Source organism: Aureimonas ureilytica DSM 18598 = NBRC 106430 (genome assembly GCF_000382705.1).
Lineage (GTDB): Bacteria > Pseudomonadota > Alphaproteobacteria > Rhizobiales > Rhizobiaceae > Aureimonas > Aureimonas ureilytica.
The window spans coordinates 1-54238 of sequence record NZ_ARQE01000004.1; the positions used below are offsets into that span (position 1 = coordinate 1).

Consider the following 54238-nt stretch of genomic DNA (forward strand, 5'->3'; position numbering starts at 1 on the left):
CATCTCGGTGCCCTCGGGCAGCGTGACGACGCCCGTCACGTCCGTCGTGCGGAAGTAGAACTGCGGGCGGTAGTTCGTGAAGAACGGCGTGTGACGGCCGCCCTCTTCCTTGGTCAGGATGTAGGCCTCGGCCATGAAGCGCGTGTGCGGCTTCACCGAACCCGGCTTGCACAGAACCTGNCCGCGCTCCACGCCCTCGCGGTCCACGCCGCGAACCAGCGCGCCGATGTTGTCGCCCGCCTGGCCCTGGTCCAGAAGCTTGCGGAACATCTCGACGCCCGTCACCGTCGTCTTCTTGGTGTCGCGGATGCCGACGATCTCGACTTCCTCGCCCACCTTCACGATGCCGCGCTCGACGCGGCCGGTCACGACCGTGCCGCGGCCCGAGATCGAGAACACGTCTTCGATCGGCATCAGGAACGGCAGGTTGATCGGACGCTCGGGCGTCGGGATGTAGGCGTCGACCTGCTTCATCAGCTCGCGAACCGCGTTCTCGCCGATCTCCTTGTTGGAGTCCTCGAGNGCGGCCAGCGCCGAGCCCTTCACGATCGGAACGTCGTCGCCCGGGAACTCGTAGCTCGACAGAAGCTCNCGCAGNTCCAGCTCGACCAGNTCCAGAAGCTCGGCGTCGTCGACCTGATCGACCTTGTTCAGGAACACCACCAGCGCCGGCACGCCGACCTGACGGGCCAGAAGGATGTGCTCGCGCGTCTGCGGCATCGGGCCGTCCGCCGCCGAGCACACCAGGATCGCGCCGTCCATCTGCGCCGCGCCCGTGATCATGTTCTTCACGTAGTCCGCATGGCCCGGGCAGTCCACGTGCGCGTAGTGACGGCTTTCCGTCTCGTACTCCACGTGCGCCGTCGAGATCGTGATCCCGCGCGCCTTCTCCTCCGGCGCCGCGTCGATCTGATCGTACGCACGGAACTCGCCAAAGTACTTCGTGATCGCAGCCGTCAGAGACGTCTTCCCATGGTCAACGTGACCAATCGTGCCGATGTTCACATGCGGCTTGTTGCGCTCAAATTTGCTCTTGGCCATGACTTTCTACCTTGCGGAGCCTGTGAGAACCGGGCCGCGACATAGCGAGTGCAATCGGGAAACACAAGCACCGGCCGAATCGCGGAACCGTCGTAAGGGTAAAAACTTCGTTGCGATCCGGACGCAAGATCGAAAAAAGGCCCGCCATGCGGCGGGCCTCGCGAGGGCGGGGTGGCGACAGGGCGCCGCGCCTAGCCTTCCGCAGCGGCGTCCATCCATTGCTTGTGCCGATCCTCGTCGGCATAGGCCTTGGCGAAATAAGCCCTCGCCTCGGCACTCGCCGCCTGGTTCTTCGAGGCCTGATCATAGGCCATCTTGGTCTCGATCTCGTTGGTGGACATGGCCTTCAGGACGGTCTTGTCGCCGACGAGACCGGCGAGGACCACCTTGCCCTTGGTCAGATATTCCTTGAGATCCCCTTCCTGCGGCGCTTCCACGCCGAGCGTCGTGGCCATGCGGGTGAGTTCCGCGACATGCGCCTCGTGATCGGCCTTGAAGGCGGCGATCTGATTCTTCGCGGCGACGTTCTCCAGGCGGTCGATCGTCGCCTGATAGGCGGCCAAGGCGTCATGCTCCAGAATCAGAAGATTCTGCACCAGTTTCTCGAACGTCGTTTCCGTTCCGACCGTCGTGACCATGAATGTCTCCTTTTCCGTTCGAGACAGAAAAAGAAACGCGCACTCTCCCGTTCCGCACGCTTTGCATAGCTGGGAAACCGACGCGGCGTCGCGCACGCGCCACGCGACAGGAATTATGGCATGGAAATCGGAGCAGAGATTGGAGCGGGTAGCGGGAATCGAACCCGCATATTCAGCTTGGAAGGCTGCTGCTCTACCACTGAGCTATACCCGCGCCGAACTGTTCCTTGAGCTTGAAGCGATGGTGGAGGGAGTTGGATTTGAACCAACGTAGGCTAAGCCAACGGATTTACAGTCCGTCCCCTTTAACCACTCGGGCATCCCTCCAGCTGCTTCAAGGTCCAGAAGCAGGAAGCGGCGGCTCACCGTCGCTTCGTGGGGGCCTTATGCAGCGGGTCGCCGCGCCTGTCAACACACCATCACAAACATCGCGCAGCATCCCCGATCAACCCGCGCAAAGGCCCGATCTGCTGGCGTTGGGAGCTGCGAAGTCGAGCCGCCGGGAACGCGAATCGTCGAAATGCCGCTATCTCTCCGCCCTGCCGATGCACTAGAAAGCGGCATGACCGACGATAAGAACCCGACCCACACCCCCAAGGACGCGCATTACGCCAAGCTGCGGCGCGCCCATCGCGATCGCGCCCGCGGCGGCCCGGCTCCCGCAGCCGATTCGCGCAAGAAGCCCCCGTCCCGGCCGGCCAAGCCCGGCCCGGCCGATCGCGTGCGCCTTTATGGCCTTCACACGGTGGAAGCCGCGCTCGCCAATCCGGAGCGCCGTCTCCACAAGCTCTTCGCCACGCGCAACGCGCTGAACCGGCTCGAGCTCGACGAGGCCGCGCTGCCCTGCCCCCTCGAACTCGTCGAGCCGCGCTTTCTCGATTCGGAGCTCGGCACCGACGCCGTCCACCAGGGCGTGATGCTGGAAGCCGATCCGTTGAGCGCCCGCCGCCTGTCGGATCTCGGGCAAAGCGATCTGATCCTCGTGCTCGACCAGGTGACCGATCCGCACAATGTCGGCGCGCTCCTGCGCTCGGCGGTCGCCTTCGGCGCGGGCGCCGTGGTGACGACGAGCCGTCATTCGCCGCAGGAATCGGGCGTCCTCGCCAAGTCGGCCTCCGGCGCGCTCGAACTCATTCCCTATGTGCAGATCACCAATCTCGCCGATGCGCTGGGCGAGATCGCCGAACTCGGCTTCCAGACGATCGGTCTCGATTCGGAAGGCGAGGGCGAACTCGAGCCCTCCTTCGCGGGCGAGCGGATCGCCCTGGTGCTCGGGTCGGAAGGCAAGGGCCTGCGCCAGAAGACGCGCGAAACCGTGTCGGTGCTGGCGCGCCTCGAAATGCCCGGCGCCATCCGCTCGCTGAACGTCTCCAACGCGGCGGCCGTCGCGCTCTATGCGGCGCGCCGCTTCATGGGCGCCAAGCGCGCGGGCTGATACGATCTCACCGGCCGGCCCGCTCGCGCGCCGCCCGGTAGACCTGCTCGATCGACGCGAAGGCCGGCGCACCGCCGGCCTTTCGCGTTTCCCCGCCGCGCGCTTCCAGACGCTCGAGCACGAGGCGCTCGAAGAACAGGCGCCGCTCCAGCGTCTCCACCAGCCTGCGTTGGCGCTCGATCCGTTTTTCCAGACTCATCTCACATCCGTGTCAGATCGGCGCTTTTCCCCGCCCGGCCGCTCCCGCGCGCTTCGCCCGTAGGAAAAAGGCTGGCATTGTCCAGTGCTTATGTCATAGGCGAGAGACGAGCGCAGCGAGGCAGACGCGCCAGTCGCCTTGTCCGCCATCTCGCCACTCGCGTCGTTGGGGGAGACGATGAACGCATTTCTGGCCGTCAGTCGCGGTATCGACCGCTTGTCCGCGGGCTTCGCCGTCATCGCGGATTATCTCGTTCTCATCGCGGTTCTGGTGAGCGCCGGCAACGCCCTCCTGCGCTACACGCTGAACATGAGCTCCAACGGATTGCTCGAAATCCAGTGGTACATGTTCGCGGGGATCGTGCTCCTCGGCGCGTCCTACACCCTGCGCATGAACGAGCATGTGCGCGTCGATCTCATCTATTCCATGCTGTCGACGCGCGGCCGGCTCCTGGTCGATATTTTCGGCTTCGTGGTGCTGTTCCTGCCCGTCATCGGCTTCCTGTTCTGGCTGACCTTCCCGTTCTTCTGGCAGTCCTTCACCACGGGCGAAGCCTCGATGAACGCGGGCGGCCTCATTCTCTGGCCGGCCAAGCTCACCTTGCCGCTCGGCTTCGGGCTCCTGTTCCTGCAGGGCCTGTCGGAACTCATCAAGCGCGTGGCCGCCTTGAACGGGCTCCTGACGCTCGAGACCAAATACGAAAAGCCGCTTCAGTAATCCGGCGTCCGGGGGGACTTCTCGATGTTCGAATACGGTCCGATGCCGCCGATGATGTTCGGCGCCATGATTCTCTTTCTGCTGCTCGGCTTTCCGGTGGCCTTCACGCTTGCCGCCGTCGGCATGGTGTTCGGCGTGCTCGGCATCGTCTTCGAGCATTTCAGCCCGTCGCTCCTGAACGCGCTGCCCTTGCGCTTCTACGGCACGATCTCGAACGACCTTCTGCTCGCGATCCCCTTCTTCACCTTCATGGGCGCGATCCTGGAGCGCTGCGGCCTCGCGGAAGACCTTCTCGAGGGCTCCGGCCAGCTCTTCGGACCGATCCCCGGCGGCCTCGCCTATGCGGTGGTGATCGTCGGCGCGGTGCTCGGCGCCATCACCGGCACGGTGGCGGCCTCCGTCATCGCCATGGGCGTCGTCTCGCTGCCCGTCATGATGCGCTACGGCTACGACATGCGGCTCGCCACCGGCGTCATCGCCGCGTCCGGCACGATCACGCAGGTCATTCCGCCTTCGCTCGTCCTCATCATCCTCGCCGACCAGCTCGGTCGCTCGGTGGGCGACATGTATGCCGGCGCGATCGGCCCCTCGCTTCTCCAGATCGCGCTATTCCTCGCCTTCATCTTCGTGGTCTCCAAGCTGCAGCCGCACCGCATGCCGCCGCTGCCGCCGGAGGCTCGCACCAAGACCGGCCGCGAACTCCTCTGGCAGGTCGCCAAGGGCATGGTGCCTTCGCTGGCGCTGATCTTCCTCGTGCTCGGCACGATGTTCATGGGTCTCGCCACGCCGACGGAAGCGGGCGCCATGGGCTCGGTCGGCGCGATCTTCCTCGCCGCCCTCCACCGCCGCCTGTCCTGGTCGCTGACGCGTCAGGCCATGGCCATGACCATGCGCCTCACCGCCATGGTGGTGTTCATCCTGATCGGCTCCACCGTGTTCAGCCTCGTCTTCCAGGGCATGGATGGCGGGCACTGGATCCAGTACCTCCTGTCCCACATCCCGGGCGGGGTCGTGGGCTTCCTGATCTTCGTCAACATCTTCATCTTCTTCGTGGCGTTCTTTCTCGACTTCTTCGAGATCGCCTTCATCATCGTCCCGCTGCTGGCGCCCGTCGCCAACTCGCTGGGCATCGATCTCGTCTGGTTCGGCGTGCTCCTCTGCGTGAACATGCAGACGGCCTTCATGCACCCGCCCTTCGGCTTCGCGCTCTTCTACCTGCGCGGCATCGCGCCGCCGAACGTGAAGACCTCGGACATCTATCTCGGCGCCATTCCCTGGCTCGGGCTCCAGCTCGTCCTCGTGCTGGTGCTGATCCTCTGGCCGCAATCGGTGACCTACTTCATCAAGAAGGAAGCCGTGGTCGATCCGAGCACGATCCAGCTGAACATCCCGATGCCGGGAATGCCGGCCCCGGGCGGCGCTCCCGCTCCTGGCGCCGCGCCGAGCTTCGGCGCTCCCGCCGCGCCCTCGTTCGGCCAGCCGGCCGCGCCGAGCTTCGGAGCCCCGGCCCCGAGCTTCGGGGGAGCGGCGGCCCCGGTGCCCTCCTTCGGGCAGCCCGCCACGCCCGCTCCGGCCCCCGCGCCGAGCTTCGGGGCTCCGGCCCAGCAGTGAACGCAAAAAAGCCGGCGGTTTCCCGCCGGCTTTTTCTTTTGCCCTCGGCGTACCTGCCTTACTTGCCGGCCGCCTGCTGCGAATAGACATAGGTGTCGTAGGAATATTCCGCGACGCGGAACCACTCGAAGACCTGGCTGCGGAAGGTCGTCCACGGATCGTAGATCGCCTTCCACTTCGGATTGCTTTCCGACAGCGAGGCGTAGAGCTTCATCGCCGAATCGTAGGACGCGTCGAGAATGTCGCGCGGCAGCGGGCGAAGCTGCACGCCCTTGCCGACCAGCGAGCGGATCGCCTGCATGTTCTTGGCGTCGTAGAGCGCCATCATGTTGACGTTGACGGCTTTGGCCGCCGTGTCGAGCGCGGCCTTGTAGGCCGGCGGCAGTTCCTCGTACTTCGCCTTGTTGAAGAGGAAATGCAGCGTCAGCCCGCCTTCCCAGAAGGCCGGGTAATAGTAGTAGGGCGCGACCTGATAGAAGCCGAGCTTCTCGTCGTCATAGGGCCCGATCCACTCCGTCGCGTCGATCGTGCCGCGCTCCAGCGCGGGATAGATGTCGCCGCCGGCCAGCTGCTGCGGCACGACGCCGAGCGGCTCCAGAACCCGGCCGGCGAGACCCGCGATGCGCATCTTGAGACCGTTGAGATCGGCCACCGAATTGATCTCGCGCCGGAACCAGCCGCCCATCTGAACGCCCGTGTTGCCGCCCGGCATGGCCTTCACGTTGTAATCGGCGAGGAACGTGTCGAAGAGCTCGTTGCCGCCGCCATGGTAGAGCCAGGCGTTCTGCTGGCGCGCGTTCAGTCCGAACGGGATCGTGGCGCCGATCGCGAAGGTCGGGTCCTTGCCGACATAATAATAGCAGGCCGTGTGCGCCGCCTCGACCGTTCCGCCCTGCACGGCGTCGAGCGCCTGAAGGCCCGGCACGAGTTCGCCGGCCGGAAACACGTCGATCTTGAAGCGGCCTTCCGTGATGTCGGACACCGCCTTCGACAGAACCTGGGCGCCGCCGAAAATCGTATCGAGCGTGTTCGGAAAGCTCGACGTCAGGCGCCAGCGAATCTCGGGCGTGCCCTGCGCCAGCGCGGGTGCCGCGAGCGTCGAACCGGCCGCAACGGCGCCGCCGGCCATGCCTGCCTGAAGAATGAATTTGCGACGATCCACGTCGATTCCTCCCTGACCGCCCCTCCCCCGGGGCACGGCATTCTGGGAGGAGAGATGCGCCGCGCGCAAGACGCGCGGCGCTCCTCACGAAAGCGTGAGGCTCTTACTTGCCGGCCGCCTGCTGCGAGTAGACATAGGTGTCGTTGGTGTATTCCGCGACGCGGAACCACTCGTAGATCTGCGTGCGGAACTGGCTCCAGGGATCGTACATCGCCTTCCACTTCGGGTTGGTCGCGTCAAGCTTGGCATAGAGCTGCTGGGACGATTCGTAGGCCGCGTCCAAGACGTCGCGCGGCAGCGGGCGAAGCTGCACGCCCTTGCCGACCAGCGAGCGGATCGCGCGCATGTTCTTCACGTCGTAATCGGCGAGCATGCGCGTGTTGCAGAGCGTCGAGGCCGCTTCGAGCGCCGCGCGATAGCTGGCGGGCAGCTCCTCGGTCTTGGCCTTGTTGAAGATGTAGTGGACGGTCGGGCCGGCTTCCCAGAACGCGGGATAATAGTAGTAGGGCGCGACCTGATAGAAGCCGAGCTTCTCGTCGTCATAGGGGCCGACGAACTCGGTCGCGTCCAGCGTGCCGCGCTCCAGCGCCGGATAGACGTCGCCGCCGGCGAGCTGCTGCGCCACGACGCCGAGCGGCGCCAGCACCTGGCCGGCAATGCCGGCGATGCGCATCTTGAGGCCCTGCAGATCGGCCAGCGAGTTGATTTCCTTGCGGAACCAGCCGCCCATCTGGGTGCCCGTGTTGCCGCCGGGATGGGCGACGACGCCGTAGTCCGACAGGAAGCTGTTGATCGCCTCGTTGCCGCCGCCATTGTAGAGCCAGGCGTTCTGCTGGCGGGCGTTGAGGCCGAAGGGAATGGCCGATCCGATGGCGAAGGTCGGGTCCTTGCCGACGTAATAGTAGAGAACGGAATGGGCCGCCTCGACCGTTCCGCCCTGCACGGCGTCGAGCGCCTGAAGGCCGGGCACGAGTTCGCCGGCCGGGAACACGTCGATCTTGAACTTGCCGTCCGTCAGGTCCGACACGGTCTTGGAGAACAGCTGCGAGGAGCCGAACAGCGTGTCGAGCGTGTTGGGAAAGCTCGACGTCATGCGCCAGCGCAACTCGGGCGCGGTCTGCGCGAGCGCGGGCGCGGCGAGCGTCAGGCTCGCGCCGGCCGACAGGCCCGCCCCTTGGATGAAACGACGACGATCCATGAAATTCCCCCCAGAAGGCCGCCCCTTGTCGGGCGTCGGCTCGGTGCGATGATGCGAATGCGGGACGGGGAATGCAAGGCAGGCGAAAGGATCGCGCCTCCCCAGCCTCGCCCTCCCGACGCTCCCTACACGAACTTGCCGAAAATCAAAATTTAAAGGTGCGGTCGTCGCTCGGCCATGATAAGCAGCGCCCCGTGCCGGCTTAGCTCAGCTGGTAGAGCACCTGATTTGTAATCAGGGGGTCGCGGGTTCGAGCCCTGCAGCCGGCACCACTCTTCCCACATCCTTCTGACGGACCGCTTCGCCGCTTTCGCGCGAGCGCATGACGGGCACGATCGCTGCAATTTGTCGTAAATTGCGCGGCGCTCGCTCGGGTTCGGTTCACCATTGCGTAAGACACCGCGCCGCCGGCGGGCGATGCGGCGAAGTTTAACGAGTTTTTCCATCCGTCCTCCACGGCGGCAAACCCATTCTCGGCCCATGTTCGATCCGCTGAGGACGCAGACCATGGCCAAGAAGCAAAAAGCCCAGAAGACACCGAAGACCGCGTCCGGCGAGGACACGCCGCCCGCGCGCGGCCTGTCGCGCAAGGTAAAGCTCTTGGCGGGCGGCGCGCTCACCTTCGCGCTCGTCTCCGTGGCGGGGGGCGGCTATCTCCTCGCCAAGACACCTCCGGAAACCGCCGAGGCGGAACACGCCGCTCCCGCCATTCCGGTTCCCATGCCGGTCGCGAGCGTCGCCCCTTCCACCCAGGCCGGCGACTATCAGATCGTCTCGATCTTCGGGGACGAGGCGATCCTCGCCACGCACAACAATCTGGTGCGCCTCAAGGTCGGCTCCACCGTGCCGGGTCTCGGCACCGTGAAGCAGATCGAGGTCGGTGCCAATGGTGGCGGCGCGGTGATCGGCACCGACGCGACGCTGCGCAGTCTCTGACGCGACACGTTCTCTCCCTCCCGAAAGGCCGGCCGACCAAGCCGGCCTTTCGCGCGTTCGGAGCAGTCCCGACGGCGGGATCGCCTCCACGCGGCAAAGGCGCGTCGCGATATTTGACAGCCCGCTCTTCCCCATCGCCTCGACCCGTTATATCCATCTGGACATATCGGCTTTCGAGGGGTGAACGCGCATGTCGAACCGCAGATCATGGTTGAAGGGCATCGCCGCCCTGTTCGTCGTTGCGACGCTTGGCCTCGGCTCGCCCGCCGTGGCGCAGGAGCCGGCGCCGGTGGTCTTCGCGGCCGCCAGCCTGAAGACGGCGCTGGACGCGGTGAACGCCGCCTGGACCGCTCAAGGTCACTCCTCGGCCACCCTCTCCTATGCGGCGAGTTCCGCCCTCGCCCGCCAGATCGAATCCGGCGCGCCGGCCGATCTCTTCGCCTCGGCCGATCTCGACTGGATGGACTATCTCGCCGAGCGCAAGCTGATCCGCGCGGACAGCCGCGTCGCGCTTCTCGGCAACGAACTGGTTCTCGTCGCGCCCGCCAGTTCCACCGCGAATGCCGAGATCGCGCCCGGCTTTCCGCTCGCCGCGCTCCTGAACGGCGGCAAGCTCGCCATGGCGAATGTCGATTCCGTGCCGGCCGGCAAATACGGCAAGAGCGCGTTGGAGGCGCTCGGCCTGTGGGACGCGGTTCGCGCCGACGTGGCGCAGGCGGAAAACGTGCGCGCCGCGCTGCGGCTCGTGTCGCGCGGCGAAGCGCCGCTCGGCATCGTCTACAAGACCGACGCGGTGTCCGACCCGAGCGTGCACATCGTCGGCACCTTCCCGGCCGATACGCATGCCCCGATCGTCTATCCGTTCGCGCTGACCAAGGACGCGACCTCGCCCTCGGCCGATGCCTTCCTCGCCTTCCTGAAGGGCAGTGAGGCCGCCGCGCTGTTCCGCGCGCAGGGCTTCACCGTCCTCGCGCCGAACAAACCTTGATGTTCCCAGCACTTGGGCCGAGGGTCGATCGTTGAACGAAACATTCGGCTTTGGGCCGGAGGAATGGACGGCCGTGCGGCTCAGCCTGCAGGTCGCGAGCGTCGCGACCCTGGCGAGCCTGCCGTTCGGCCTGCTCGTTGCCTGGTTGCTCGCGCGGGTCCGCTTTCCCGGCAAGACGATCCTGAACGGGATCGTGCATCTGCCACTCGTCCTGCCCCCGGTCGTGACCGGCTATCTGCTGCTCATCCTGTTCGGCCGGCGCGGCCCGCTCGGCGAGTTCTTCGAAGCCTGGTTCGGGCTCGTCTTCTCGTTTCGCTGGACCGGCGCGGCGCTGGCCTCCGCCATCATGGGCTTTCCGCTGATGGTGCGCGCCATGCGCCTGTCGCTGGAAAGCGTCGATCGGCGGCTGGAGGATGCCGGCGCGACGCTCGGCGCGAGCCCCGTCTTCGTGTTCCTGACCGTGACCCTGCCGCTTGTCGCGCCCGGCATTCTCGCCGGCCTGATCCTCGCCTTCGCCAAGGCCATGGGCGAGTTCGGCGCGACGATCACCTTCGTGTCCAACATTCCCGGCGAAACGCAGACGCTGCCGGCCGCGATCTACACGCTGACGCAGGTGCCGGGCGGCGACGGCGCGGCCTTGCGGCTGACCGCCCTGTCCGTCGCCCTGTCCATGGCCGCGCTCGTCGCCTCCGAATGGCTGGCGACGCGGCTCAACCGCCGGGTCGCGCCGGCATGAGCCTCGATCTTTCCGTTCAGCAGCGGCTCGGCGTCTTCACGCTCGACGTGGCGTTTCAGGCGGGCGCAGGCCTCACCGCCCTGTTCGGACGCTCGGGCTCGGGCAAGACCTCGCTGGTCAATCTCGTGGCCGGTTTGGCAAAGCCCGACGCGGGGCGAATCGCCATCGACGGACGCGTTCTCTGCGACACGCAGGCCCGGTGTTTCGTGCCGCCGCATCGCCGCCGGATCGGCTATGTCTTTCAGGATGCACGCCTGTTCCCGCATCTCACCGTGCGTCAGAATCTCCTGTTCGGACACTGGTTCGCGCCGCGCGCCGAGCGGCGGGTCGATTTCGGGGGCGTGGTGGAGCTCCTCGGCCTTGCCCCCCTTCTCTCGCGGCGGCCGACGCATCTCTCGGGCGGCGAGAAGCAGCGGGTCGCGATCGGCCGCGCGCTTCTGGCGAGCCCGCGCCTTCTTCTGATGGACGAACCGCTCGCCGCGCTGGACGACCAGCGAAAGGGCGAGATCATCCCCTTCATCGAGCGTCTGCGGGACGAGGCGGGCGTGCCGATCCTTTATGTCAGCCATTCCGTCAGCGAGGTGCGCCGGCTCGCCTCGCATCTCGTCATGCTGGCGGAGGGCCGCGTCGTCGCCGATGGGCCGGCTCAGGCGATCATGGATCGGCTCGATCTCTTTCCCCTCGCCGCCGACCACGAGCCCGGACGCGAGATCGACGGCAGGGTCCTGTCGCACGATGCGCCTCACGGACTGACGGCCGTGGCACTGGCGGGCTCCACCTTCCATCTGCCGGGGATCGTCGGCCCGGTCGGCGGGGCCGTGCGGCTGCGCGTGCGGGCGCGCGACGTGATGATCGCAACGCGCGAGCCCGTGGGTCTCAGCGCGCTCAACATCGCCAAGGGCCGGATCATCGCGATGGAATTCCCGGATGCGACGGGCGCCGACCTCCTGCTCGACTGCGCGGGCGACCGGCTTCTCGCCCGCATCACGCGCCGCTCGGCGGAGGAGTTGGGGCTTCGGATGGGTCAGGAGGTCTTCGCCATCGTGAAGAGCGTCTCCTTCCGCCGTGTCGAGGGAGATGCCGTCAGGCCAGAATGAGGCGGGTGCTCGGCGCCAGCGCCGCTTCGAAGCGCGTGCGCTCCGCTTCGCTCAAGGCGTCGACGCCGCGAAGCGCGACCACCACCGTCTCCCGCTCCGGGACGAGAGGCAGAAGCGCGCCGAGCCGTTCGAGAAGCCGCGCGACGGAGAGCGGGCGAACAGGCGGCGGAGCGTTGATCTCTGCGGTCAGCGGATCGGCGAGAAGAGCCGCGATCCGCCCGGCCGGCAGGGCGGCGAGCGCCGCCGGCGACACGAGCGCGCCGTGAAAGCCGATGGGCCGATAGCCATCGGCCACGAGGAGATCGATCCCTTGGGGCGAGCGCCCTTCGCGGATGAGCAACGGCGCGGCCCGCGCCAGCACGGCCGGCACGCCGAAGAGACCTTTCGCATCGAGGGTCAGAACCAGACGCGGCAGCGGCGCGGCGACCGCGATACGCACGCCGCCGATCAGGCCCGCGCCGGCAATCGCCATCGCGCCTTTCAGGACCGTGCGCCGCGTCGGACATGCTGCCCGATCGGATCGCCTTTCCGCCATCATGCGCCTCCTTCCTCGATATGGACGACCTGCCGCAGCAATCGCGTGCGATCGGCCGAGGGGCCAACAAGGATTTCGTAGTCGCCGGGCTCGACGGAGGACGTCAAGTCCGGGCCGGGAAAGGCGAGCGCCGAGACCGGCAGGGTCAGAACGCCGCGCGCCCGCTCGCCGGGCTCCAGACCCATGCGCAAGAACCCTTTCAGTTCGAGAAGCGGGCGCGCGACGCGCGACACGGGCTTGCGCACGAAGAGAAACACGGTCTCCTCCGCCGCGTGCACGCCTTCGTTCGCAAGCTCGACCGAAACGCTGATCGCATCGTCCCGCCTTGGGCGCGAGGGTTCGACCGAGAGGGAGGCGTAGCGCACGTGCCCATAGGTCAGCCCATGGCCGAAGGCGAAGAGCGGCGTCGTCGGCAGGTCGATATATTTGCTCGTGTAATGGCCGTCCGAGGCCGGGCGGCCGGAGGGGCGCTCGCCGAAGAAGATCGGCACCTGCCCGACCGAGCGCGGCCAGGTGAGCGGCAGGCGGCCGGATGGCGCGGCGCGGCCGGTCAGAAGATCGGCGAGCGCATGACCCGCTTCGCTGCCGAGGAACCAGGTCGCCAGCACGGCGTCCGCCCGCTCGAAGAGCCAGGGAACCGCGAGCGGCCGGCCGGAGGAAAGGACGACGACGGTCGGCCGACCGAGCGCGAGAACGGCGCGGGCGAAATTGGCCTGATCGCCCGGCAGGTCGAGCCCGGTGCGGCTCGCCGCCTCGCCGCTCATGTCGCGCGCTTCGCCGATCGCGAGGATCACGAGATCGGCCGCGCGGGCAAGTTCCAGCGCCGCGTCCGGGCCGCCCTCCTCCGCCTCGTCCACGCCGACGCCGCGTGCATAGCCGATGTCGCAGTCCGGCCGTGCCTCGCGCAGGCCCCGAAGGAACGTGACGCTGTCCCGCGCTTCGCCCGCGCCCGACCAGCTTCCCATCATGTCGGTCGGCGCGTCCCCGAGCGGGCCGACCATGGCGATCCGCAAGGGGTTTGCAGCGATCGGCAATATGTCGTTCCGGTTGCTGAGGAGCACGGCGGAGCGCCTGGCCGCCTCGCGCGCCAGCGGGCGATGCTCGGCGAGAAGCGGCGCGGCGCCTTGATCACGCAAGCCCCGCATCGGATCGTCGAACAGGCCGAGCCGCTCCTTCAGTTGCAGGACGCGGCGCACGCTCGTCTCGATCTCGGCGAGCGTCACGAGCCCGCGCGAGAGCGCGTCGGGCAGGCCCCGCTCATAGGCGCCGCTCATCATGTCCACATCGACGCCGGCCCGCAGCGCCAGCGCGGCGGCTTCCGCGAGATCCGTCGCGACGCCATGGGCGACGAGTTCGGCCACCGCATTGTAGTCGCTGATCACGACGCCCTCGAAGCCCGCCTCGCGGCGCAGCCAGCTGGTCAGGAGCGGCCCGTTCGCCGTCATCGGCACGCCCGACAGGTCGGAAAAAGCCGGCATGACGGCCGCGCAGCCGGCCGCGATCGCAGCCTGGAAGGGGGGCAGATAGGTCTCGCGCAGCGTGCGCTCGCTCATGTCGGTGGACGCATAGTCGCGGCCCGCCGCCGCCGCGCCATAGCCGACGAAATGCTTCACAGTCGCCGCGACGGTGGACGGATCATCGAGAGCGTCGCCCTGGAAGCCCCGCACCTTGGCCGCGCCGAACAGCGCGTGGACGAACGGGTCCTCGCCCGGCCCTTCCACCACGCGGCCCCAGCGTGGGTCGCGCGAGACGTCGAGCATCGGCGCGAAGGTCAGGGCGACTCCGTCCGCCGCCGCCTCGCGCGCGCTGGCGCGCGCCGTCGCCTCCCACAAAGCGGGGTCGAAGGCGGCGGCCTCGCCCAGGGGCACGGGAAACACCGTGCGATGCCCGTGGACCACGTCGAAGCCGAGGATCAACGGGATCTTCAGGCGCGACTCCTCGATGGCGACGCGCTGGATGTCGCGCACGGAGGACGGGCCGAAGACGTTGAGAAGGCTTCCCGCTCGCCCCTCGCGCACGGCGCCGGTGGCGTCGCCGCCGATGATCGGGCCGGTCACGGAAAAGCCGGCGGCGAGCATGTTGAGCTGGCCGATCTTCTCGGCCAGCGTCATTTCAGACAAGAGCGCGTCGATACGCGAACCGGACATGCGGCGTCTCCGGGTTGGACGGTCGCCATGGATCATGGCTTCGACGGCTGTTTCAACCGGCGCTGCGACGAGAATGAGGCCGGCCGGCCCCCGATCGCAACGACGTGGTCCGCCGGAAACCGCAGCATCGCGCCCTTTGCACAACATGCGTGCAAAATTTCCGGGAGACCGGAACCTGTGCAGTGCGGTAGGATTCCACGAGATCGGCGGCGTTCGCCTGAGATCGGAGGGAATCGATGCGCATCAGAGCAGGCTTCACGCTGGGATATGAATGCGCGCAGCCGACGCCCATGCTCCTGATGCTGGACGTTCACCCCTCGCGTCAGCGCGACCTCGTCACCGAGCAGGTGCTGCGTTTCGATCGGGACGTGCAGGCACGCTCCTATACGGACGGGTTCGGCAATCGCTGCACCCGCATCCTCGCCCCTCCCGGCACGGTGCATGTCTCCACTCGCTTCGAGATCCGGGATTCGGGCGCGCCCGACACGGTGAACTGGAACGCGATCCAGCATGAGGTGCAGGATCTGCCGGACGACGTGCTCGTCTACCTCCTCGGAAGCCGCTATTGCGACACGGATCGGCTGGCGAGCTTCGCCTGGAGCCAGTTCGGCCACACGGCGCCGGGCTGGGGCCGGGTGCAGGCGATCTGCGACTATGTCCACAATCACATCGCCTTCAACTACCAGAACGCCGACTCGACCCGCTCCGCCCATGGCGGCTGGACCGACCGGACGGGCGTGTGCCGTGACTTCGCCCATCTCGCCGTCACGCTCTGCCGCTGCATGAACGTTCCGGCGCGCTACTGCACCGGCTATCTCGGCGATATCGGCGTCCCGCCCTCCGCCTCCCCGATGGATTTCAGCGCCTGGTTCGAGGCCTATCTCGGCGGCCGCTGGTACACGTTCGACGCCCGCCACAATTTCCCACGCATCGGCCGCATCCTCATGGCGACGGGCCGGGACGCGACCGATGTGGCTCTTTCCACCAATTTCGGGCAGGCGCTCCTCAAGCATTTCGAGGTCGAGACCTGGGAAGTCGCGGACGCGATGTGACGGCGCCCGGCGGCGAAAGTCCGTAGCCGGCTCTCAGCACCGGAACGGCGGCTCGGCCCCGAGATTGAGCTTCGAACGGCGCCTCTGACGGGCGCTTCTTTCCAGGCTCGAACGGGACGGATCGCCGGATGGATCACACGCAAATTCGCGAACATATGGAAGTCGTCGGCTCGGACGGCGCGCATGTGGGAACGGTGGATCGCCTCGACGGCGCCCGCCTGAAGCTCACCCGCACCGACCCGGCGGCCGGCGGCGAGCATCATTTCATTCACGTCGATTCGGTCGCCTCGGTCGAGGGTGACCGGGTCCGGCTCAACCGCACGGGCGCGGAGGCTCGCGACGAATGGGGCATCGAGGCGGTCGGCGCCGTGCCCGGCGCGGATGACGAGGACGAACACGGCGCCGAGCCCGGCTCCGCGAAGGTCGGCCCATGAGCGCGCCCGCCCGCTCCAACCGGCGTCTCGCCCTCGCGCTTCTCTCGGCGACGCTCCTGTCCACGCCTGTCGTTGCCGTCGCGCAGACCGCGCCCGCCCCCAAGCTCGAAAAGCTCGCGGACTTTCAGCATCAGGTGACGGGCGTCACCGTCGCGGAGGACGGCCGCGTCTTCGTCAACTTCCCGCGCTGGACCGAGGATTCGCCGGTTTCCGTCGCCGAGCTCACCAAGGCGGGCACGCTGAAGCCCTATCCGAGCGAGGACTGGAACAGCTGGCGCAACGCCAGGAAGGACGAGATGGCCCCCGCCGCGCACTGGGTCTGCGTTCAGAGCGTCGTCGCCGACGGGCGCGGCCATGTCTGGGTGCTCGACGCCGCCGCGCCGGCGCAGTCGCTTCTCGTGCCGGGCGGGGCGAAGCTCGTGCGCATCGACCTCGCCACGAACGAGATCGGTCAGACCATCGCCTTCGACGAGAAAGCCGCGCCGCAAGGCTCCTATCTCAACGACGTGCGCTTCTCGGCGGATGGACGCCACGCCTTCATCACGGATTCGGGCGCCAGGGGCGCGCTTCTGGTGGTGGACCTCGAAAGCGGCAAGGCACAGCGCGTTCTCGACGGCCATCCCTCGACGCAGGTCGAGAAGGGCCTCGTCGTGGAAGCCGATGGCAAGCCGCTGCGCCGGCCGGACGGGCGCGGTGTCGAGTTCTCGGCCGACGGCATCGCCCTGTCGAAGGACGGCGCGCATCTCTACTGGCAGGCGATCAAGGGCAAGACGCTCTACCGCATCCCGACGGACACGCTGATCGATGCGGGTCTGCGCGGAGAGGACGTGTCCGGCGCCGTCGAGCCCTTCGGCGAGAACGGCGTGGCGGACGGGCTCCTGATCGGGCGCGACAGCGGCATGATGTATGTCACGGCGCCGCAGGACGACGCGGTGAAGCGGCGCGACCTTGCCGCCGGCCCGTCGGGCAAGCCGGAGATCCTGGTAAAGGACGAGCGCCTGCGCTGGCCCGACACGTTCAGCGAAGCGCCGGATGGTTCGATCTACGTGACGACCTCGCGCATTCAGGACTCGGCCTTCTTCAAGCCCGACGCCCCGGCCAGCCTGCCGACGCAGCTCTGGCGCATCAGCTTCGGCGAGTAGCCGCAACGCATGAATGAGAAAGGGCCGGCGCTTTGCCGGCCTTTTTCGTTCCGATCGAGCGCAGGGCGAGAGACCCCCAAATCCGCAGCCGACTTGCGGCGAAGCCGCGCAAACGGCATGGAGACGGCAGGAATGTTTGTCGCCGCGCCGAGTTCGCGGCCTTGAGACCGAAAAAGGCTTCATCATGAGCGCCGCAACGGACATGACGCAGGCTGCGTCCGCCGTGCCGACCGGCTATGCCGCCCGTCGCACCTTCGCCATCATCTCCCACCCGGACGCCGGCAAGACGACGCTGACGGAAAAGCTGCTGCTCGCCGGCGGCGCCATCAACATGGCGGGCGCCGTCAAGGCACGCGGCGAAAACCGCCGCGCCCGCTCCGACTGGATGGAGATCGAGCAGTCGCGCGGCATCTCCGTCACCTCCTCGGTCATGACCTTCGAGCGCGAGGGCATCACCTTCAACCTCCTGGACACGCCCGGCCACTCGGACTTCTCGGAAGACACCTACCGCACGCTGACCGCCGTCGACAGCGCGATCATGGTGGTGGACGCGGCCAAGGGCATCGAGTCCCAGACGCGCAAGCTCTTCGAGATCTGCCGCCTGCGCGACATTCCCATCATCACCTTCGTCAACAAGGTGGACCGTGAGGGCCGCAGCCCGTTCGAGGTGCTGGACGAGATCGAGGAGGCGCTGGCGCTCACCGTCTCGCCGCAGGTCTGGCCGGTCGGCATGGGCACCGATTTCCAGGGCTGCTACGACTTCGCCCATGACGAGTTCATCTATTCCAAGGCCCGCGCCAACGGCCCCTGCGACAGCCTGAAGAAGGTCGAAGGGCTGGACGACCCGGCCTTCACCTCCATGGTCGCGCCCCATGTCATGGAGCGTTTCGCGGAAGAAGCGGAGCTGGCGCGCGAGGGCTATGCGAGCTTCGACGCCGAGGCCTACCGTCAGGGCCACCTGACGCCCGTCGTCTTCGGCAGCGCGCTGCGCGACTTCTCGGTGGACCAGCTCCTGCGCATCGTCGCGCGCTATGCCCCGCCGCCGCGCCCGCAGCCTTCCGACAAGGGTCCGGTCGCGCCGACGAGCGACGAGGTTTCGGCCTTCGTGTTCAAGGTTCAGGCCAATATGGACCCGAACCACCGCGACCGCGTCGCCTTCGTCCGCTTCTGCTCGGGCCATTTCAAGCGCGGCATGAAGCTGAACCATGTGCGCTCGGGCAAGCCGCTCGCCGTCAACAATCCGATCTACTTCTTCGCGCAGGAGCGCGCCTTGACCGAAGAAGCCTTCGCAGGCGACGTGATCGGTATTCCCAACCACGGCACCTTGCGCGTCGGCGACACGCTGACGGAAGGCGCGTCCTTCCGCTTCACGGGCCTGCCCTCCTTCGCGCCCGAGGTCATGCGCCGCGTGCGCCTCGAAGACACGATGCGCATGAAGCAGCTTCGCCGCGCGCTGGAGGACCTCGCCGAGGAAGGTCTGGTGCAGGTCTTCAAACCGATGTTCGGCTCGAACTGGATCGTCGGCGTCGTCGGCCCGCTGCAGCTCGACGTTCTCGCCTCGCGCATCCGGGGCGAATACAAGACCGATATCGGCTTCGAGAGCGTGCCCTACGCCACCGCCCGATGGATTTCGTCCGCCGACGAGCGCAAGCTCAAGGACTTCATCAAGGACAATTCGATGAGCATCGCGCTCGATCGCGACGAGCGGCCGGTCTTCCTGCCGAAAAGCGACTGGGAGCTGCGCTATGCCCGCGAGCGCAACCCGGACATCGCCTTCGACGAGACGCGCGAGCTGGTCTCGGTCTGATCGAGACCGGAGCCGGCGGGCGGGTGGACGCACCGTCGCCCGTTCGCACCGTTGACCCGAGATTGCTGCGTCGCGACATTGCGCGCGACGCCTCACCCAGGAGATTCGAGATGAAAAAGGTCGCCGTCCTCGTCGGTTCGCTCCGCAAGGATTCCATCAACCGCAAGTTCGCGGAAGCATTGGGCAAGCTCGCCGCCGGCCGGCTGGAGTTTCACTTCGTCGAACTCGGCGACGTGCCGATGTACAATGACGATCTCCTGGCCGAGATGCCGGCGCCCGTCGCCCGGCTGAAGAGCGACATCGCCTCGTCCGACGCCGTGCTCTTCGTCTCGCCCGAATACAACCGCTCCTTCCCGGCCGTTCTGAAGAATGCCATCGACTGGGGCACGCGCCCCTATGGCAAGAACGTGTTCGCCGCCAAGCCCGGCGGTCTCGTCGGCACCTCGCCGGGCGCCGGCGGCGCGGGCATCGGCCAGAACCACCTGAAAAGCGTGCTGAACGTCGTGGACGTCGTGCTCATGGGCCAGCCGGAGGTTTACTTCCATTACCGGCCCGAGCTCTTCGCCGAGGACGGCTCGGTCTCGGACGAGGCGACCAAGGCCTTCCTCCAGCGCTATGTCGATCGCTTCGTTCAGTGGATCGAGCGCACCTCGGAGCCCAAGACCACGGCCCAGCCCGACGCGGCCTGATCCTCAGCCAAGATCGCCCGTCGCGATCCTAAGAATGCCGCGCGCGTCCATCTCGCTTTGGGCGCGCGCGAGCGATCCGTCGAGATCGATGCCCCGGCAGGCATCCTCGACCACCACGACCTCGAGCCCCGTCTCGCGCGCGTCATAGGCCGTCCAGGCGACGCAGAAATCCGTCGCGAGCCCGCAGAGAAACACGCGGGTGACGCCGAGATCGCTCAAGGTTCCAGCCAGCCCCGTCGGGCTCACGCGATCGGCCTCGCGAAACCCCGAATAGCTGTCGACCGCCGGGTTCAGCCCCTTGCGGATCACCGCCCGCGCATGGGGAATGTCGAGCCCGGGATGAAACTCGGCGCCCGTCGTGCCCTGCACGCAATGGTCGGGCCAGAGAACCTGCGTGCCATAGGACAGCTCCACCGTCTCGAACGGCGCCTTGCCATGAGTCGAGGCGAAGGAGGCATGGCCAGCCGGGTGCCAGTCCTGCGTCAGCAGAACGTGCCGGAAGCGGCGCCCGAGCGCGTTGGCGAGCGGCACCACGGCGTCGCCCTCGCTCACGGCCAGCGCGCCGCCGGGGCAGAAATCGTTCTGCACGTCCACCACCACCAGCGCGTCTCGATCGGTCACGGTCAGGCTCATCGCATTCCTCCTGTCGGGCCTCCTGTCGGGCCTCCTGTCGGATGGTGCGACGCTACGAGGCGAAGGACCCTTCTGCCAAGGGCCAGTCGCCACGCGGCGGGAACGTTCCGCCCTTCGGAGCGGTTGATCCTTCTCGAAGCGCAACGCGAAGGCCGCTCCCATGAAACTGTCCCTGTTCATGGCGTCGGTCGGCTTGTTGGCGAGCCTTTCCTCGGCTTCCGCCCAAGGCGATCTCGACGCCCTCCGCTGGAAGAACCGCATCCTGATCCTGTTTGCGCCGAGCGACGGCGATCCGAGTTTGGCGCGGCAGAGCCGCCTGCTTCTGGCGGACGAAAAGGGGCTCGCCGAGCGCGAACTCGTCGTTCTCGGCGTCGCCGGCGGCAAGGTCGAGACACTGTTCGGAGACCCCAGAGCCAAGCACGATGCGGGCGCGTTGCGCCGCCATTTCGGGCTCGACGCCCGCGCGCCCTTCGAGGCGATCCTGATCGGCAAGGATGGCGGCGTGAAATGGCGCCAGGACGCGCCTTTCGAGCCGCGCGACATGAACGCCGTGATCGACGCCATGCCCATGCGCCGCGCCGGGCGGTAAGCCCGGACGCCAACACCGAAGAGGGCGGAAGGCTCAGCCCTTCCGCTTCTTCTTTTCCGCTTCCACCATGCGCTCGTATTGCTCCACGAGTTTGGGATCGGCGGGGCGGGGCGAGAGGTCCACGCCGGCCGACAGGCGATCGGCGATCGTGCCGAGCGCCTCGATCCGGGCGTAGCGCTTGTCGTTGGCGGGCACGACGAGCCAGGGCGCGGCGCTCGTGGAGGTGCGCTCCAGCATCTCGTTGGCGGCGTCCTCGTATTCGGCCCATTTGTCGCGATTGCGGAAATCCTCGTAGGAGAGTTTCCAGCGCTTCAGCGGGTCCTTCATCCGATCCTCGAACCGCTCCATCTGCTCGTCTTCGGTGATGAACAGGAAGACCTTCACGATCCGCGTTCCGGCATCCGTCAGGAGGCGTTCGAACTCGTTGATCTCCTCGTAGGCGCGGCCCCATTCGGCGGGCTTGGCAAAACCCTCGACCCGTTCCACCAGAACGCGCCCGTACCAGGATCGGTCGAAGACGCAGATTTCGCCCTTGGCCGGCAGCCGGGCCCAGAAGCGCGAGAGATAGTGATGCTGGAGATCCTGCGGCGTCGGCGCGGCGATGGGCCAGACCTTGAAGCCGCGCGGGTCCATCACCGCCGACATGCGGCGGATCGTGCCGCCCTTGCCGCCCGCGTCCCAGCCCTCGAACACGACCACGGCGCTGTCGCCCGTGTGCAGATAGGCCTGCTGGATTTCCCGAAACGTAAGCTGAATGGCGTCGAGCCGCGTCTCGTACACATCCTTGTCGAGCTTGGCGCTCATGTCGAGCCGATCCAGGGGCCGATGTCCCGCCGTCCGCTTCGCCGTTTCGTCCTTGCTCATGGATCGTCTTTCCCGGTTCGCAATCGTCAGACCTACCTATCCGCCCGCCGCGAGGCTTCCAGGGGCCGGCGAAGGGCAGCCGGCAAAGGACCGGGATCGTTGCACCCCATCGCACGTTGCTCGCAAAGGCCGAACAGGCCCGCCAGACGTGCAAGGATGCCATGCTTCAGTCCGTGACGGTCGAAACGCAGAGCTCGAATGTCGAGACCCTGACGCCCCTCCATCCGCTCGGCGCGACCGCCGCGCTGATCCGCGAGCGCGCCGACGGGACGAAAGGGCGACCGCTGATCTATGTCGCGCAGACGGTCCGCCGGGCGCGCGACCTGATGGCGATCCTCGATGCGTTCGATCCAGGCCGGCCCATGGCCTTCTTTCCGCCCTGGGACTGCCTGCCCTATGACGGCAGCTCGCCTTCGCGCTCCGTGATGGGGCAGCGCATGGGCGTCCTGCGCTGGCTGACCAACAAGGACAATCAGCCCGACATCGTTCTCACCACCGCCGAGGCCCTGCTGCGCCGCGTGCCCCCGCAACGGATCTGGACGAAACTTCATCGCGAGTTCCGGGTGGGCGACCGGATCGATCCGACGGAGATCGAGACCTATCTGCGCGGCGTCGGCTATGTCTTCGACGACCGGGTGGACGAGCCCGGCGAAGCGGCCATCCGCGGCCGAGTGATCGACTTCTTCCCCGCCGCCGCGCCCCTGCCCTGCCGCATCGAGCACGAGGCGGGGTGCGTCACCGCGATCCGCTCCTACGATCCCGTCACGCAGCGCACGCTGGCATCGAGCGACATGCTGATCGTCGATCCCGCAAGCGAAGTTCCCGGCGCGGCGCCCCCGGCGGGCGGCGAGGCGGTCGGGCGCGAGCACTGGTTGTCCCAGCATTACGACGGCGGGCTCGAAACGCTGTTCGACTATGCCGACGAGGCGGCGGTGCTTCTGGAAAACGGCGTCGAGCTGCGCGTCGGCTCGTTTCTGGAAACGGTCGCCTCCGGCTTCGAGGAGGCCAGCGGCTCGCGTCGCCACCGTCCGGTGAAGCCGGATGCAATGTATCTGGCGCGAGAGGAATGGGAGGCGCTGATCGGCGCGCGCCTCAGCGCCACGATAGAGGACGGCGGCGAACGGTTCGAAGTGCCGCGCTTTGCCGAGAAGAACGCGCCCTGGCGCGCGCTCGGCACCTATCTCTCGCGCGAAGCGAAGGGCGCGACGGCGATCCTCGCCGCGCCGAGCGAGAGCCTGCTGCGCGAATGGGCGCGCCGCCTGCGGCGCAATCTCGGCCGGCCGGTGCAGCTCGGCGTCACTTGGCAGGAGGCCCTCGACGGCGAGCCTGGCGAGGTCTTCGGTCTCGTCCTGCCCGTTTCGCAGGGGTTTCGCGTGCCCGGCCATGGGGCCGTGGCGGTCACGGTTCAGGATATCGGCGGCGTCGCGGCGGTGGCGAGCCGCAGCGACCGCGCCTCGCCGCTCCTGCCCGCCGACGGCCTGTTCTCGATCGGCGACGCGCTGGTTCATCTCGACCACGGGATCGGCGTTCTCGAAGGGCTGTCGGAGGTGGAACAGGACGGCGTCGCGCGCGACACGGTTCGCCTGCGCTATGCCGACGACGCCACGCTTCTCGTGCCGGTCCGCGAAATCGGCGCGCTCTGGCGCTATGGCGGCGAGGCGACGGGAGTTACCCTCGACAAGCTGAAGGGCGGCAACTGGATCGAGCGGCGCAACGCCCTCCTGCAGGATGTCCATCGTACGGCGGAAGGTCTTGTGAAGCTCGCCCGCGAGAAGGTCGCGCGGCGCACCGAGCCGCTTCGGCCGGACCGGCGCGATTTCGAGCGCTTCTGCGGGCGCTTCCCGCATGAGCTTTCCAACGACCAGGCGCTCGCCGTCGACACGGTTCTGTCGGATCTCGCCAGCGGCCGGCCGATGGACCGGCTGGTCTGCGGCGATGTCGGGTTCGGCAAGACCGAAGTCGCCCTGCGTGCCGCCGCCGCCGTCGCCTTCAGCGGGCGGCAGGTGGCGATCGTCGCGCCGACCACGGTTCTCGCCCAGCAGCACGCGCGCACCGTGGCGCGGCGCTTCGCCAATTTCGGCATCGAGGTCGCCCAGCTTTCGCGCTTGTCGACACCGGCGGAGGCCAAGCGCGTGAAGGCGGGGCTGGCGGATGGTTCGATCCAGATCGTCGTCGGCACCCATGCGGTCGCCGGCAAGGGCGTCGCCTTCCAGGATCTCGGTCTCGTCGTGATCGACGAGGAACAGCGCTTCGGCACCAAGCAGAAGGAAGCGCTGCGCGCGCTCGGGTCCGACGCGCATTTCCTGACGCTGACGGCGACGCCCATCCCGCGCACGCTGCAGGCGAGCTTTCTCGGCCTCAACGATCTCAGCATCGTGGCGACCCCGCCGGTTCTGCGCCAGCCGATCCAGACCGTTCTGGCCCCCTTCGAGGACGAGCGGGTGCGCGAGGCGCTGGAGCGCGAGCGCCGGCGCGGCGGCCAGAGCTTCGTCGTCTGCCCCCGCGTCGAGGATATCGAGCCGATGCGCCTGCGCTTGAAACGCATCGTGCCGGATTTCGAGGTCGGGATCGTCCATGGGCAATTGCCCGCCGAAGAGGTGGACGAGACGATGCTACGCTTCACCGAGGGGCAAGGCGACATTCTTCTCGCCACCAACATCATCGAAAGCGGGTTGGACGTTCCGGCCGCCAACACGATGATCGTTTCGCATCCCGACCGCTTCGGCCTCGCGCAGCTTCACCAGCTTCGCGGGCGGGTCGGGCGCGGCACGCGCCGGGGCGTGGCGCTTCTTCTGACCGAGCCCGGCCAGTCCCTGGCGCCGGAAACCGAGCGTCGCCTTCGCACGCTGGAAGCGCTGAACCGTCTCGGCGCCGGCTTCGAGATCAGCGCGCGCGATCTCGACCTTCGCGGCGCCGGTGAGCTTCTGGGTGAGGAGCAGGCCGGCCATCTTCAGCTCGTCGGCCTCGCGCTCTATCGCCACGTCCTGCAGCGGGCGCTCGACGTCGCGCAAGGCCGCTCGGCGGTGGACGAATGGATGCCGGAGGTCGCCCTCGGCGTCGCCGGCCGCATTCCCGCCGATTATGTGCCGGACGAGGAAACGCGCATCAATCTCTATGCCGAGATCGACCGCACGCGCGACCGCGCGGCCTTGGAAGCCCTGGGCGTCGATGTCGAGGACCGGTTCGGCAAGCCGCCGGCCGCCGCGCGTAGGCTCCTGAAGCTCGCCGACGCGCGGGTGCGCTGTGCCGAACTCGGCATCCAGAAGCTCGCCGCCGGGCCGAAGGGCATCGCCGCGACCTTCCGCACCAAGGCGGATGCGGAGGCGGCCCGCAAGAAGCCGCTGCCGGACGGCTGGAAATGGAACGAGCTGAAGCTGGTGTTCCCGGTCGTCACCAAGACCGTGTCGGAGCGTTTTCGCGCCGCAACACGCCTGTTCGACGCGGTGGACCCCGCCGAAGAATAAGCGAGACGGCGTCTTCCCTGGATGGATTTCGACAAGACGTTGGCTGCCGAGGGTGGCCGACGCTTTCGGCGTGCCGCCGAGAACACGGCCGTAGAGCCGTGCAGCCGGCATCGAACCGGCGAGCAGGCAAAAAAAGGGGCGGCCGAAGCCGCCCAGTTTTGGCTGGAGTATCAGGCCATGAAAAACCTGATACCTCTTAAGTGGTTGTCCCCGCGGAAGGTTGCCACAAACCTTACGAATCTTTCACACCTTCGTCCCGGCATTTTCCCGCAGCGCCGCAACCAAGCCGAAAGCGCGACGTTATGGCACCGCTGGCAGGTACGTCTTGCCAGGCGTGTTTCTGTCTGGCGATCGCACGGCGATCGTCTCCAGCGAAGTTGAGGAGATCGACATGTTCCGCGACAAGCCTTCGGCCTACGACCGCGTGACGGACGCTTTGAGCGATATCGGCGAGCGGATCGGAGAACTCGAGACCCAGATCGCGGACCGTCTCCACCTTCGCCCCTCGCGCACCGAGCGCGTTCGCCGCGCCGTGCAGCACGAGATCGACCGTCTCTACGGCAACACGGGCTATTCCCGTTACGTCCCCTCCTTCCTGACCGGCTGGTCCCTGCCCTCGGCGGACGAGGCCAAGTCGCAGCTCTACAAGGCGCGCCGCTCGCTTGCCGACGGCACGTCGGACGCGCGGAACCGTCTGTCGGACGGCGCTTCGGATGCGCGTGACCATCTGTCCTCCTTCTCGCTGCCGTCCTTCTTCAGCGAGCGCGCGAGCTTCAAGGGCGGTCGTGGCTACCAGCGCGGCGTGGACTATCTTCGCGATCGTCCGAACACCTCGGCCGTGCTCATCGCGGGCGGGGCGATCCTGGCGCTCGGCGCGGCGTTCTACGTCACCAAGAAGATCGCCGACCATGCCGAGGAGCCGGACTACGAGGTTGTGCGCCGCGACGGCGATTTGGAAGTGCGCGACTATGATGCCATGATCGTCGCCGAGACGGTGAAGACCGGCTACCATGAGAAGGCGCGTCGTCGCGGCTTCGAGACGCTCTACGACTTTATCTCGGCCAACAACCGCTCGGGCAAGAAGATCGCCATGACGGTCCCGGTCCTGCAGCAGCTGTCGGAAAGCGAAGGCCGCACCAAGGGCTGGGCCGTGCGCTTCATCATGCCGAAGAAATACACCAAGGCCAGCCTGCCGACGCCGAACTCGCACGATGTGGCGATCAAGGAAGTCGATGCCAAGCGCATGGTGGCGATCCGCTTCAACGGCAATTTCACGGCCTCGACGGCGTCGAAGAAGCTGATGACGCTCTACAATTATCTCGCCGACGAGAACCTGAAGCAGAAGGGCGACCCGGTCTACGCCTTCTACAACGCGCCCTGGACGCCGGGCTTCATGCGCCGCAACGAGATCCTGATCGAAGTCGAGCGCTGATCGCGCCAGACTTTCCGGGCCCAGACTTCCCGACCCAGACGCCCGCCTTTCACGGCGGGCGTTTTTCGTTCAGGCTGGCCGCAACGCTCCTCCCTGCCCGCCGCGAAATCCCATGCCCGATTCCCTCGTCTCCTCACCCCTGCCCTCGTCGTTCCGGATCGAGGAGGACGGGCGCGCCTTTCATCTCGACCCGCGCGACCCCGGCTTCTTCACCGATCCCTACCCGACCTATGCGGCGCTTCATGCCGGGGCGCCCGTCGCCCATTGGCACGAGGCCGGATGCCTCGCCGTTGCCTCCCATCCCCTGGTGGAGCGCATTCTGAAGTCCCGCGAGTTCGGCCGGGTCCTGTCGGAGGACGGCTCGGGGCGCGGTGCGCGGGCGGACGGGCGCGATCATCTCGCCCATTTCGACGCGCTGGAGGAGCATTCGCTTCTCGATCTCGAAGCGCCCGCCCATACGCGGCTGCGCGCGCTTCTCACCCGCGCCTTCGTGTCGCGCCGGATCGAGGCGCTGGCCCCGACGATCGAAACCGTCGCCCACGAGCTGATCGACCGTTTCGATCCGAGCGAGCCCTTCGATCTTGTCTCCGCCTTCGCCGAGCCGCTGCCGGTCGCGGTGATCGCCGGGCTGATCGGCGTGCCGCGCGAGGCGACGCCCGATCTCCTGCGCTGGTCGCACGCCATGGTCGCCATGTACCAGATGGGTCGCACGGCCGAGGTCGAGCGCGCCGCCGACGAGGCCTCGCGCGAGTTCCGCGATTTTCTCCTCCAGGTCATCGCCGAGAAGCGCCAGGCGCCGGGCGACGATCTCGTGTCGGCGCTGATCGCGGCCGAAACGCCGAGCGGCCGCTTGAGCGAAGCGGAAATCGTTTCGCTCGTCGTGCTTCTCCTGAATGCCGGCCACGAGGCGACAGTGCATCAGTTCGGAAACGCGATCGCCGCCTTCGCCGCCTCCGGGCTTTCCTTGAGCGAAATCGCCAAAGACGAGGCGGGCGTCGAGCGCGTCGTGGAGGAAGCGCTGCGCTTCGACACGCCGCTCCATCTCTTCCGCCGCATCGCGCTGAAGGACATGGAGATCGACGGCCTTGTCTTGAAGCGCGGAACCGAGGTCGCCCTGCTTCTGGCCGCCGCCAATCACGACCCGGCGGTGTTTCCCGATCCCGAGCGCTTCGATCCGACGCGCGAGCGCATCCCGCATGTCTCCTTCGGCGCGGGTCTGCATTTCTGCATCGGCGCGCCGCTCGCCCGGCTCGAACTGAAGCTTGGCCTGCGGGCGCTGGCGGAGCGGTTCCCGACCCTTGCCCCCAGCGAAACGCCGCGCTTTCGCGACAGCTATCATTTTCGGGGCGTCGAACGCCTCATGGTCAGAGCCGGATGACGTAGCGCTTGCGTGTCGTCTCCTCGACGCGCCACGTCCCCCGGAAGCCGGGTCGCAGGAGAAAGGCGTCGCCCGGGCCGACGCGCCGCGCCTCGCCGCCGTCTTCTGTGAGCACGGAGACACCGGCGAGAATCTCGCAATATTCCCATTCCGTGTATTCGACCCGCCATTCTCCCGGCGTCGATTCCCAGACGCCCGCATAGAGCCCGTCCCTTTCCTCGACATTCCAGGTCCGGTGAACCGGATCGCCGGACACGTTCCGGTCCGGGGCGGGCCGGCTTTCCTCAGAAGCGACGGCGGCGGGATCGAGGAACAGGAAGTTCGACATGGCGGTCTCACGGGCTGGAATCGGTCTTGCGCAGTCTGTCCGCTGACGGCGGGGAACGCAAAACCGACACGACATTCGATGCGGTTCCATGACACCAATTTTTCGGTACTATAGAACCGTAATAACAAGTATCTGTTTTACATAGTGATTTTCAAGAATGAGACGCTCAGCCAAAACCCATCCCCGCTTGATCTTTCGCCGCTCAATCGTTATGGAACCGTCATCAAGAGCGGCGTGAGCCGCCTTTTTCGTATGGCCGGGGTGCAGTCCGCGGCTGACGCGTGACTGACCCAAAGGGTATTTTTCATGAAGACCTTCTCGCAAAAGTCCGAGACGGTGGTGAAGAAGTGGATCGTCATCGACGCCGAAGGGCTCGTTGTCGGCCGTCTCGCCTCCCTCGTGGCGCTCCGCCTCCGCGGCAAGCACAAGCCCACCTTCACCCCGCATGTCGATGATGGCGACAACGTCATCATCGTGAACGCCGACAAGGTCGTGTTCACGGGCAAGAAGTACGAAAACAAGACCTACTACTGGCACACCGGCTATGCCGGCGGCATCAAGGAGCGCAAGGCGCGCGAGATTCTCGAGGGCCGCTTCCCGGAGCGCGTCGTCGAGAAGGCCGTCGAGCGCATGCTGCCGCGCGGCCCGCTCGGCCGTCGCCAGCTCAAGAACCTGCGCGTCTATGCCGGTGCCGCGCACCCGCATGAGGCCCAGTCGCCCGAGACGCTCGACGTCAAGGTGCTGAACTCCAAGAACTCGAGGGCTGCATAATGGCCGACCTGAACTCGCTGCAGGGCCTCGCCGCCGCAGGCGCCACGGAAGCGGCTGCTCCCGTTCACGTCCAGAAGCTCGACGCTCAGGGCCGCGCCTACGCGACCGGCAAGCGCAAGGACGCGGTCGCTCGCGTCTGGGTCAAGCCGGGCTCGGGCAAGATCACCGTCAACACGAAGGACTTCGCGGACTATTTCGCGCGTCCCGTACTGCAGATGGTGCTCCAGCAGCCGATCGTCGCGGCTGCTCGCGATGGCCAGTTCGACATCGTCGTCACCGTTGCCGGTGGTGGTCTGTCGGGTCAGGCCGGTGCGGTCCGTCACGGCATCTCGCGCGCCCTCACCTACTACGAGCCGGGCCTTCGCTCGGTTCTCAAGAAGGGCGGCTTCCTGACCCGCGACTCGCGTACCGTCGAGCGTAAGAAGTACGGCAAGGCCAAGGCCCGCCGCTCCTTCCAGTTCTCGAAGCGCTAATCGCGCCTCGATCGAAGCTTGGAAAAAGGGCTCCGGGAAACCGGGGCCCTTTTTCTTTTGGACTTCCGTCCTTGTTTTGAAGCCAAGCCAGGCTGGAGCGACTTCAAGCTGTCGCCGACTTGGCTTATCTCTCGCGCGATCAAGGAGACCGGGATACCCATGGCCGACAAGTCGATCGACAATGCCTTCACCGCCGGCGCCCTGCTCGGCGCAGCGAGCGATCCGACCTATGCGGGCGCCTTGTCCTTCATGCGCCGCCGCTTCACGAAGGATGTCGAGGGCTCCGACGTCACGGTCTGGGGCATCCCCTTCGACGCCTCCGTATCGAACCGGCCGGGCACGCGCTTCGGCCCCCAGGCGCTCCGGCGCGCCTCGGCGATCTTCGACAACGATCCGCAATATCCGTTCCACGCCGATTTCTTCGAGGCCTTGAGCGTCGTCGACTATGGCGACTGCCTTCTCGACTATCGGCTGCCGGAGCGGGCGCATCTCGCCATGCGCGAACAGGCCGCCACCCTTCTGGAGAAGACCGTCTTCCTTCTGACGCTCGGCGGCGATCACTCGATCACCTTCCCGCTCCTCCAGGCCCATGCGGCCAAGCACGGGCGGATCAGCCTCGTGCATTTCGACGCGCATCAGGACACCTGGCCGCTCGCCACGGACACGCATGGACGCCCGCGCGTCGATCACGGCTCCTTCGTCTCGGCGGCGCTGCGCGAGAACCTGATCGACCCAGAGACCTCGATCCAGGTCGGCATCCGCACCCATGCGCCGGAAACGGGCGGGATCGAGATCCTGTTCGGCCACGAGCTGGAGGACCTCACCTCGGTCGAGATCGCCAAGCGCATCTACGAGCGGACGGGCGGCACCAACTGCTACCTGACCTTCGACATCGACTGCCTCGACGTGGCCTTCGCGCCGGGCACCGGAACGCCCGTGGCGGGCGGTCCGTCCAGCGCCAAGATGCTGGCCGTGCTGCATCACCTGAAGAACTTGCAGCTCGTCGGCGCCGACGTGGTGGAGGTCTCCCCGCCCTACGACCATGCCGACATGACGGCGATCGCAGGCTCCACGGTCGCCATGTATATTCTCGGCATTCTCGCCGACAAGAAAGCCGCCGCGCGCCGCTGAACCGGCGCCGCTCCCCTCCCGCTTCCTTCTCAGACAGGTCACGACAGCCATGAAACCGCGCATCTTCATCGACGGCGAACACGGAACGACGGGTCTTCAGATTCGCGCCCGCATGGCGGATCGCGGCGATGTCGAGCTTCTGTCGATCCCGGAAGCGGAGCGCCGCAACGCCTCGCTGCGCGAGGAGCTACTGAAGGCGGCGGACATCGCGATCCTCTGCCTGCCCGACGATGCGGCGCGCGAGGCCGTGGCCTTGCTCGGCCCCGACGCCTCGACCCGTGTCATCGACACCTCGACCGCGCACCGGGTCGATCCGAACTGGGCCTATGGCTTTGCCGAACTCGCCAAGGGTCAGGGCGAGGCCATCGCCGGGGCGCGGCTCGTCGCCAATCCCGGCTGCTATCCGACCGGCGCCATCGCGCTCCTGCGCCCACTTCGCGATGCCGGCCTTCTGGCCGAGACGCAGCCGGTCACGGTCAATGCCGTGTCCGGCTATACGGGCGGCGGCAAGCAGATGATCGCGCAGATGGAGGACGCGGGCCGCGAGGATCACATCGACGCGCCGCATTTCCTCTACGGGCTCGACCTCGCCCACAAGCACCTGCCGGAAATGCGCGTCTTCGGCCGGCTCGACCGCGATCCGATCTTCGCGCCCGCCGTCGGCCGCTTCGCGCAGGGGATGATCGTGCAGGTGCCGTTCCATGCCGAGGCGCTGAACGGCGCGGACGCCGCGCGCCTGCGCGAGGCGCTGGCCGATCATTATGCCGGGCAGTCGATCGTGGAGGTCGCGGGCGCGGAGGAAACGGCGGCGCTGAAGCGCATCGATCCGACGGAACTCGCCGGCACGGATCGCATGAAGCTCTTCGTCTTCGGCTCGAAGGACGGCGCGCGCTTCAATCTGGTGGCGCTCCTCGACAATCTCGGCAAGGGCGCGTCCGGCGCGGCGGTCCAGAACATGGACCTGATGCTGAAGGGCGTCCGAGGTCGAAAGGCGTCCGACGATCAGCCGAGGGCTGGAAGGGGGTAGGCCCCCTTCAGCTCCCGGGCGTGGAACACGGCGCCGCCGAGCACGAGAAGCGCGCCGGCCTGATGCAGGAGCGCCCAGCCGATCGGCACCTGGAGAAGCAGCGTGGTGACGCCGAGCGCGGCCTGCACCGTCACCATGCCCGCCAGATGCGTCGCCATCTTGGCATGACGCGAGCCGGGGGCGAGCCGCCGCGCGGCGACGGCGTGGATAACGGCGACCGTGAAGAGCAGATAGGCGCCGCAGCGGTGCGTGAACTGCACCGTCATGACGTTCTCAAAGAAATTGCGCCAAGCCGGTGACATCGCGAGAAGATTGGACGGCACAAGCTGCCCGTCCATCAGCGGCCAGGTGTTGAAGCTCAAGCCGGCGTCGAGCCCGGCCACGAGACCGCCGAGATAGATCTGCACGAGCGCGAGCGCCACCAGGAGATAGCCGACCTTGGCGGAATGGCCGGTCGGCGGCGGCGCGACGCGGCGCGGCGACAGGCCCTTGGCGATCCAGAGCGTCGCGGCGAAGATCACGCAGGCCATCGTCAGATGGNNGGCGAGCCGATACTGGCTGACGTCGGTGCGCTCCACGAGGCCCGAGGCCACCATCCACCAACCGATCGCGCCCTGCAGCCCGCCGAGCGCCAGAAGCCCGACGAGGCGCGGCTTCAGCCAGGGCTCGACCCGGCCCGTCGCCCAGAAGAAGGCGAGCGGCAGCGCGAAGGCGAAGCCGACGCTGCGGGCCAGGAAGCGGTGCGCCCATTCCCACCAGAAGATGGTCTGGAACTCCGACAGGCTCATGCCCTTGTTGACGAGCTGATACTGCGGGATCTGGCGGTACAGGTCGAACTCTTCCTGCCACTCGGCCTGCGAGAGCGGCGGGATGATGCCGTGGATCGGCTTCCATTCGGTGATCGAAAGGCCGGACTCGGTCAGCCGCGTCGCGCCGCCCACCACCACGAGGGCGAGGATCATCGCCGCCACGCAATAGAGCCAGATCTGGATCGCCCGCCGGGAGCGGGTCCATCTGTCGTGCTCGCGGGCGAGCGAGGGGACGGGGGCCTGCGTCGATACGCTCATATCAGTCTTGAAGGGCTTCGCGAAAAAGCCGCTTCATCCCCTTGTTTTCGGCCGATCGGATCGGCAACCTGACAACGGGCACGGTGGGGCGTTCGCACCCCTGGCCCGCATGGGGAGTGGTTTGGTACGAAGCGCTCCGCTTGGCAAGGGCCGGAGCCGCGCGGCATGGTCACACTGAGCGTGACCCAGAGGCCCCGGGACGACTGAAAGAAGGAACGCAGGATGCCGGTCAGATTGAAGAAGCTCGTCGGCACGCTGCTTCTCGTGGTCTTCGTGGTGGTCTACGCCATCCTCGCCACCGCCTATGCGAGCCTTTATCTCGCGGCGTCATCGACTTACGTCCATCTCCTCTACTTCTTGGTGACCGGCATCCTCTGGATCGTTCCGGCCATGGTGGTGATCCGCTGGATGGAAGGCGCACCGCGCCGCGCGCGCCGCTAGGCAAGGCGCTCTCCCGACGGACGACCGAACGGGCCGCGTCAGTTCGACGGCCGGTCCCGCACGACGATCATGTCGGCGATGCCCTCGCTGCGAAGCCGATCGAGCGCGGCCTCGGTCTCCTCGGCCGAGCAGCCCTCGGTCCAGACGAGGAGCGCCGCGTCGGGGTCCATGATGGTCTTGAGGAAGGGGGCTTTGCTCTCGCCGCAGTCGATCACCAGCGTCTCGTAGCTGCGCTCCATGAAGTCGAGCGCATGGCGCCGCTCGCTCCAGAGGCTGGCGCGATCCTCGCCCTCGACCTGACGCCCGGACGCCACGATCTCCGCGCCGGTCGCGAAATCCCGCCTGGCGATTTCCGCGAAATTGGCGTCACCGCGCACCAGATCGAACAGACCCGGCGTGCCGGCCGGAAGCCCCATGGCGCGCGCGGCGTCCTGCGTGTTCGACAGGTCCACCACCAGAACCGAGCGGCCCCGCAGCGCCAGACGCCGGCCGATATCGACGCCGAGCGGCCGGGTCTGGGCGCCGGGCGCGGACACGGTGACGACACGCGCCACCGCGCTGAACTTCAGCGCTTCGATCACGTCGTCCACCATCGCGACCTCGGACGCGCCGGGCACCGCCGCCAAGACCAGCGGATCGGGAAGCGCGGCCGTGGGCTCTGCCACGGGCGTCGTGGTTTTCTGACGGCGGAGGGGGACCGAAAGGGCGACGAAGAAGGCAGAACCGAGAAAGCCGGCCACGCTCCCCGCCAGGGCGGCCGGCCAGATGGAGAGAGAGCGCGCGGTGGATGGCAGCATCGTCTGACGGATGGTGGGCGTTGCAGCCGAAGCAAGAGCCGGCGGAGGGGCGACCGACACGGCCGGCCTGTTCGCCTCGGTCTGAAGCCGATCCAGCTCGGTGCGCGCGGCCGCGACCTCGGCCTGGAGATCGGCGCGCGTCGGCCCGCCCTCCTCCGCCGCGACGGGCTCGGGCGTTTGCCTCGATGCCGGACGGGACGCCATCTGGATCGCCGCTTCGTTGGCCGCGCGCTCGGCCTGCAACTGGCCAAGAAGCCGCTCCCGGCGCTGAGCGATCTCGCTGTCGAGCTGCTCCAGCCGCAGGCGCACGATGCGCACGCGCGGATGCGTGGCGCTGAGATTGGCGGTAAGTTCGACCGCGCGCGGCTGCAGACCCCGTCGTTCGCTCATCAAGCTGCGCCATGTGTCCCACGCCCCGAGCAGGCCCGGCATGGTCAACCGCTCGTCATCGCCCTCGACGGCGGCGATCGCGGCGTCGAGTTCGCTGCGCCGGCTTTCCAGCGTCGCCTTCTCGGCCGGATCGAGCCCGGCGGCCGGGCTTGGCGCCGCGACATCGGTCGGTGCCGGCGCATCGAACGCGGCCAGGCCACGCTCGGCTTCGTCCAGGCGCGCGCGCGCCTCGGCGAGTGGGGCCGCGCTATCGGGCCTTGCGGGCGGTGCCTCCACGGGCGGCGCGACGTCGAGTTGCCTCGCGGGCTTCGGCCGGCGCGACAGGAGCTGATCGGCGATGAACTGGACGCGAGCGGTGGCGAGAACCGGGCTCGCCGCCTCGGCCCATAGAATGCCCCGCGTGGGCGAAAGCGCCTCGAAGCCGCTTCGCCGCGTGGCCGTCCCTTCCAGATGGCCGCGCTGATGCGCCATGAGTCGGTCGATCGCGCGCGGCGGCTCCTGTCCGGTATCGGCCTCCTCTGTCGGCCCTTCCGCCTGCGACGGCGTGGGCTCGCGGTCGGCGATGGCGTGCACCTCGGCGGCGTTCCAGGTCGGCAGCGGCCCGCCCTCGGCGGAGAGCTCGATCCGCGCCCGGTGGACGGAGGGAACGAGCGACACGGCGAAGGCCGCCGCCGCGCCCGAGAGCAGCGTCGCCGCCGCCACGATCGCGAGATGACGCGCCGTGCCGGCCCGGACCGCTTCTTTGCCCTGCACTGGCTTGGCCCATTCCGGCGACATGTCTCGACCTTCTGCTCGAACTCCGGCACCGCATCCAATTAGTTGCGACGCGATATAGATACGACCTTGGAATTGGAGCACAAGCGCCCACGAAATTTACGGCTGCTTAACCCTAATTGGAGATTGTCCTTACGTCGCCTCAGGCGTCAGAAACCTTTCTCGAAGTGGGAACCTCATGCGCGCCGGGATTGTAACGCTCGCTTTGGCCAGTGCGGTCCTGTCCGGCTGCGTGACCGGCTCGCCGCCGGCCCCGGCCTTCCACGCGATGCTGAATCAGCCCTATCGGCTGGATGCGGGCGACCGCATCCGCGTTACCGTGTTCGAACAGGACAATCTGTCGGGCACCTATGCGGTGGACAAGTCCGGCTACATCGTGCTGCCACTGGTCGGCGCCGTGCCCGCGCGCGGCAAGACGTCCACGGAAATCCAGGCCACCATCACCGCCGCCCTGCGCAACGGCTATCTTCGCTCACCCGACGTATCCGTTCAGGTCGAGCAGTATCGCCCCTTCTTCATCATGGGCGAGGTCGTCAGCGGCGGTCAGTATTCCTATGTCCCGGGCATGACCGCGCAGAACGCCATCGCCATCGCCGGCGGCTTTTCGTCGCGCGCCGACAAGCGCACGGTGGACATCACCCGCCAGGTCAACGGGCAGGTCATCACCGGCCGCGTCCTGATCACCGACCCGATCTATCCCGGCGACACGATCTCGGTGAAGGAACGCCTGTTCTGACGGGTGATTCGTCTCGGCGGGTGATTCGGGTTCGAGCCTCCGGGCGAGGTTCGTGAAGCCGTCGGGGAAGTGGACGGCCCCTGCCCGCCGTTTCGCCCGGCGCTCGTGACCCGTCTCCTTTACCCTTTCCTGCTAGACCATCCCACGAAGGGGCCTGCGGCTCTTCCGCCGGAGCAGGCGGGGCCGATCGTCCGGGACTGGCGAGCGCATGAAGAACAAGAAGCAGAGGGTCAATCTCTTCGAGCGCGAGTCCGTTCGCGTGTACCGGTTGAGCGAAGCCTCGCCCGGGCGCGCCTCGGCTTCGGCCTCCGCCGAACTGCCGGTCAATGCGCGGCGCATGGCGCAGATGCTGGAGCGGCCGGTGCTGTCGCCGCGCGTCGCCCGAGGCCTCGTGCGCCTCGTGGAATGCGGGACGCTCTTTCTCATCGCTTTGGCCGTGCTCGTTCCCTTCCATCCCGACTGGATGCATCGCCTCGCGCTTTGCTCGCTGCTGACGCTTGCCGCCGTCGTCACGATGCAGATTCTCAACGGCTACGAGCCGAGCTTGCTGCGCTCGAAGCGAACGCAGATCGCGCGGCTCGCGGCCTCGCTCGCCTTGGCGAGCGCGATGGCGGCACTCGCCGCCGCCCTGTTCCACGATCTGACCTGGGAGTTCCTGAAGAGCCTCGCGCTCTGGGCGACGGGCAGCTTCACGCTTCTGTCCACGCTTCGCCTCGCGCTCGGGGCGCGGATGCGCAAATGGGTGCGCAACGGCTTCATGGAACGGCGGGCCATCCTGGTGGGCGGCGGCGGGGCGGCGGAAGCCTTCATCCGGCGTCTCGAGATGCACCCCGACAACGACGTGCGGATCTGCGGAATTTTCGACGATCGCAACGACGATCGCTCGCCGGCGATCGTCGCGGGCTATCCGAAGCTCGGCTCGGTCGCCCAGCTCACCGAATTTGCCCGCCGGGCGCGGATCGACATGCTGATCGTGACGCTGCCGGTCAGCGCGCAGGCGCGTCTCTTGTCGATCATGCGCGAGCTCTGGGTCCTGCCGCTCGACATCCGCGTCGCCGATTCCTCGCCCGATCTCTCCTTCCCCTCCCGGTCGCGCTCCTTCGTCGGCGACATCCCGCTGCTTCACGCCTTCGACCGGCCGCTCGCCGAATGGGACATCGTCTCGAAGCGTTGCATGGACCTTCTGATCGGCCTGCCCGCGCTCGTGCTGCTCAGCCCGCTGATGCTGGCCACCGCCATCGCCATCAAGCTCGACAGCCCCGGGCCGGTCTTCTTTCGCCAGAAGCGCCATGGCTTCAACAACCAGATCATCAATGTCTGGAAGTTCCGCTCGCTGCGCCACGAGGACTCCGACCCCGCCGCGCGCCGCATCGTGACGCACAATGATTCGCGCGTGACCCGAGTCGGACGCTTCATCCGCCGCTCCTCGATCGACGAGCTGCCGCAGCTCTTCAACGTGCTCAGCGGCGAGCTGTCGCTGGTGGGCCCCCGCCCGCATGCCGTGCACGCGCGCTCGAGCTTCGACCAGAATTTCACGGAAATCGTGGATGGCTATTTCGGGCGCCACAAGGTCAAGCCCGGCATCACCGGCTGGGCGCAGGTGAACGGCTGGCGCGGCGAGATCGACAATGGCGAGAAGCTGCAGAAGCGCTTCGAATACGATCTCTATTATATCGAGAACTGGTCGCTTCTTCTCGACCTGCGCATTCTCGTGATGACGCCGATCAGCCTGCTTCGCAGCGCCGGCGCGTATTGAGAGCGAGGTCGGCGCTCGTTCGAGAGCGCCGACGCAAGAAGCTTAATGCGGCGATCGATCCGATCGCGGCGATCCCTCAGATCGCGGCGATCACGATGATCTCGACGAGATATTCGGGCGCGGCGAGCTTGGATTCGCCCGTGGCGCGCGCCGGCTTGTTGTCCTGGTCGACCCAGGCGTCCCAGACGGCGTTCATCGCGCCGAAATCCTTCATGTCGGAGAGCCAGACGGTCGCCTGAAGGATCTTCGACTTGTCGGTTCCGGCGGCCGCCAGAAGACGATCGATCTCGGAGAGCACGGTCTTGGTCTGCGCCGTGACGTCTTCGCCGGGATTGCCGACCTGACCCGCGAGATAGACCGTGTTGCCGTGAACCACCGCGCCGCTCATGCGATGGCCGGGCTCGATGCGACGAATGCTCATGCGATATCCTTTTCGCGTTCGGCTCAGTGCCGAGCGCGTTCTAGAAGCGAATCCGCTTCCACAGCAACCTTTTCCCGCGCCTCATCGCTCGGGCGCGCGGCGCTCGAACCTTCCGAGGACGAATTGAAAAGGAAGGGGTCGGTCAGGCTCAGGCCTGCGACCCGCGCGCGACCTCGGCCGAGCGCGTCCGCCAGCGCGGCGAGGCCGACTGGCGTGCGTAGAGGTCGGACAGGCGTTCCACCTGCCCCTGCTCCAGCGCTTCGTTTTCAGTGATCAAACCCGCCTCGAAGGCGCTCACAATGTCAGACGCGGTCATAGAAGTCCCCGTTTCATCAAGATCGCGAATCAGCCAAACAGCCGGCCTTCGGCTTCGTTCCGCAAATGGTTAAGATTTTTTAGGAATGGGCGCCGCGCGGGCGCGGCCGGCATCAGGCGGCGGAAACCGCAAAGCCTGTGGACAAGCCGACCCCTCGCGGCGTCGCGCTCTGGCTTCCGGGCGTCCGTGCTCCAGTTTCCGCCGGACCAACCTTCGCCCTCGGCTGTGCTACGGCCAGGATCGCTCGTTCAGGAGACATCCGATGCGCCTTTCCACCCTTGCAGCCGCCGGGCTGCTGGCTTCGTCCCTTGCGACCGGAGCTCTGGCCGCGCCTGTGGTCGTCTCGTCCAAGATCGACACCGAAGGCGGTGTCCTCGGCAACATGATCATGCTCGCGCTGCAGCATGGCGGGATTGAGACGACCGACCGCATCCAGCTCGGCGGAACGCCGGTAGTGCGCAAGGCGATCACCGCCGGCGAAATCGACATCTATCCCGAATATACCGGCAACGCGGCCTTCTTCTTCAACAAGGCCGAGGACCCGCTCTGGAAGGACGCGGCCAAGGCCTATGAGGCGGCCAAGACGCTCGACTTCGATGCCAACAAGATCGTCTGGCTGACGCCTTCGCCCGCCAACAACACCTGGGGCATCGCGCTGCGCGGCGACGTGGCGGACGAGAACAAGCTCACCAACCTCACCGAGTTCGGCCAGTGGGTCGCGGGCGGCGGCAATGTGAAGCTCGCGGCCTCCGCCGAGTTCGTGAACTCGCCCTCGGCGCTCCCCTCGTTCCAGACGACCTACGGCTTCAACCTGAAGCCAGACCAGCTCCTGACGCTGTCGGGCGGCGACACGGCCGCTACGATCGCCGCCGCCGCGCAGAACACCAACGGCGTCAACGCCGCGATGGTCTACGGAACGGATGGCGGCATCGCCCCGTCGGGCCTCAAGGTGATGGACGACGACAAGGGCGTGCAGCCGGTCTACCAGCCGGCGCCGATCGTGCGCGAGGCGGTTCTGACGGCCAATCCGAAGATCGCCGACATCCTGAAGCCGATCTTCGAGAGCCTCGATCTCGTCACGCTGCAGGAGCTGAACGGCCGCGTGCAGCTCGGCGGCGAGCCGGCCCGCGCCGTGGCCGAGGACTATCTCCAGACCAAGGGCTTCCTGAAGTAGGAGCCGGGCGCACACCCCGAAAAGCGAAGCCCGGCCGCTGTCTCCAGCGGCCGGGCTTTTTCGTGGGCGTGGGATCGGGACGGTCGGTCCTTAGAGTCTGTTTGACAACTCGCCGGCAGAGGACCGGCGAGGGAATTTTTGTTTCTGTGAGGCGCCAAACGCAGTCGATGCCGGCGGCATCGGCGAGGATTGGCAACGAAACAGGGGCGAAAAGGACCCGCCGGGCCGACCCGGTCGGGTTGTCAAACAGGCTCTTACTGCTTCGTCTCGCTCTTGCGGGCCTGCGCCTCGCAGACTTCGACATGCTTCTGAAGCGCTTCGGTCGACAGGATGGACGCGATGGAGCGAATGTTGCGACCCTGCATCTGCGGAAGGTTCTGAACCTCCTGCAGGCGGAGAAGAAGCTCGGCTCGGTTCATGTCTCTCTCCTTTTCCTCTGGTTGGAACGGCCGTGACCACCCGGACCCGAATGGGTCCGGCTGGCCTCAATGCGCCGTCAGGAGTCCCGCTTGCTGCGGGAGTTCGATATCGACCTCCAAGGTCGACATCTGGTCCTTCTTGTCCATCTTCACCTTCACCTTGTCCCGGTTGATCGGGACATGGCGAGCGATGACGGCCAGGATCTCCTCGCGAAGAACGGCGACGAGGTCGGACTGGCCGATCTCGGCGCGCTCATGCGCGAGCAGGATCTGCAGGCGTTCCCGCGCGGCGGGAGCGGAGGTCCGCTGCTTGTTGAAGAAATTGAAAAGGCTCATGCAGCCCTCCGGCTGAAGAACTTGCCGAGGAGACCGCGCTTGTCCGACGGCACGCTCATGGGGACGGTCTGGCCCATGAGGCGCTTGGCAGCGTCGGCATAGGCCCGGGCCGGGGCGCTCTGCGCGTCCGATAGCGTGACCGGGGTGCCGAGGTTGGAGGCGCGCAGCACTTCCGGGCTTTCCGGCACGATGCCGAGCAGCGGGATCGACAGGATTTCCAGAACGTCGTCCACCTTCAGCATGTCGCCGCGCTCGGCGCGCACGGCGTCGTAGCGGGTCAGAAGAAGGTGCTTCTCGATGCGGCTGCCCTTTTCGGCGCGCAGCGTCTTGGAGTCGAGAAGGCCGATGATGCGATCGGAATCGCGCACCGAGGAGACTTCCGGGTTGGTGACGACGACCGCGAGGTCGGCATGGCGCATGGCGAGCGTCGCGCCGCGCTCGATGCCGGCCGGGCTGTCGCAGATCACCCAGTCGAACTGCGCGCGGAGCTGGTCCATGACGCGATCGACGCCGTCCTGGGTCAGGTTGTCCTTGTCGCGGGTCTGCGAGGCCGGCAGCAGGCAGAGCGTGTCGACCCGCTTGTCGCGGATCAGCGCCTGGTTCAGGTTCGCGTCGCCCTGCACCACGTTGATGAGATCGTAGACGACGCGGCGCTCGGCGCCCATCACGAGGTCGAGATTGCGAAGGCCGACGTCGAAATCCACGACAACGACCTTCTGGCCGCTCTGTGCCAGAGCTGCGCCCAGCGCGGCTGTCGAGGTGGTCTTTCCGACGCCCCCTTTGCCCGATGTCACCACCATCACCTCAGCCATGTCAGGCCTTTCCCTCGTTGTTTCGTTTCGTTCGGCCATCGGCCCCCGCCAGAGGGCGGGCTCAGTTCGGAAGCACCACGGTCTTGAGGACCGTGTCGTCGAGCCAGATATGGACGGGCTGGCCCAGGGTCTTGGGGTCGAGATCCTCGGCGGTCTTGTAGAGACCGTCGATGGCGATCAGCTCGGCTTCGAGCTTGCGGCAGAAGATGCGGGCGTTGGCATTGCCCGCCGAACCCGCCAGCGCGCGCCCCCGCAGCGCGCCGTAGACATGGATCGAGCCGCCGGCGATGACCTCGGAGCCCGACGCCACATGGCCGAGAACCGTCACGTCCCCTTCCGGGAAGATGATCGACTGGCCGGAGCGAACCGGCGTCTCGATCAGGAGCGAGGGCGTCACGGGCGGCGGCGTCAGGCGCGGCGCGACGGGCGCCTGCGCGGCGCCCCCGGCCCGGCTTTCGGTCGCGACGGCCGCTTCGTCCGGCACTTCGATATCGGCGGCGTTGCGGCCGCCCTTCATCTCGGGCGGCATTCCCGGCCCGAGGATCGAGGGCAGAGCGCCTTCGATGCCCATGACGCGGACATTGCGCTTGGCGAGCTCGCCGAGAAGGTCGGCCAGCTGTTCGCGGGTGATCGGCAGGCCGGCCACATCGAGCACGATCGGCCGTCCCAGGAAGAAGCCCGTGGAGCGGCGGGCGAGATCGTCCAGCTGCGCGAGCCAGTCGCGGAACGGCAGTTCGGGCGACAGGACCAGCGCCAGGAAGGATCGGCCGCGCAGGCGGACCGCTTTGCGGTTCGGTAGGACTTCGGTCATCTTCATTAACGCTTTGTTGCTGGTGGAGTTAACCCTCTCAGCCTTAACCGAGGGTTAACTCTCGCCCGATGAGGGGCGGTGGATCGGGAACGATCGGGATGGGGGAGGATTGCGAGGGGTCGGCCGACGCTTCGTCTCAAACGAAAAAGGCAGCCCGATGAACGGGATGCCTCGTTTTGGTTCGATGCTGTCGCGGCAAAGTTTCGCGCGTCAGTCGCGGAAGATCACCGTCTTGTCCTTGTTGGCGATGATCCGGTTGTCGAGATGCCAGGCGATGGCGCGTGAGAGAACGCGGCGCTCGATGTCGCGCCCCTTGCGCACGAGGTCTTCGGGCGAGTCCTGATGCGAGATGCGCTCGACGTCCTGTTCGATGATCGGACCCTCGTCGAGATCGGCGGTCACGTAATGGGCCGTCGCGCCGATCAGCTTCACGCCGCGCCGATGCGCCTGGTGATAGGGCTTGGCCCCCTTGAAGCCCGGCAGGAAGGAATGGTGGATGTTGATGCACTTGCCCGACAGGCGCGCCGAAAGCTCGTCCGAGAGGATCTGCATGTAGCGGGCGAGGACGACGAGATCGGCGCCGCTCTCCTCCACGATGCGCAGGATCTCGGCTTCCTGCTGGGGCTTGGTCTCGCGCGTCACCGGCAGGTAGTGGAACGGGATGCCGTCGAAATCGTGATGGGCATAGGTCTCGCGCGGATAGTTCGCGATGATGCCGACAATGTCCATGCGCAGCTCGTCGATCCGCCAGCGATACAGGAGGTCGGCGAGGCAATGGTCGAAGCGGGACACGAGGATCAGCACCTTTTGGCGCTCTTCGGTGCCGGCGATGCGCCAGTCCATGCCGAAGCGCTCGGCGATGACGCCGAAGGCGCCCGTCAGGCTTTCCACCCGCACCAGCTTTTCCACCATGGCGAAGCGCACGCGCATGAAGAAGCGCCCCGTCTCCGGGTCGTCGAACTGATGCGCCTCGCGAATGTCGGCGCCGTTGTCGAAGAGATGGCGCGACACGGCGGCGACGATGCCCGGGCGGTTCGGGCAGGACAGGGACAGGATATAGTCAGGGCTGGACACGGCACACTCCGGAGGCGCTTGAAGCTCGGCCCTCCCCTACCCGATCGCGCCGCCGCATGAAAGAATCGCGGCGGCGCACAAAGCCCAATTGCTCCGGACGTCAGATCGACCCGGCTTCGACCATGTAGTTGTTCGCCGTGCACATGGCGGAATCGTCCGAGGCCAGGAACAGGACCATGCGCGCCAGATAGACCGGCTCGATCGGCACCGGCAGGCACTGGCGCTGGAGATGGCGGTTCAGCGCGTCTTCGGTCACCCAGAGCTCCTTCTGACGCTCGGTCATGATCCAGCCGGGCACCACCGTGTTGACGCGGATACGGTGCGGCCCGAGGTCGCGCGCGAACGAGCGCGTCATGCCGTGAACGGCGGCCTTCGAGGTCGTGTAGACGGGCATTCCGCCACCCGCTTCCCACCAGGAATTGGAGCCGAAATTGATGATCGAGCCGCCGCCGGCCGCGATCATGCCGGGCGCCACGGCCTGGATGGCGAAGAACATGTGGCGCAGATTGGTCGCGATGCGCTCGTCGTAATATTCGGGCGTCACGTCTTCCCAGCCGTGGCGGTCGTCGCGCGCGGCATTGTTGACGAGAACCGTGGCGGGGCCGAGCCGTGCATCCAGCCGCGCAAAGGCGGCGCGCAGCGCTTCGATGTCGCGCAGGTCGCAGGGCTCGAAGGCGGCCTCGGCTCCCTCCGTGGACAGGGCGCTCGCCAGTTCGGCGCCGCGCTCGGCGTCGATATCGACGAAGCCGACCCGCGAGCCCTGCGCGGCAAACGCCCGCACGACGTCGGCCCCGATGCCGGACGCGCCGCCCGTCACGAGAACCGTGCGCCCCTTGAGGCTCGGATAGATGGCGAAGGACATGCATTCTCTCCCAAAGCGGCCGAAAGTGCCGCCGTCTCGCCTCGCGGATTGGCCGAGCGCGCCCGCCGGGTCAAGCGCCCGTCAGGCGAAGAGCCCGCGATCGCGGTTGAGCCGCCAGACCGAGAGGTTGAGCGCGGAGGCGACGAGGACCCAGGCGAGATAGGGCACGAGCAGAAGCGCCGCCGCGCGACTGAACGGCCAGAAGGCGAGGATGTTGAGCGCCACCGCGATCACCAGAAGCGCGATGTCGAGAAAGGCGAGATCGGGCCGCCGCCGGCCGAAGAAGAGCATCGACCAGAGGAAATTCAGGACCATCTGCACGAGGAACAGGCCGAAGGGGATGAGCGCGAAGCCCGCCTCCCGCCAGACCAGCCAGCCGCTGACCGCGATCAGGATGTAGAGGATCGTCCAGACGATCGGAAAGGCGCGGTTGGGCGGCGTCCAGGCGGGCTTGCGCAGGCTCTGATACCAGGCGCCCGGCCGGAACACGATGCCGCTGGAGGCGATCAGCGCCGAGAACAGGAGGAAGCCGAGGAGGATCAGGATCGAACTCGTGGTCATCACACCCATGCCTCAGACGAAGCCGCCGACCCGCAGGCCGATCAGCGCGAGCGACAGGACCGCGAGCCCCATCTGGAAGGGCCGAAGCTGCGCGAAATAGTTCGGCACCTCGCCCCGCCTGGCGGCGATCGGATCGAGCACGGCGAGCGAGACATAGGCGGCGAGAAGCAGAAGCGTCGCCGCGCCGACAGCTTGCGCGCCGGTCAGGAGGATCGAGCCGAGGCCGGCGAGAAACAGCCAGAGCATCATGGCGAGCTGCGCGAGCGTCGCGCCGTCGGGCATGCGAAAGCTCACGCCGCGCCGAACGCCCGACAGGAAGGTCACGATCGCGCCGGCCCATATCAGTGTCAGCGGCAAGAGGATCGCCGGCGCGCCCGGCCAGAAGACAAGCGCGAGCGCGCCGGCCGTGATCGGAACGATCGCGGCATAGGCCAGGAGATCGTCGATCAGCGGCGGGCGAACCGGCTCGCGGACGGGAATGGCGATGGTGTCGGACGCGCGCTCTCTCATGAGGAGCGAGCTAGGGGGGACGCGCCGCTCTTCCACGGTGCCGTGGCAATTTCGGCCAGCCGAACCCCGAGCCCGGCCTTTCGGTTTTCGCCCCTGTTGCGCTATGGCGGGAGGATCGCTCCTCGCCCGGACACCATCGCTTTGCCGAAGCTCCTGTTTGTCGTCACGGAAGACTGGTTCTTCGCCTCGCATTTCCTGCCCATGGCGCGCGTCGGCTTGGAACTGGGTCTGGAGGTCGTGGTGGTCGCCCGCGTGCGCGACCATGCGGGGGCGATCGAGGCGACGGGCGCGCGGGTCGTCGCGCTGGAAGCCGAGCGGCGCAGCGTCAACCCGCTCCACGCCACCGACACGGTCCGCAAGCTCGCCGCGATCCTGCGGCGCGAGCGGCCCGACATCGTCCATTGCATCTCCCTGAAACCCATCCTCATCGGCGGCCTCGCCTCGCGCCTCGCCGGCGTGAAGCGGCAGGTCTTCGCTCTTACCGGCCTCGGCTTTCTCGGCGCGCGGCAGGACAAGGCGGCGCAGGGCCTTCGCCGGATGCTCCGCCTCGTGGTGCGCGCGGGGTTGCAGCGAGCGGGCACGCACTATCTCTTCGAGAACCGCGACGATCCGCGCCTCCTCGGGCTCGCCCCCGACGCGCCCGATGTCACGGTGGTGAACGGCGCGGGGATCGACCCGGAGCGCTATCCCGCGACTCCTCTCCCCGACGGACCGACGCTTCGTCTGGCGCTGGTGGCGCGGCTTCTCTGGTCGAAGGGCGTCGACACGGCGGTGGAGGCCGTCCGCCTCGCCCGCTCTCGGGGCGTCGACGCCACGCTCGACCTTTACGGCGCGCCCGATCCGTCCAACCCGAAGGCCGTGCCGCTCGACACGCTGGACGCCTGGACGCGTGAGGAGGGCGTGCGCTGGCACGGCGCGACGCGCGACGTGGCGGCGGTCTGGCGCGCGCACGACGTGGCCATCCTCCCCTCGCGCGGCGGCGAGGGCCTGCCGCGCACGCTTCTGGAATCGGCGGCCTCTGGTCGCGCCATGCTGACGACCGACGTTCCCGGCTGCCGCGATCTGGTGCGCGACGGGGTGGATGGCTATGTTCTGCCCGTCGGCGACGCGGACGGTTTCGCGCGGCGGATCGAGGAACTGGCGGCCGACCGCGCGCTGTTGCGCGAGATGGGCGCGAGCGCCGCGCGCCGGGTGCGCGAGGGCTATACGGAGCGCGACGTCATGGACGCGGTCGCCGCGCTCTACCGGCGAATGCTCGCCCGCTGACGCTTTCTACCGCAGCGGCCTTTTCTTGCGGCGCATCACGCCCGCCGCCGCGCCGCTGATCAAACGTGATGCACGCGCAAGGCCGCCTCGCTTGGATTTTGCCTCACAACCCATTAGAGCCTGCTTGAAAACTCGGTCGGGTCGGTCCGCCGGTGCTTTTTCGCCGTCGCATCGTTGCCAAGCCTCGCCGATGCCTCCGGCATCGACTGCGTTCGGCGCCTTCCGACGCCGAAAAATCCCTCACCGGCCCTTTGCCGCCGAAGTTTCCAACAGGCTCTTAGCGCTTGGCGCCAGCCGAGACCTCAGCCGTCTCCGGCTCAGAAAGGACCCATCATGACCCAACCGATTCCGTTCATCGATCTGGCCACGCAGCGCGATCTCATTCGCGAGCGGATCGAAGCGCGTCTCGGTCGGATCATGGATCAGGGCTCCTTCATCCAGGGACCGGAGGTCGCCGAGTTCGAGGCGGGCCTCACCGCCTTCGGCGGCATGAAGGAGACGATCTCCTGCTCGTCCGGCACGGATGCGCTCCTGATGCCGCTCATGGCCTGGGAGATCGGCCCGGGCGACGCGGTCTTCGTGCCGAGCTTCACCTTCGCGGCCACCGCCGAGGTCGTCGGCCTGACCGGCGCGACGGCCGTGTTCGTGGAGGTCCTGCCCGACACGTTCAACATGGACCCCGCCCATCTCGCCCGCACCGTCGCGGCGATCGCCCGCGAGGGGCAGCTACGCCCGCGCGCCGTGATCGCGGTGGATCTCTTCGGCCAGATCGCCGACTACGCGCCGATCCGGGCCGTCGCCGACGAGTTCGGCCTCAAGCTGATTTCCGACGCGGCGCAGGGCTATGGCTCGACGCGCGGCGGCCACATGGCCGGCCACTGGGCCGACGTCGTGGCGACGAGCTTCTATCCGGCCAAGCCGCTCGGCTGCTACGGCGATGGCGGCGCGATCCAGACCGACGATGCGGAACTTGCCGCGATCCTGCGATCCATCCGGGTCCATGGCGGCGGCAGCGACAAATACGACAATGTCCGCCTCGGCCTGACCGCACGTCTCGACTCCTTCCAGGCCGCCGTTCTCAACGAAAAGCTGGCGCTGTTTCCTGGCGAGATCGAAGCGCGGATGCGCATCGCGGCCCGCTATCACGAGCGCCTGTCGGGCGTCGCACCGCAGGCGATCGCGCCGGACGTCGTCTCGACCTGGGCGCAATACACGATCCGCGTTCCCGGCGGCCGGCGCGACGCCTTCATGGCCGAGATGAAGGAGCGCGGCGTGCCGACCGTGATCTATTACGGCAAGGCGCTGCACCAGCAGACCGCCTATCGCCACTGGCCGGTGGGCGGCAACGGGCTGCCCGTCACCGAAGCGCTGTGCGGCGAGGTCGTGAGCCTGCCGATGCACGCCTATCTCGGCGAAGAGACGCAGGACCGCATCATCGCGGCGGTGGAGGAGTCGCTCGCGGCGGCCGGCACTCGCGCCGCCTGAGCCATGCTTCAGGGGCGAAGCGCGCGACGCGGCTTCGCCTCAGCTCCGTCCGGCGGAGCGCTCGCGCCGCATGAGAATGCGGAAGCCGAGCCGCGCCACGACGAAAAGCGGGCGCGGCAGGTGGTGGTAGAGGTGATGGGCCACCAGCATCAGGCGCGGATGCCGGCGCCACAGCTCTGGCACCGGCAGGATGAACGGATTGTCGAGCGGGCGCAGCTCCGAGCGCGCCAGGGCCTGCAACGCCTCCGTCGAGGCGCCCTCGCGCACGGCGCGAGTAAGGGCCGGAACCGCTTCCGCCGCCGTCGCGATCAGTCCCTTCTCCTCGGCGAGCCGGGCGAAGAGCCGCTCCAGCGCATGGGCCGTGGTGCCGTCGAGCTGGCCCTTCTCACGTTCGAACAGGGCGTCGAGCCTGGGCGTCAGCAGCGGATCGAAGGCGCTGCGGCGGAACCAGAACATGGAGCTGGCCGCGAAATGGTCCGCTTCCAGCGCATCGAGATCGAGCGGCATTTTCAGCGTGTCGGCGACGCGGCGCAGCGCGCGGGCGTTCAGCCCGACGCGGCTTTCCAAGGAGAGCATGTGATGGGCTGGCGCGACGAGGCCGATGCGCGGCTCCGCTTCCATCAGCGCGAGGGCGGCCGGCTCGTGCTCGCCGTCCGCGTGGCTCAGGAGCGTGCCGGTCAGGTGCTGGCGCCAGGCCTCGCCATCGTCGCGATGCTTGGAGCGCTTGGTGTGGAGCTTCAGACCGATCTCGAAATTCGGCCCGACCTCGCGCAGGGCGCGCACGAAGGGCAGGACGTCCCGCCCCCGGTTCTCCACGTCGATCCGGCGCTGGCGCACGAGATGCGGGCTGTCGACGGTCGCGATGTCCAGCGCCGGGTTCGGGCAGGTCACGACGACCTCGAAGGGCCGATCGAAGCTCGCGGCGATCTCGGCCGCCATCTCCGCCCAGACATCGGCATAGAAGACGTGGACGAAGAGAACGGGGACGGTGCGGTTCAAGAGGGCGTCTTTGCAAGAAGCGCCATGCAGCGCGACACGCCGTCGGTCCAGGCCGGCATCGTGTGGTCGAAGGCGCTCGTGAAGCGCGACGTGTCGAGCCGCGAATTGGCCGGCCGGCGGGCCGGGGTCGGATAATCGGCCGTGGTGATCGGCACGACACGCACCGTCTTGCCGCCGCCGGCCGCCAGACGCTCGAACACGGCCTCGGCGAAGCCCGCCCAGGTCGTCTCGCCGCCCGACACCATGTGGAACACGCCGCGCAAGCCGCGATCGTCCGGCTCGCGCCGCAGCGCGCGGGCGACCGCGACGATCGCCTCGGCGATGTCGGGCGCGTAAGTCGGCGTGCCCCGCTGGTCGGCGACGACGCGCACTTCGTCGCGCGTCTCACTCAGACGCAGCATGGTCTTCAGAAAGTTCGCGCCGAACGGGCCGTAGACCCAGGCCGTGCGAAGGATCGCATGGTCGGGATTGGCGGCGGCGACCTGCCGCTCGCCCTCCAACTTGGAGCGGCCATAGGCGCCCTGCGGGCCGGTCTCGTCGTCCTCGCGATAGGGTTCGGCCTTGTCGCCCGCGAACACATAGTCCGTGGAGACATGGATCACCGGAAGGCCGGCGGCTGCGGCCGAAGCCGCGACATTCCCGGCTCCCCAGGCGTTCACCGCTAAGGCCGCGTCTTCCTCGCTCTCGGCCTTGTCCACCGCCGTGTAGGCGGCGGCGTTCACCACCACGTCCGGGCGGTGCTCGGCGATGGCGCGATCCACCGAGGCGCGGTCCGTGATGTCGAGCACGGGGCGCCCGAGCGCGACCACCTCGACCTCGTTCGAGGCGAGCGCCAGAAGCGCCTGCGCGACCTGTCCTTCGCGACCCGTGACCAGAAGCCGCATCGCGCTCACGCCTTCGCGCCGAGGCGCTGGCCACCGTAGCGGCTTTCGCGGATCGGCTGCCACCAGTCGCGATTGTCGAGATACCAGCGGATGGTCTTTTCGAGACCCGTCTCGAAGGTCTCCTCGGCGCGCCAGCCGAGTTCGGTCTCGATGCGCGTGGCGTCGATCGCATAGCGCAGGTCGTGGCCGGGTCGATCCGTCACGAAGTCGATCAGCGAGCGGCGCGGCGTGCCACTCTCCAGCGGCGACAGGCGGTCCAGCGTGTCGCAGATCGTCTGCACGACCTCGAGATTGGAGCGCTCGTTTCGGCCGCCGATATTGTAGGAGCGGCCGAGTTCGCCCTTGGTCGCGACCATCACCAGCGCGCGGGCGTGATCGCGCACATAGAGCCAGTCGCGCACGTTCTCGCCCTTGCCGTAGACCGGCAGGCGCTTGCCCTCCAGCCCGTTCAGGATGATCAGCGGAATGAGCTTTTCGGGGAAGTGATACGGCCCGTAATTGTTCGAGCAGTTCGAGAGCACCACCGGCAGATGGTAGGTGTGATGCCAGGCCATCGCCAGATGGTCGGACGCGGCCTTGGAGGCCGAATAGGGCGAGGACGGCGCATAGGGCGTGTCCTCGGTGAAGAGGCTGTCGTCCAGCGGCAGATCGCCGAAGACCTCGTCGGTCGAGATGTGGTGGAAGCGGAAAGCCGCCTTCTTCTCGCCCTCCAGGCCCGACCAATAGGCGCGCGCCGCTTCCAGAAGTTCGTAGGTGCCCACGATGTTGGTCTGGATGAAGTCGCCCGGCCCGTCGATCGAGCGATCCACATGGCTTTCGGCCGCCAGATGCATGATCGCATCAACCTGTTCGCGGCGCAGGAGATCGAGCACGAAGGCGCGGTCGAGAATGTCGCCCTTCACGAACGTATAGCGCGGGTCCGAGGCGATCGAATCCAGCGAGGAAAGGCTGGCCGCATAGGTCAGCTTGTCGAGATTGACGACGGAATGGTCCGTGTCCTCGACGAGATGGCGGCAGACGGCCGATCCGATGAAGCCGGCGCCGCCGGTGACGAGGATCTTCATGGGTCTTCAGGCCTCGAACACGAAGGGCGATTCGATATCGCGAAGATGGGGAGCGGCCTCGTCCTTGGCCGAGAGGATGGGCGTGCGCCCGCCGAGCGGCCAGTCGATGGCGAAGTCGGGATCGTCGAAGCGGATGGAACGGTCGTGCTGCCCGCTATAGGGCGCGCTCACCTTGTAGAAGACTTCCGTATGCGGGACGAGCGTCAGGAAGCCGTGCGCGAAGCCGACCGGCACGAGGATCTGGTTGAAGCTTTCGGCCGAAAGCTCGAGCGCAACCCACTTCCCGTAGGTCGGCGATCCCCGGCGGATGTCGACGGCGACATCGAGGATCTTGCCGCGCAGGACGCGCACCAGCTTGTCCTGCGCGAAAGGCGGTTCCTGATAGTGCAGGCCGCGCAGCGTGAACGCCTCGGCCGAATAGGACTGGTTGTCCTGCATCCAGTCCTTGTCGACATTGCTGGCGCGCAGACGCTCGCGATTGAAGGTTTCGGAGAAGAAGCCGCGTTCGTCCCCGAATTTCCTGGGCACGATTTCCAATACGTCCGGGATAGCCAGCGCGCGGACTTCGAGCATGAAACAACCTTCGCCTGTTGGTTTCGGATGCGTTTACCGCTATTGCCCGGCTTGCGGCAAGACGGGAAGCGGCGCAGCCTGCGCCCGGCCCGGGAGTGAGGCCGGCATAACGGACGGACGGAGCTTGAGGCGATGAAAGGCATCATTCTGGCGGGCGGAAGCGGCACGCGGCTGCACCCGATGACGCTGACCGCGTCCAAGCAGCTCCTTCCGATCTACGACAAGCCGATGATCTATTATCCCTTGTCGGTTCTGATGCTGACCGGCATCCGCGACATCCTGATCATCTCGACGCCGCACGACCTGCCCCGCTTCCGCGCGCTGCTCGGCACGGGCGAGCGCTGGGGCATGAAGTTCACCTATGCCGAACAGCCGAGCCCGGACGGGCTGGCGCAGGCCTATCTGATCGGCGAGGAGTTCGTGGCCGGCGAAAGCTCGGCGCTGATCCTCGGCGACAACGTCTTCTACGGCCACGGCCTGCCGGAGCTCCTCGGCAGCGCGGTGAAGCGGGACAAGGGCGCCAGCGTCTTCGCCTATCACGTCAACGATCCCGAGCGTTACGGCGTCGTGGCCTTCGACGGGGCCGGCCGCGCCACCTCGATCGAGGAAAAGCCGCTGAAGCCGGCCTCCAACTGGGCCGTGACCGGGCTCTACTTCTATGACGGGCGCGCCTCGGAATTTGCCCGCTCGCTGAAGCCCTCGCCGCGCGGCGAGCTGGAGATCACCGATCTCAACCGTCTCTATCTCGACGAGGGTACGCTCAGCGTCGAGTGCATGGGCCGGGGCTTCGCCTGGCTCGACACGGGCACGCCGGACTCCCTCCTCCAGGCGGCCGAGTTCGTGCGCACGCTCGAACACCGCCAGGGCTTCAAGGTCTGCTGCCCCGAGGAAATCGCCTTCAATCTCGGCTTCATCGACGCCGACCAGCTGGCCCGCCTCGGCAAGGAACTGGGCAAGAGCCAGTACGGCATCTATCTGCAGCGGATCGCCCAGGGCGGCCTCTGACGCCAAACGCCGCCGCGCCCTTCCGCCAAGGGCCGGCGCTGCGCGGAAACGCCTGAGCGCGGCATCGCCCGCGTTCGCGCTCCGCTTCCCAAACCGGCCGCGCCGGGACCGCGAGGCCCGGCCAGAAGGACCTTCATCAGAATGGCTTCGACGGACACGCCTGTCTTCGTCACCACCGGACATTCAGACAGCGCCTCGCGCATGCGCGAATGCCTCGCGGATTTCCGCAAGGGCTTGGCGATGCGCGAGCTCTGGCTGTTTCTCGGCTGGCGCGACGTGCGCAAGCACTACCAGCGCTCGATCCTCGGACCGTTCTGGCTGACGCTCTCCATGGGTCTCATGGTGCTCGGCCTCGGCGTCCTCTATTCGCAGATCTTCGGCCAGGCGATCCACGACTACCTGCCCTTCCTGGCGATCGGCTTCATCGTCTGGGGCCTGATCAGCGGCCTCATCATCGGCGCCTGCGACATCTATTCGAGCGCCGCCGCCTCCGTGCGGCAGGTGCGGATGCCGCTCAGCATCTATCTCTTCCAGTTCGTCTGGCGGCAGATCATCACCTTCGGCCACAACTTCATCATCTATGTCGCGGTGGCCCTGTTCTTCGGCATCTGGCCGGGGCTGAACGGGCTGATGGTGCTGCCCGCGCTGGTGCTGATCATCCTCAACGGCTTCTTCGGCGCGATGATCCTCGCCCCGCTCTGCGCCCGCTTCCGCGACATTCCGATGATCGTCCAGAGCGTCGTGCAGATCGTCTTCTTCATGACGCCGATCCTGTGGGACCCCAAGCTCATCCCCCAGCGCGCGATCTTCCTGCAGGCCAATCCGTTCTACCACTTCATCGAGATCATCCGCGACCCGCTGCTCGGCCGCGCGCCCTCGCTCGAAAACTGGCTCGTGTGCCTCGCCATTACGCTGGTGATGGGCTTCGTTTCCTTCCGCTTCTACGCGCGCTTCCGGCCGCGCATCGCATATTGGGCCTGACGCCGCATGGCTTCGATCACGTTCGAGAACGTCTCGGTCGACATTCCCGTCTTCAACGCCAGCAACCGCTCGCTGAAGAACAATGTCCTCTCCGCCGCCACGGGCGGCCAGATCCAGCCGCGCGACAGCGGGCGCATCGCGGTGCGCGCCATCGACGATCTGTCGCTCGAGCTGACCCACGGCACGCGGGTCGGGCTGATCGGCCATAACGGCGCCGGCAAGTCCACCATGCTGCGCGTCATCGCCGGCATCTACACGCCGACCGGCGGGCGGGTCAGCGTCGAGGGCGACGTCGCCCCGATGTTCGACATCGGCTTCGGCATGGACCCGGACGCGACGGGCTGGGACAACATCATCCTGCGCGGCATGCTGCTCGGCTATTCCAAGCGCGAGATTCAGGCCAAGGCCCACGACATCGCCCTCGTCAGCGATCTCGGCGAGTTCCTGGACATGCCCCTGCGCACCTATTCGGCGGGCATGTCGACGCGCCTCGCCTTCGCCGTCTCCACCTCGATCCAGCCCGACATCCTCCTCATCGACGAGGGCATCGGCGCGGGCGACGCGGCCTTCATCGCCCAGGCGCGCGAGCGCATGCGCACCTTCGTCGGCGAAGCCGGGCTTCTCGTGCTCGCCTCCCATGCCGACGACATGCTGCGCCAATGGTGCCAGACCGGCATCTGGATGGAGCATGGCCGGATGCGCATGCATGGCGGAATCGAAGAGGTGCTCGCCGCCTATCAGGCCTCGCTCGCCGGCGGCTGAGGCGAGCGGCCGCCCGGGAATCGGGCACCCGCCGCCCAAGCCGTGGACGCCCTGCCGAAGACTTGGGCTCCTTCCCCGCCCGACTTGCGGGAATCTCGTTTAGCCACCTCGCGAAGGCTTGGCATTTGCGCGGTTTGAGCCATTGTTGAGGGGCGGTAGCGAGGGGGGTTTGGGTTGAGTCCATTCGACGAAATGCTGGCAGGGGAAACCGGCGTCCGCGACCCCTATCGGCGGTTTCATGCCTGGTTCAAGACGCAGGTTCCCCAGTCGCTGGCGGTCAAGGCCGGCGAGGCCGAAGGCTTTTTCCG

56 protein-coding genes, 3 tRNA genes and 1 pseudogene (1 of these 60 cut by a window edge) are annotated in these 54238 nt (G+C 67.2%); 32 read left to right on the plus strand and 28 right to left on the minus strand.

Annotation, left to right across the window (positions count from 1 at the left end; genetic code table 11):
- From tuf to B146_RS0109985, 4 genes are all read right to left on the minus strand, one after another.
- On the minus strand, nucleotides 1-1041 hold a 1041-nt coding region (gene tuf, locus B146_RS0109970; protein ID WP_019996292.1), incomplete at its 3' end, for an elongation factor Tu.
- Nucleotides 1042-1232: 191 nt separating this feature from the next.
- The gene (locus B146_RS0109975; protein ID WP_019996293.1) at nucleotides 1233-1679 is read right to left on the minus strand and encodes a DUF2383 domain-containing protein; all 447 of its coding nucleotides are present in this window, start codon (nucleotides 1677-1679) and stop codon (nucleotides 1233-1235) included.
- 140 nt (nucleotides 1680-1819) lie between these two features.
- A tRNA-Gly gene (locus tag B146_RS0109980) sits at nucleotides 1820-1893 on the minus strand.
- Between the two features lie 28 nt (nucleotides 1894-1921).
- Nucleotides 1922-2006: transfer RNA gene (locus B146_RS0109985), tRNA-Tyr, on the minus strand.
- 235 nt (nucleotides 2007-2241) lie between these two features.
- Here B146_RS0109985 and B146_RS0109990 point away from each other — a divergent pair.
- Entirely contained in the window at nucleotides 2242-3114 is an 873-nt protein-coding gene (locus B146_RS0109990) for a TrmH family RNA methyltransferase (protein WP_019996294.1), read from the plus strand.
- Nucleotides 3115-3121: 7 nt separating this feature from the next.
- Here B146_RS0109990 and B146_RS0109995 read toward each other — a convergent pair whose 3' ends face one another.
- Nucleotides 3122-3313 (minus strand): hypothetical protein, encoded by a 192-nt coding sequence (locus B146_RS0109995; RefSeq protein WP_019996295.1) that lies wholly within the window; start codon nucleotides 3311-3313, stop codon nucleotides 3122-3124.
- 177 nt (nucleotides 3314-3490) lie between these two features.
- Between B146_RS0109995 and B146_RS0110000 the strand changes: the two genes are divergently transcribed.
- Both B146_RS0110000 and B146_RS25645 read left to right on the plus strand, forming a co-directional pair.
- Entirely contained in the window at nucleotides 3491-4030 is a 540-nt protein-coding gene (locus tag B146_RS0110000) for a TRAP transporter small permease subunit (RefSeq protein WP_019996296.1), read from the plus strand.
- A gap of 24 nt (nucleotides 4031-4054) precedes the next feature.
- Nucleotides 4055-5641 (plus strand): TRAP transporter large permease, encoded by a 1587-nt coding sequence (locus tag B146_RS25645; RefSeq protein ID WP_081630960.1) that lies wholly within the window; start codon nucleotides 4055-4057, stop codon nucleotides 5639-5641.
- A 58-nt stretch (nucleotides 5642-5699) separates the two neighbouring features.
- Here the strand turns inward: B146_RS25645 and B146_RS0110010 are convergent, their stop codons facing one another.
- A complete protein-coding gene (locus tag B146_RS0110010) occupies nucleotides 5700-6770 on the minus strand; it encodes a TRAP transporter substrate-binding protein (protein ID WP_051091545.1) in 1071 nt (356 codons plus the stop codon).
- A 136-nt stretch (nucleotides 6771-6906) separates the two neighbouring features.
- Nucleotides 6907-8001, minus strand: coding sequence for a TRAP transporter substrate-binding protein (locus tag B146_RS0110015; RefSeq protein ID WP_019996299.1), 1095 nt, complete (start codon nucleotides 7999-8001; stop codon nucleotides 6907-6909).
- A gap of 196 nt (nucleotides 8002-8197) precedes the next feature.
- Between B146_RS0110015 and B146_RS0110020 the strand changes: the two genes are divergently transcribed.
- The 5 genes from B146_RS0110020 to modC all read left to right on the plus strand — a co-directional run bounded on the left by B146_RS0110020 (nucleotide 8198) and on the right by modC (nucleotide 11758).
- Nucleotides 8198-8273, plus strand: a tRNA-Thr gene (locus B146_RS0110020).
- 235 nt (nucleotides 8274-8508) lie between these two features.
- Nucleotides 8509-8937 carry a flagellar basal body-associated FliL family protein gene (locus tag B146_RS0110025; RefSeq protein WP_155897448.1) on the plus strand — a complete coding sequence of 143 codons (429 nt, stop codon included), beginning with the start codon at nucleotides 8509-8511 and terminating at the stop codon, nucleotides 8935-8937.
- A gap of 190 nt (nucleotides 8938-9127) precedes the next feature.
- Entirely contained in the window at nucleotides 9128-9925 is a 798-nt protein-coding gene (modA, locus tag B146_RS0110030) for a molybdate ABC transporter substrate-binding protein (protein WP_026358497.1), read from the plus strand.
- Between the two features lie 31 nt (nucleotides 9926-9956).
- Nucleotides 9957-10661: a molybdate ABC transporter permease subunit gene (gene modB / locus B146_RS0110035; RefSeq protein WP_019996302.1), complete on the plus strand. Its 705-nt coding sequence runs from the start codon at nucleotides 9957-9959 to the stop codon at nucleotides 10659-10661.
- The gene (gene modC / locus B146_RS0110040) at nucleotides 10658-11758 is read left to right on the plus strand and encodes a molybdenum ABC transporter ATP-binding protein (RefSeq protein WP_019996303.1); all 1101 of its coding nucleotides are present in this window, start codon (nucleotides 10658-10660) and stop codon (nucleotides 11756-11758) included. The genes modB and modC overlap by 4 nt, the downstream gene beginning before the upstream one ends.
- Here modC and B146_RS0110045 read toward each other — a convergent pair.
- The gene (locus tag B146_RS0110045) at nucleotides 11745-12296 is read right to left on the minus strand and encodes a hypothetical protein (protein WP_155897449.1); all 552 of its coding nucleotides are present in this window, start codon (nucleotides 12294-12296) and stop codon (nucleotides 11745-11747) included. The genes modC and B146_RS0110045 overlap by 14 nt on opposite strands.
- The gene (locus B146_RS0110050) at nucleotides 12293-14440 is read right to left on the minus strand and encodes a glycoside hydrolase family 3 N-terminal domain-containing protein (RefSeq protein ID WP_019996305.1); all 2148 of its coding nucleotides are present in this window, start codon (nucleotides 14438-14440) and stop codon (nucleotides 12293-12295) included. Before B146_RS0110050 ends, B146_RS0110045 begins: the two co-directional genes overlap by 4 nt.
- Nucleotides 14441-14676: 236 nt before the next feature.
- Between B146_RS0110050 and B146_RS0110055 the strand changes: the two genes are divergently transcribed.
- The 5 genes and pseudogenes from B146_RS0110055 (at nucleotide 14677) to B146_RS0110075 (ending at nucleotide 19564) form a co-directional block, all read left to right on the plus strand.
- Entirely contained in the window at nucleotides 14677-15492 is an 816-nt protein-coding gene (locus B146_RS0110055) for a transglutaminase-like domain-containing protein (RefSeq protein ID WP_019996306.1), read from the plus strand.
- A gap of 128 nt (nucleotides 15493-15620) precedes the next feature.
- A pseudogene (locus tag B146_RS25650) lies at nucleotides 15621-15839 on the plus strand (DUF2171 domain-containing protein); the annotation flags it as partial.
- A gap of 83 nt (nucleotides 15840-15922) precedes the next feature.
- Nucleotides 15923-17068, plus strand: coding sequence for an SMP-30/gluconolactonase/LRE family protein (locus B146_RS0110065; protein ID WP_019996308.1), 1146 nt, complete (start codon nucleotides 15923-15925; stop codon nucleotides 17066-17068).
- 184 nt (nucleotides 17069-17252) lie between these two features.
- Nucleotides 17253-18875 carry a peptide chain release factor 3 gene (locus tag B146_RS0110070; RefSeq protein WP_019996309.1) on the plus strand — a complete coding sequence of 541 codons (1623 nt, stop codon included), beginning with the start codon at nucleotides 17253-17255 and terminating at the stop codon, nucleotides 18873-18875.
- A 110-nt stretch (nucleotides 18876-18985) separates the two neighbouring features.
- Nucleotides 18986-19564: an NADPH-dependent FMN reductase gene (locus B146_RS0110075; protein WP_019996310.1), complete on the plus strand. Its 579-nt coding sequence runs from the start codon at nucleotides 18986-18988 to the stop codon at nucleotides 19562-19564.
- A 3-nt stretch (nucleotides 19565-19567) separates the two neighbouring features.
- On the opposite strand, the gene pncA is transcribed toward B146_RS0110075, so the two are convergent.
- Nucleotides 19568-20197 (minus strand): bifunctional nicotinamidase/pyrazinamidase, encoded by a 630-nt coding sequence (gene pncA, locus B146_RS0110080; RefSeq protein ID WP_019996311.1) that lies wholly within the window; start codon nucleotides 20195-20197, stop codon nucleotides 19568-19570.
- A 160-nt stretch (nucleotides 20198-20357) separates the two neighbouring features.
- Between pncA and B146_RS0110085 the strand changes: the two genes are divergently transcribed.
- Nucleotides 20358-20786, plus strand: coding sequence for a DUF4174 domain-containing protein (locus B146_RS0110085; RefSeq protein ID WP_019996312.1), 429 nt, complete (start codon nucleotides 20358-20360; stop codon nucleotides 20784-20786).
- 33 nt (nucleotides 20787-20819) lie between these two features.
- Here the strand turns inward: B146_RS0110085 and B146_RS0110090 are convergent, their stop codons facing one another.
- Nucleotides 20820-21650 (minus strand): polyphosphate kinase 2 family protein, encoded by an 831-nt coding sequence (locus B146_RS0110090; RefSeq protein ID WP_019996313.1) that lies wholly within the window; start codon nucleotides 21648-21650, stop codon nucleotides 20820-20822.
- A 161-nt stretch (nucleotides 21651-21811) separates the two neighbouring features.
- Here B146_RS0110090 and B146_RS0110095 point away from each other — a divergent pair, with 161 nt between their 5' ends.
- The 4 genes from B146_RS0110095 (at nucleotide 21812) to B146_RS0110105 (ending at nucleotide 27924) form a co-directional block, all read left to right on the plus strand.
- The gene (locus B146_RS0110095; RefSeq protein WP_019996314.1) at nucleotides 21812-25114 is read left to right on the plus strand and encodes a helicase-related protein; all 3303 of its coding nucleotides are present in this window, start codon (nucleotides 21812-21814) and stop codon (nucleotides 25112-25114) included.
- A gap of 21 nt (nucleotides 25115-25135) precedes the next feature.
- Nucleotides 25136-25495: a hypothetical protein gene (locus B146_RS28990; protein WP_155897450.1), complete on the plus strand. Its 360-nt coding sequence runs from the start codon at nucleotides 25136-25138 to the stop codon at nucleotides 25493-25495.
- Nucleotides 25496-25505: 10 nt separating this feature from the next.
- On the plus strand, nucleotides 25506-26546 hold the full coding sequence (locus B146_RS0110100; protein WP_155897451.1) for an SOUL family heme-binding protein: 1041 nt from the start codon (nucleotides 25506-25508) through the stop codon (nucleotides 26544-26546).
- Nucleotides 26547-26658: 112 nt separating this feature from the next.
- Entirely contained in the window at nucleotides 26659-27924 is a 1266-nt protein-coding gene (locus tag B146_RS0110105; protein WP_019996316.1) for a cytochrome P450, read from the plus strand.
- Here the strand turns inward: B146_RS0110105 and B146_RS0110110 are convergent.
- Entirely contained in the window at nucleotides 27911-28252 is a 342-nt protein-coding gene (locus B146_RS0110110) for a cupin domain-containing protein (RefSeq protein ID WP_019996317.1), read from the minus strand. The genes B146_RS0110105 and B146_RS0110110 overlap by 14 nt on opposite strands.
- A gap of 306 nt (nucleotides 28253-28558) precedes the next feature.
- Between B146_RS0110110 and rplM the strand changes: the two genes are divergently transcribed.
- The 4 genes from rplM to argC all read left to right on the plus strand — a co-directional run bounded on the left by rplM (nucleotide 28559) and on the right by argC (nucleotide 31654).
- On the plus strand, nucleotides 28559-29023 hold the full coding sequence (gene rplM / locus B146_RS0110115) for a 50S ribosomal protein L13 (protein WP_019996318.1): 465 nt from the start codon (nucleotides 28559-28561) through the stop codon (nucleotides 29021-29023).
- Nucleotides 29023-29496, plus strand: coding sequence for a 30S ribosomal protein S9 (rpsI, locus tag B146_RS0110120; RefSeq protein WP_019996319.1), 474 nt, complete (start codon nucleotides 29023-29025; stop codon nucleotides 29494-29496). The genes rplM and rpsI overlap by 1 nt, the downstream gene beginning before the upstream one ends.
- A 159-nt stretch (nucleotides 29497-29655) precedes the next feature.
- Nucleotides 29656-30627, plus strand: coding sequence for an agmatinase (gene speB, locus B146_RS0110125; RefSeq protein ID WP_019996320.1), 972 nt, complete (start codon nucleotides 29656-29658; stop codon nucleotides 30625-30627).
- Nucleotides 30628-30676: 49 nt separating this feature from the next.
- On the plus strand, nucleotides 30677-31654 hold the full coding sequence (argC, locus tag B146_RS0110130; protein WP_019996321.1) for an N-acetyl-gamma-glutamyl-phosphate reductase: 978 nt from the start codon (nucleotides 30677-30679) through the stop codon (nucleotides 31652-31654).
- Here argC and B146_RS0110135 read toward each other — a convergent pair.
- On the minus strand, nucleotides 31630-32721 hold the full coding sequence (locus tag B146_RS0110135) for a COX15/CtaA family protein (RefSeq protein ID WP_019996322.1): 1092 nt from the start codon (nucleotides 32719-32721) through the stop codon (nucleotides 31630-31632). The two genes, argC and B146_RS0110135, sit on opposite strands and share 25 nt — an antisense overlap.
- Nucleotides 32722-32943: 222 nt before the next feature.
- On the opposite strand from B146_RS0110135, the gene B146_RS0110140 reads away from it, so the two are divergent.
- Nucleotides 32944-33162, plus strand: a complete 219-nt coding sequence (locus tag B146_RS0110140; protein ID WP_026358500.1) for a DUF2842 domain-containing protein — start codon at nucleotides 32944-32946, stop codon at nucleotides 33160-33162.
- A gap of 38 nt (nucleotides 33163-33200) precedes the next feature.
- Here the strand turns inward: B146_RS0110140 and B146_RS0110145 are convergent, their stop codons facing one another.
- Nucleotides 33201-35126 (minus strand): hypothetical protein, encoded by a 1926-nt coding sequence (locus tag B146_RS0110145; RefSeq protein ID WP_019996324.1) that lies wholly within the window; start codon nucleotides 35124-35126, stop codon nucleotides 33201-33203.
- 175 nt (nucleotides 35127-35301) lie between these two features.
- Here B146_RS0110145 and B146_RS0110150 point away from each other — a divergent pair, with 175 nt between their 5' ends.
- Nucleotides 35302-35859 (plus strand): polysaccharide biosynthesis/export family protein, encoded by a 558-nt coding sequence (locus B146_RS0110150; RefSeq protein ID WP_019996325.1) that lies wholly within the window; start codon nucleotides 35302-35304, stop codon nucleotides 35857-35859.
- A 208-nt stretch (nucleotides 35860-36067) separates the two neighbouring features.
- Complete coding sequence (locus tag B146_RS0110155) at nucleotides 36068-37615, plus strand: undecaprenyl-phosphate glucose phosphotransferase (protein WP_019996326.1); 1548 nt, start codon at nucleotides 36068-36070, stop codon at nucleotides 37613-37615.
- 76 nt (nucleotides 37616-37691) lie between these two features.
- Here B146_RS0110155 and B146_RS0110160 read toward each other — a convergent pair whose 3' ends face one another.
- The gene (locus tag B146_RS0110160; protein ID WP_019996327.1) at nucleotides 37692-38036 is read right to left on the minus strand and encodes a RidA family protein; all 345 of its coding nucleotides are present in this window, start codon (nucleotides 38034-38036) and stop codon (nucleotides 37692-37694) included.
- A 148-nt stretch (nucleotides 38037-38184) separates the two neighbouring features.
- Complete coding sequence (locus tag B146_RS28995; protein ID WP_019996328.1) at nucleotides 38185-38352, minus strand: hypothetical protein; 168 nt, start codon at nucleotides 38350-38352, stop codon at nucleotides 38185-38187.
- A gap of 262 nt (nucleotides 38353-38614) precedes the next feature.
- Here B146_RS28995 and osmF point away from each other — a divergent pair, with 262 nt between their 5' ends.
- Nucleotides 38615-39526, plus strand: a complete 912-nt coding sequence (osmF, locus tag B146_RS0110170) for a glycine betaine ABC transporter substrate-binding protein OsmF (RefSeq protein ID WP_019996329.1) — start codon at nucleotides 38615-38617, stop codon at nucleotides 39524-39526.
- A 254-nt stretch (nucleotides 39527-39780) separates the two neighbouring features.
- Here the strand turns inward: osmF and B146_RS29495 are convergent, their stop codons facing one another.
- The 8 genes from B146_RS29495 to B146_RS25655 all read right to left on the minus strand — a co-directional run bounded on the left by B146_RS29495 (nucleotide 39781) and on the right by B146_RS25655 (nucleotide 44911).
- Nucleotides 39781-39945: a hypothetical protein gene (locus B146_RS29495; RefSeq protein WP_019996330.1), complete on the minus strand. Its 165-nt coding sequence runs from the start codon at nucleotides 39943-39945 to the stop codon at nucleotides 39781-39783.
- A 66-nt stretch (nucleotides 39946-40011) separates the two neighbouring features.
- Nucleotides 40012-40281: a cell division topological specificity factor MinE gene (gene minE, locus B146_RS0110180; RefSeq protein WP_019996331.1), complete on the minus strand. Its 270-nt coding sequence runs from the start codon at nucleotides 40279-40281 to the stop codon at nucleotides 40012-40014.
- Complete coding sequence (minD, locus tag B146_RS0110185; protein ID WP_019996332.1) at nucleotides 40278-41093, minus strand: septum site-determining protein MinD; 816 nt, start codon at nucleotides 41091-41093, stop codon at nucleotides 40278-40280. The genes minE and minD overlap by 4 nt, the downstream gene beginning before the upstream one ends.
- Nucleotides 41094-41154: 61 nt before the next feature.
- Nucleotides 41155-41904, minus strand: coding sequence for a septum site-determining protein MinC (minC, locus tag B146_RS0110190; protein WP_040408478.1), 750 nt, complete (start codon nucleotides 41902-41904; stop codon nucleotides 41155-41157).
- Between the two features lie 210 nt (nucleotides 41905-42114).
- On the minus strand, nucleotides 42115-42978 hold the full coding sequence (gene purU, locus B146_RS0110195; RefSeq protein WP_019996334.1) for a formyltetrahydrofolate deformylase: 864 nt from the start codon (nucleotides 42976-42978) through the stop codon (nucleotides 42115-42117).
- A 100-nt stretch (nucleotides 42979-43078) separates the two neighbouring features.
- Nucleotides 43079-43840, minus strand: a complete 762-nt coding sequence (locus B146_RS0110200; protein ID WP_019996335.1) for an SDR family NAD(P)-dependent oxidoreductase — start codon at nucleotides 43838-43840, stop codon at nucleotides 43079-43081.
- An 81-nt stretch (nucleotides 43841-43921) separates the two neighbouring features.
- The gene (locus B146_RS0110205) at nucleotides 43922-44401 is read right to left on the minus strand and encodes a TspO/MBR family protein (RefSeq protein ID WP_019996336.1); all 480 of its coding nucleotides are present in this window, start codon (nucleotides 44399-44401) and stop codon (nucleotides 43922-43924) included.
- A 12-nt stretch (nucleotides 44402-44413) separates the two neighbouring features.
- Complete coding sequence (locus B146_RS25655; protein ID WP_019996337.1) at nucleotides 44414-44911, minus strand: DUF3429 domain-containing protein; 498 nt, start codon at nucleotides 44909-44911, stop codon at nucleotides 44414-44416.
- Between the two features lie 141 nt (nucleotides 44912-45052).
- Here B146_RS25655 and B146_RS0110215 point away from each other — a divergent pair, with 141 nt between their 5' ends.
- A complete protein-coding gene (locus B146_RS0110215) occupies nucleotides 45053-46177 on the plus strand; it encodes a glycosyltransferase family 4 protein (RefSeq protein ID WP_019996338.1) in 1125 nt (374 codons plus the stop codon).
- A 333-nt stretch (nucleotides 46178-46510) separates the two neighbouring features.
- Complete coding sequence (locus tag B146_RS0110220) at nucleotides 46511-47662, plus strand: DegT/DnrJ/EryC1/StrS family aminotransferase (protein WP_019996339.1); 1152 nt, start codon at nucleotides 46511-46513, stop codon at nucleotides 47660-47662.
- 39 nt (nucleotides 47663-47701) lie between these two features.
- Here B146_RS0110220 and B146_RS25660 read toward each other — a convergent pair whose 3' ends face one another.
- The 4 genes from B146_RS25660 to rfbC are packed head-to-tail and all read right to left on the minus strand — an operon-like array spanning nucleotide 47702 to nucleotide 51182.
- Nucleotides 47702-48661, minus strand: a complete 960-nt coding sequence (locus tag B146_RS25660; protein ID WP_019996340.1) for a rhamnan synthesis F family protein — start codon at nucleotides 48659-48661, stop codon at nucleotides 47702-47704.
- The gene (gene rfbD, locus B146_RS0110230; RefSeq protein ID WP_019996341.1) at nucleotides 48658-49545 is read right to left on the minus strand and encodes a dTDP-4-dehydrorhamnose reductase; all 888 of its coding nucleotides are present in this window, start codon (nucleotides 49543-49545) and stop codon (nucleotides 48658-48660) included. The genes B146_RS25660 and rfbD overlap by 4 nt, the downstream gene beginning before the upstream one ends.
- A gap of 5 nt (nucleotides 49546-49550) precedes the next feature.
- The gene (rfbB, locus tag B146_RS0110235) at nucleotides 49551-50609 is read right to left on the minus strand and encodes a dTDP-glucose 4,6-dehydratase (protein ID WP_019996342.1); all 1059 of its coding nucleotides are present in this window, start codon (nucleotides 50607-50609) and stop codon (nucleotides 49551-49553) included.
- A 6-nt stretch (nucleotides 50610-50615) separates the two neighbouring features.
- Nucleotides 50616-51182 (minus strand): dTDP-4-dehydrorhamnose 3,5-epimerase, encoded by a 567-nt coding sequence (gene rfbC, locus B146_RS0110240; RefSeq protein WP_019996343.1) that lies wholly within the window; start codon nucleotides 51180-51182, stop codon nucleotides 50616-50618.
- A 132-nt stretch (nucleotides 51183-51314) separates the two neighbouring features.
- Between rfbC and rfbA the strand changes: the two genes are divergently transcribed.
- The 4 genes from rfbA to B146_RS0110260 all read left to right on the plus strand — a co-directional run.
- Nucleotides 51315-52187 (plus strand): glucose-1-phosphate thymidylyltransferase RfbA, encoded by an 873-nt coding sequence (gene rfbA / locus B146_RS0110245; protein WP_019996344.1) that lies wholly within the window; start codon nucleotides 51315-51317, stop codon nucleotides 52185-52187.
- 141 nt (nucleotides 52188-52328) lie between these two features.
- Nucleotides 52329-53168 carry an ABC transporter permease gene (locus tag B146_RS0110250; protein WP_019996345.1) on the plus strand — a complete coding sequence of 280 codons (840 nt, stop codon included), beginning with the start codon at nucleotides 52329-52331 and terminating at the stop codon, nucleotides 53166-53168.
- 6 nt (nucleotides 53169-53174) lie between these two features.
- Nucleotides 53175-53930 carry an ABC transporter ATP-binding protein gene (locus tag B146_RS0110255; protein ID WP_019996346.1) on the plus strand — a complete coding sequence of 252 codons (756 nt, stop codon included), beginning with the start codon at nucleotides 53175-53177 and terminating at the stop codon, nucleotides 53928-53930.
- Between the two features lie 174 nt (nucleotides 53931-54104).
- Nucleotides 54105-54238: the start of a circularly permuted type 2 ATP-grasp protein gene (locus B146_RS0110260; RefSeq protein WP_026358503.1), read on the plus strand. The gene runs 1279 nt beyond the window's last position; the window shows 134 of its 1413 coding nt (coding positions 1-134); its start codon is at nucleotides 54105-54107; its stop codon lies beyond the right edge, outside the window.

Excerpts from the sequence above, each read along its gene's own strand:
- rfbA (WP_019996344.1), top strand. The coding sequence starts at position 51,315 with ATGAAAGGCATCATTCTGGCGGGCGGAAGCGGCACGCGGCTGCACCCG.
- B146_RS0110050 (WP_019996305.1), bottom strand. The coding sequence starts at position 14,440 with ATGTCCGGTTCGCGTATCGACGCGCTCTTGTCTGAAATGACGCTGGCC.
- B146_RS0110085 (WP_019996312.1), top strand. The coding sequence starts at position 20,358 with ATGAAACTGTCCCTGTTCATGGCGTCGGTCGGCTTGTTGGCGAGCCTT.
- modA (WP_026358497.1), top strand. The coding sequence starts at position 9,128 with ATGTCGAACCGCAGATCATGGTTGAAGGGCATCGCCGCCCTGTTCGTC.
- B146_RS0110220 (WP_019996339.1), top strand. The coding sequence starts at position 46,511 with ATGACCCAACCGATTCCGTTCATCGATCTGGCCACGCAGCGCGATCTC.
- B146_RS0110105 (WP_019996316.1), top strand. The coding sequence starts at position 26,659 with ATGCCCGATTCCCTCGTCTCCTCACCCCTGCCCTCGTCGTTCCGGATC.
- pncA (WP_019996311.1), bottom strand. The coding sequence starts at position 20,197 with ATGAGCCTGACCGTGACCGATCGAGACGCGCTGGTGGTGGTGGACGTG.
- speB (WP_019996320.1), top strand. The coding sequence starts at position 29,656 with ATGGCCGACAAGTCGATCGACAATGCCTTCACCGCCGGCGCCCTGCTC.
- B146_RS0110205 (WP_019996336.1), bottom strand. The coding sequence starts at position 44,401 with ATGACCACGAGTTCGATCCTGATCCTCCTCGGCTTCCTCCTGTTCTCG.
- B146_RS0110100 (WP_155897451.1), top strand. The coding sequence starts at position 25,506 with ATGTTCCGCGACAAGCCTTCGGCCTACGACCGCGTGACGGACGCTTTG.
- rplM (WP_019996318.1), top strand. The coding sequence starts at position 28,559 with ATGAAGACCTTCTCGCAAAAGTCCGAGACGGTGGTGAAGAAGTGGATC.
- B146_RS0110075 (WP_019996310.1), top strand. The coding sequence starts at position 18,986 with ATGAAAAAGGTCGCCGTCCTCGTCGGTTCGCTCCGCAAGGATTCCATC.
- B146_RS0110090 (WP_019996313.1), bottom strand. The coding sequence starts at position 21,650 with ATGAGCAAGGACGAAACGGCGAAGCGGACGGCGGGACATCGGCCCCTG.
- B146_RS28995 (WP_019996328.1), bottom strand. The coding sequence starts at position 38,352 with ATGACCGCGTCTGACATTGTGAGCGCCTTCGAGGCGGGTTTGATCACT.
- B146_RS0109990 (WP_019996294.1), top strand. The coding sequence starts at position 2,242 with ATGACCGACGATAAGAACCCGACCCACACCCCCAAGGACGCGCATTAC.
- minC (WP_040408478.1), bottom strand. The coding sequence starts at position 41,904 with ATGACCGAAGTCCTACCGAACCGCAAAGCGGTCCGCCTGCGCGGCCGA.
- B146_RS0109975 (WP_019996293.1), bottom strand. The coding sequence starts at position 1,679 with ATGGTCACGACGGTCGGAACGGAAACGACGTTCGAGAAACTGGTGCAG.
- osmF (WP_019996329.1), top strand. The coding sequence starts at position 38,615 with ATGCGCCTTTCCACCCTTGCAGCCGCCGGGCTGCTGGCTTCGTCCCTT.
- modC (WP_019996303.1), top strand. The coding sequence starts at position 10,658 with ATGAGCCTCGATCTTTCCGTTCAGCAGCGGCTCGGCGTCTTCACGCTC.
- B146_RS0110070 (WP_019996309.1), top strand. The coding sequence starts at position 17,253 with ATGAGCGCCGCAACGGACATGACGCAGGCTGCGTCCGCCGTGCCGACC.
- minE (WP_019996331.1), bottom strand. The coding sequence starts at position 40,281 with ATGAGCCTTTTCAATTTCTTCAACAAGCAGCGGACCTCCGCTCCCGCC.
- B146_RS0110025 (WP_155897448.1), top strand. The coding sequence starts at position 8,509 with ATGGCCAAGAAGCAAAAAGCCCAGAAGACACCGAAGACCGCGTCCGGC.
- B146_RS0110045 (WP_155897449.1), bottom strand. The coding sequence starts at position 12,296 with ATGATGGCGGAAAGGCGATCCGATCGGGCAGCATGTCCGACGCGGCGC.
- B146_RS0110000 (WP_019996296.1), top strand. The coding sequence starts at position 3,491 with ATGAACGCATTTCTGGCCGTCAGTCGCGGTATCGACCGCTTGTCCGCG.
- B146_RS0110110 (WP_019996317.1), bottom strand. The coding sequence starts at position 28,252 with ATGTCGAACTTCCTGTTCCTCGATCCCGCCGCCGTCGCTTCTGAGGAA.
- rpsI (WP_019996319.1), top strand. The coding sequence starts at position 29,023 with ATGGCCGACCTGAACTCGCTGCAGGGCCTCGCCGCCGCAGGCGCCACG.
- argC (WP_019996321.1), top strand. The coding sequence starts at position 30,677 with ATGAAACCGCGCATCTTCATCGACGGCGAACACGGAACGACGGGTCTT.
- B146_RS0110145 (WP_019996324.1), bottom strand. The coding sequence starts at position 35,126 with ATGTCGCCGGAATGGGCCAAGCCAGTGCAGGGCAAAGAAGCGGTCCGG.
- B146_RS0110255 (WP_019996346.1), top strand. The coding sequence starts at position 53,175 with ATGGCTTCGATCACGTTCGAGAACGTCTCGGTCGACATTCCCGTCTTC.
- B146_RS0110140 (WP_026358500.1), top strand. The coding sequence starts at position 32,944 with ATGCCGGTCAGATTGAAGAAGCTCGTCGGCACGCTGCTTCTCGTGGTC.
- B146_RS29495 (WP_019996330.1), bottom strand. The coding sequence starts at position 39,945 with ATGAACCGAGCCGAGCTTCTTCTCCGCCTGCAGGAGGTTCAGAACCTT.
- B146_RS25655 (WP_019996337.1), bottom strand. The coding sequence starts at position 44,911 with ATGAGAGAGCGCGCGTCCGACACCATCGCCATTCCCGTCCGCGAGCCG.
- B146_RS28990 (WP_155897450.1), top strand. The coding sequence starts at position 25,136 with ATGGATTTCGACAAGACGTTGGCTGCCGAGGGTGGCCGACGCTTTCGG.
- B146_RS0110200 (WP_019996335.1), bottom strand. The coding sequence starts at position 43,840 with ATGTCCTTCGCCATCTATCCGAGCCTCAAGGGGCGCACGGTTCTCGTG.
- minD (WP_019996332.1), bottom strand. The coding sequence starts at position 41,093 with ATGGCTGAGGTGATGGTGGTGACATCGGGCAAAGGGGGCGTCGGAAAG.
- B146_RS0110095 (WP_019996314.1), top strand. The coding sequence starts at position 21,812 with ATGCTTCAGTCCGTGACGGTCGAAACGCAGAGCTCGAATGTCGAGACC.
- B146_RS0109995 (WP_019996295.1), bottom strand. The coding sequence starts at position 3,313 with ATGAGTCTGGAAAAACGGATCGAGCGCCAACGCAGGCTGGTGGAGACG.
- B146_RS0110150 (WP_019996325.1), top strand. The coding sequence starts at position 35,302 with ATGCGCGCCGGGATTGTAACGCTCGCTTTGGCCAGTGCGGTCCTGTCC.
- B146_RS0110065 (WP_019996308.1), top strand. The coding sequence starts at position 15,923 with ATGAGCGCGCCCGCCCGCTCCAACCGGCGTCTCGCCCTCGCGCTTCTC.
- B146_RS0110015 (WP_019996299.1), bottom strand. The coding sequence starts at position 8,001 with ATGGATCGTCGTCGTTTCATCCAAGGGGCGGGCCTGTCGGCCGGCGCG.
- B146_RS0110010 (WP_051091545.1), bottom strand. The coding sequence starts at position 6,770 with ATGGCCGGCGGCGCCGTTGCGGCCGGTTCGACGCTCGCGGCACCCGCG.
- B146_RS0110250 (WP_019996345.1), top strand. The coding sequence starts at position 52,329 with ATGGCTTCGACGGACACGCCTGTCTTCGTCACCACCGGACATTCAGAC.
- B146_RS0110160 (WP_019996327.1), bottom strand. The coding sequence starts at position 38,036 with ATGAGCATTCGTCGCATCGAGCCCGGCCATCGCATGAGCGGCGCGGTG.
- B146_RS25645 (WP_081630960.1), top strand. The coding sequence starts at position 4,055 with ATGTTCGAATACGGTCCGATGCCGCCGATGATGTTCGGCGCCATGATT.
- B146_RS0110155 (WP_019996326.1), top strand. The coding sequence starts at position 36,068 with ATGAAGAACAAGAAGCAGAGGGTCAATCTCTTCGAGCGCGAGTCCGTT.
- B146_RS0110055 (WP_019996306.1), top strand. The coding sequence starts at position 14,677 with ATGCGCATCAGAGCAGGCTTCACGCTGGGATATGAATGCGCGCAGCCG.
- rfbD (WP_019996341.1), bottom strand. The coding sequence starts at position 49,545 with ATGCGGCTTCTGGTCACGGGTCGCGAAGGACAGGTCGCGCAGGCGCTT.
- rfbB (WP_019996342.1), bottom strand. The coding sequence starts at position 50,609 with ATGAAGATCCTCGTCACCGGCGGCGCCGGCTTCATCGGATCGGCCGTC.
- rfbC (WP_019996343.1), bottom strand. The coding sequence starts at position 51,182 with ATGCTCGAAGTCCGCGCGCTGGCTATCCCGGACGTATTGGAAATCGTG.